Below are 54,374 nucleotides of genomic sequence, written 5' to 3' on the forward strand. Positions count from 1 at the left end.
GAAGGCAAGGATTTGCCGGCCGGCGTGCTGCAGCTGAATGCCACTGCAAAAACCTTCCGCTATCTCGATCCGGAAGAAGTGGCTGAGCAGCGCAAAGCAGCCAACGAGAAGAAAAAGGGAGGTCAGAAGTAATGAAGAAGCTTGCCCCCCTCGCCTGCGCGCTGCTGCTGACCGCTTGCGGTGAGAGCGACGTCCAGCAGGTGCGTACCTGGATGAAGGAAACCGAAGTCCAGACCAAGCCGACCGTCAAGCCGCTGCAGGAGCCGAAAACCTTCGTGCCCTTCGCCTACGTGGCCGGCGATGTGCTCGATCCGTTCAATGCCAGCAAGCTGCTGGCCGAACTGGCCAAGAGCCGCGCCGGCAGCTCCCAGGCGCCGGACCAGAACCGCCGCAAGGAATTCCTCGAGAGTTTCCCGCTGGATGCCATGAAGATGGTCGGCACCATGGAAAAGAGCAATGTGATGAATGGCCTGGTGCAGATCGACCGCACCGTCTACCAGGTCAAGAAGGGACAGTACGTGGGACAGAATTATGGTTTGATCACCGCGGTCACGGATGACGCGATCACGGTGCGTGAAATTGTTCAGGATGCGGCCGGCGACTGGGTCGAGCGCATGTCGAAGCTGGAACTGCAGGAAAGTAAGGAGAGCTCCAAATGATCGCCATCAGAACCCTGAAGCGCTTGTGCCGCCAGGCTAGCGTAATGCTGGCACTGGCCGGCAGCGCAGCTGTTGCGCAGGCCCAAGGCAACGCGATCGAATCGATCACGGCCAACCAGCAAGGCAGCAATGTGATCGTGAAGATCGCAATGAAGGAAACGCCGCAAAAGCTGCCGATCGGCTTTGCCATCACCAATCCGTCCCGTATCGCGCTCGATTTCGGCCAGACCACCAATGCTACCGGCAAGACCAGCCAGGACCTGAACATGGGCGAACTGGCCAGCGTCAACGTGGTGCAAGCCGGTGACCGTTCGCGCCTGGTGTTCAACCTGAAGCGCACGCTGAACTACGCTACGGCGCTGGACGGCAAGAACGTGATCCTGACCATCGACGCTTCCGGCGGCGTGGCGCAGGCAGTCGATGCGCGCGGCCTGCCGGTGGTAGCCGCCAAGCCAGCGGTGCCGGCGCCTGCCGGCAAGCAGGCGCTGCGCGACATCGATTTCCGTCGCGGTAACGGCGGCGAAGGCCGCGTCGTGATCGACCTGCCGAACAACCAGGTCGCCGTCGACGTGCGCCAGACCCCGACCGGCGTGGTGGTGGACTTCCTCAAGACCACGGTGCCGGAAACCCTGCGCCGCCGCCTGGACGTGACCGACTTCGGTACGCCGGTGAACCGCATCACCACCGTGCCGCACGGCGACAACGTGCGCATGACCGTGGAGGCGCACGGCCTGTGGGAACAGAGCGTCTACCAGAGTGACACCCAGCTGATCGTCGACGTCAAGCCGATCAAGGAAGACCCGAACAAGCTGGTACAGGGCAGCCAGGGCTACCGCGGTGAAAAACTGTCGTTCAATTTCCAGAACGTGGAAGTGCGCGCAGCGCTGCAAGCGATTGCCGACATCTCGGGCCTGAACATCATCACCAGCGACAGCGTGCAGGGCAACCTGACCCTGCGCCTGAAGGAAGTGCCATGGGACCATGCGCTGGACGTGGTGCTGCAAGCCAAGGGCCTGGACATGCGCAAGAACGGCAACGTGCTGTGGATCGCGCCAAAAGAAGAACTGCTGACCAAGGAAAAGCTGGAACTGGAGCAGAAAGCCCAGATCGCCGACCTGGAGCCGCTGAAGTCCGAAATCTTCCAGCTGAACTACCAGAAGGCGGAAGCATTCAAGACCGTGTTCGGCATTGAAGGCGGCGGCGACACCAAGAACCGCATCCTGTCCAAACGCGGCAGCGCCATCATCGAAACCCGCACCAACCAGCTGTTCGTCACCGACATTGCGGCCAAGCTGGAAGAAGTGCGCAAGCTGATCCAGAAGACCGACGTCGCTACCAGGCAGGTGCTGATCGAAGCGCGTATCGTGGAAGCGTCCGATACCTTTACCCGTAACCTGGGCGCCAAGCTGGGCTTTGCCGACATGCGCGGCATCCGTGGCGGCGACGCCGGCTGGGGTGTCGGCAACGGCAACAACCGTGTCGGCCTGACCGGTAACATCACAGGCATGGGCCAGCAGCAGGGCATCGTGAAAGTGGACGATGGCCAGGGTTCCTACAACAACACCCAGTTCATCAACCTGCCTGCGCAATCGATCAATGGCGCCCAGGCTGGCAGCCTGGCGGTCAGCCTGTTCAACTCGGCGGCCAACCGCTTCCTGAACCTGGAACTGTCGGCCCTGGAAGCTGACGGCGCCGGCAAGATCATTTCCAGCCCGCGCGTGGTAACTGCCGACAAGGCGCCTGCCACCATCGAACAGGGTGTGGAACTGCCTTACCAGGTGGCCACTTCTTCCGGCGCGACCTCGATCGTGTTCCGCAAGGCCAACCTGAAACTGGACGTCATCCCGCAAATTACGCCGGACGGCAACGTGGTGCTGGAAGTCGATGTCAACAAAGACTCCGTGGGCCAGGAAACCCGCGCCGGTTTCGCGATCGACACCAAACACGTCAAGACCCAGGTGATGGTGGAGAACGGCGGCACCGTGGTGCTGGGCGGTATCTACCAGCAGACCGAGCGTAACGTCACCTCCAAGGTGCCGGTGCTGGGCGACGTGCCGATCCTGGGTAACCTGTTCAAGACGAATTCGCGTACCAATGACAAGACCGAACTGCTGGTCTTCATTACGCCAAAGATCGTTACCGACCGCCTCTCTGCGCGTTGAGACGAAAAATAGTGTTATCAGAATAAAGGAAAGAAAATGGCAAACGTAGTATTCCGAAAATTGTCCGGCCTGGCAGGCGCGCTGGTCTGCGCCAGCCTGCTGGCCGCTTGCGGCGGCGGCGGCGGCAGCCCGGGCGTCAGCCCGACCAATCCCGATCCGCTGACGCCGAAGGCAGCCAGCGTGGCGGTGAGCTCCAGCTCCAACACCATTGCCGCTTCCGGCATCGACGGCACCGAAGTATCGATCACCGCGATCGTCAAGGATGGCGGCAACCAGGCCGTGCCTGGTGCCATCGTGCAGTTCCATTCCACGGCCGGCACCATCAGCAACAGCGGCGCGAAAACTGACAGCAGTGGCAGCGTCACCGAGAAACTGAGCGTGAAAGGCGTTACCGTGAACGGCGTCAGCCAGCCGTCCGGCCTGGCGATCAAGATTTCCGCCGGCGTGCAGGGTGTCGACAACGTCAGCACCAACACCATTACCGTCACCACGCAATAAGCTGGGCCAGTGCAGCGCCTGCCCGCGGCAGGCTGCTGCCATGTAATTTGCGCTATCATGCGTGAATGCAAAATGTTTACTTAGTTGGATTGATGGGGGCGGGCAAGACGACCATAGGTCGCCAGCTCGCCCGCAAGCTGGGCTTGCGGTTTGTCGATTCCGATCATGAAATCGAAAGCCGTACCGGGGCCTCCATCCCCTGGATTTTCGAGATCGAAGGTGAACCCGCCTTTCGCCGGCGCGAAGCGGAAGTCATCCGCGAACTGACCAGCCAGCAGGGCCTGGTGCTGGCCACCGGCGGCGGCGCCATCCTCAATGAAGCCAGCCGTGCCCTGCTGCAGGAACGCGGCACCGTCATCTACCTGCGCGCGTCGATCAACTCGATCCTGGCGCGCACCGCGCACGACAAGAACCGGCCCCTGCTTCAAACGTCCGATCCCCGCAAAAAACTCGAAGAACTGCTGGCGCAGCGCGAACCGCTGTACATGGACATGGCCGACCTGGTCATCGACACCGGCCGCCCTAACGTACAATCGATGGTCCAGAACATCATCAACCAGCTCGACGCGCTGGCCTGCCAGGCCGCGCCCAATTGCGTGACCAAGGCACAAGCCGCCATGAACGAACAAACCAATATCCTGCTCAACGTCGACCTGGCCGAGCGCAGCTACCCGATCGTCATCGGCCCTGCGCTGCTGGAAGACGCCAGCCTGCTGGCCAAATACGTGGGCGGCAAGAAGGTCGCCATCATCTCCAACGATACGGTGGCGCCGCTGTACATGGAACGCGTGCGCGCGCCGCTGGCGGCGGCCGGCAAGGAAGTGATCGAAGTGGTGCTGCCGGACGGTGAAGAGCACAAGCACTGGGAATCGCTGATGAAGGTGTTCGATGCCCTGCTGGCCGGCAAGGCCGACCGCAAGACCACCCTGGTGGCGCTGGGCGGCGGCGTGATCGGCGACATGACCGGCTACGCCGCCGCCTCTTATATGCGCGGGGTGGACTTCGTGCAGGTGCCGACCACCTTGCTGTCGCAGGTCGATTCCTCGGTGGGCGGCAAGACCGGCATCAACCACCCGCTGGGCAAGAACATGATCGGCGCCTTCTACCAGCCGAAGGCGGTGATTGCCGATACCGCCACGCTGGAAACCCTGCCGGTGCGCGAACTGTCGGCCGGCCTGGCGGAAGTGATCAAGTACGGCTGCATCATCGACGTGCCGTTCTTCGAATGGATCGAAGCGAACATGGGGCTGCTGATGGCACGCGACAAGGGCGCGCTGGCGTATGCCATCGCCCGTTCCTGTGAAATCAAGGCCGACGTGGTGCACCAGGACGAACGCGAAGGCGGCCTGCGCGCGATCCTGAATTTTGGCCACACCTTCGGCCACGCCATCGAGGCGGGCATGGGCTACGGCGCCTGGCTGCACGGCGAGGCAGTCGGCTGCGGCATGGTGATGGCGGCCGACTTGTCGCAGCGCCTGGGCTTCATCGACAACGCTACGGTGGAACGCATCCGCGACCTGGTGGCTGCAGCCGGCCTGCCGATCGTGGCGCCGGACCTGGGCAGCGAGCGCTGGCTTGAGCTGATGGAAGTGGACAAGAAAAACGAGGGCGGGGCAATCAAGTTCATCCTGCTCGAACCGCTGGGCAAAGCCCGCATCACGAGCGCGCCGCAAGACCTGCTGCTGCAAACCCTGGCCGCCTGCACCGAGTAATATGGAAGAGACGCTCGCCCCCTACGCAGCACATTCTGACCTGGGGCGCGGCCGCCGCTTCCCGGAAACGCCGCACGCTTCGCGCTCGCAGTTCCAGCGCGACCGCGACCGCATCATCCATTCCACCGCCTTCCGCCGGCTCGAATACAAGACCCAGGTCTTCCTCAACCACGAAGGAGACCTGTTCCGCACCCGCCTGACGCACAGCCTGGAGGTGGCCCAGATCGGTCGCTCGCTGGCGCGCAACCTGCGCCTGAACGAAGACCTGGTGGAAGCCATCGCGCTGGCACACGACCTGGGCCACACGCCGTTCGGCCATGTGGGCCAGGATGTGCTGCACGAATGCATGAAGGAGCACGGCGGCTTCGAGCACAACCTGCAAAGCCTGCGCGTGGTCGACTTGTTGGAAGAGCAGTATGGCGCTTTCGACGGCTTGAACCTGATGTTCGAAACGCGCGAAGGCATCCTGAAGCACTGCTCGGTGAATAATGCCCGCCTGCTGGGCGATGTGGCGCAGCGCTTCCTCGACAAGACCCAGCCTTCGCTGGAAGCCCAGTTGACCAACCTGGCCGACGAAATCGCCTACAACAGCCATGACATCGACGACGGCTTGCGCTCCGGCCTGATCTCCATCGCGCAGCTGGAACAGGTGGATTTCTTCGGCCGCCTGTGGCGCGAGGTGCAGGCCGCCCATCCGGGACTGGCCGGCCGCCGCGCCATCTACGAAACCCTGCGCCGCCTGATCACCGCGCTGGCGGACGATCTGATCGCCACCTCGCAAGACCGCATTGCCGCGCACGGCCCGCAAAGCATCGAGCAGGTACGCGCGGCACCGCCGCTGATCCGCTTCTCCGACCGGATGCGCAAGGATGCCAGCGAGCTCAAGCGCTTCCTGCACGAAAACCTGTACCGCCATTTCAAGGTGAACCGCATGCGCGTCAAGGCCAGCCGCATGGTGCGCGAGCTGTATGAAGCGTTTGCCTGCGACCCTTCGCTGCTGCCGCCTGATTACCGCACTGAACGCGGCGACGCCAGCGGCCAGGCGCGCCGCGTGGCCGACTACATTGCCGGCATGACCGACCGCTACGCGATTGCCGAACACCGCCGCATCTATTCGCTGGACAATCTCTAGCTTGCATGGCGGCCCGCGCCGGGTTAATCTTCTGGCAATCCAACATTGCCAGAAGAATCATGACCGACACCACGCTTGCCCACGGCCCGCAACTCAGCAAACATCGCATCGAAGCCCTGGTCGACGGCATCTTCGCCGTCGCCATGACGCTGCTGGTGATCGAGCTGAAACTGCCTGAACACGTACAGGCCAGCAGCAGCGCGGAACTGCTGCATGTGCTGGGCGAACTGGCGCCGACCTTTGGCTCCTGGATCATCAGCTTCCTGGTGCTGGCCATTTTCTGGGTCGGCAACCACCGCCTCTACAGCCATGTGCGCCACCTCGACGGGCCACTGACGTGGTACACCATCCTGATGCTGGCCGGGGCCAGCCTGCTGCCGTTTGCATCCGCGGTGAACGGGCGCTTCCTGTCGCAGCTGGCGCAGGCGGTGTATGCGGTCGTGATGACGCTGATGGCCGTCGGTTCGCTGCTGGTCGCCGCGCGCATCTACCGCCATCCGGAACTGTGTTCGCACCCGATGGACAAGGCGACCTATGCCGGCGTCTGCATCCGCCAGGGCATCCTGATCGCCGTCGCGGCACTGACCGTGGTGCTGGCTGGCCAGGCGCCAGGGATCGCCAATACCGCCTTCCTGCTGCTGTTCCTGGTCCGCCCTTTGAGCAAGCTGTTGACGCGCCGGCTGCGTTAACGGCGGTCAGAACATGCGCGCCTGGCCGCGTTCACCCAGCAGGTCGAGCAGGAGTTTCTTGACCGGGGCGGGCAGGGCGGCGGCGGGGATGGCGGCGGCGCCGAGCCACACATAGCGCTCTTCGCCGGCCATTGCCGCGCGGCTGGCTAGCGTGACCATCAGCGGGTGGATGTGCAGCTTGTAGTGGGTGAAGATGTGCACCACCGGCAGCAGGCGCTCCAGCGATTCCATCGTACCGAAAGGCTGCACGGCAGCGGCCACGGCGGCATCTCCGGGTGCTTCGGCATGCATGGCGTGGCCAGCCAGCTCGGGCAGGGACAGCAGGCCGCCCCAGATGCCGTTCGCAGGGCGCTGTTCCAGCAGCACCTGGCCGCGATCCACCAGCAGCAGCATGTGCGCCGACTTTTCCGGCGTCGCTTTCTTCGGCTTGCGCACCGGCAGTTCGGCGGTGCGGCCGGTGGCGAAGGCGACACAGCGTGCCTGCATCGGGCAGCGCTCGCAGGAAGGGCTGCTGCGCGTGCACAGCGTTGCCCCCATGTCCATCAAACCTTGCGTGTAAGCCTCGATGCCCTCGGCCGGCGCCAGCGCTTCCGCACGCGCCCACATGGCCTGCTCCGTCTTGCGTTCACCGGGATAGGTGTCGATGCCGAACACGCGTGCGAACACGCGTTTCACGTTACCGTCCATGATGGCGGCGCGGCGGCCGGCGGAAAACGCCGCAATGGCGGCTGCCGTCGAACGCCCGATGCCAGGCAGTTCAGCCAGCAAGGCCGGATCGGAGGGGAACTCGCCGCCATACTCCGCCACTACGCGCTGCGCACACTTGTGCAGGTTGCGGGCGCGGGTGTAGTAGCCCAGTCCAGCCCACTGCGCCATCACGTCTTCAACGGGAGCGGCGGCCAGCGAAGCGAGGGTAGGGAAGCGCTGCAGGAAACGTGCGTAATAACCCAGCACCGCCGATACCTGCGTCTGTTGCAGCATGATTTCGGACAGCCACACACGGTAGGCATCGCGGGTGTTCTGCCACGGCAGGTCGTGGCGGCCATGTTCTTTCTGCCACGCGACCAGCGCGGCAGCAAAGCTCGGGTCTTGGTACTGCAATTACGCCGCTGCCTCCAGCACTACATTCTCGGCTGAGATGGCGTCGCTGATGGCGGCGGCCAGTGCAGCCAGCTTGGCCTTCTGCGCTTCCAGTTCGGCCTGGGTGGTTTCGAAGGCTTCGATCTTCTGCTCCAGCGTATCGGTTGCATCGTGGATGCGCGCGATCGATTGCTGGCGATGCTTGAGCTGCTCCTTGTGCTGGCGGATTTGCGCTTCCAGCGGCGCCATGATCACCTTCAGCCAGGCATCGGTGTCGGCATTGGCGGCCTTGAAGCAGCGCTTGACAGCCGACGCCACGGAATCGAAGAAGCGCTCCATCAGCACCACGCGCGAAGTGGTCAGCATGACGGCGGTACCGAACTGCTTTTCGTAGATGCCGTGGGCTTCGTTGATCTCGTCGCGGTATTTGGCCAGCGAGAAGGTCATCGGCATCGGCAAGGTCAGGCCGTGCTCCGCCGAGAACTTCTTGTACATGGTTTCCATCATGCTGCGGATCTCTTCGATCTTGCGCTCCGATTCATCCAGGTTGGCGTGGATGCTGTCGAAGTAAATCTTGATCGCATCGCGCAGGCCGGTGGTGAAGCGGCTGTTCTGCATTTCCGAACGGGCCTTGACCAGGTTGTCGCGCAGGATGCCCATGCCCAGGCTGGAATACAGCTCGGTGGACAGGCGGGTGAACACCGCGCGCGTCGCCTGCAGCTTGAACAGGCTTTCGTCGAATTCCTTCTTCTCGGCTTCGACGCGGCGCGCCATGTGCGCAATCACCGACTGGTTCTTGCCGCGCAATCCTTTCAGTTCCAGCAACTGCTCGACGATGCCGCGCGTCTTGGCCGACAGCGCCGCATACTGGGCGCCACTCAGCGCTGCCAGCTCGCCACCGAGGCGGCGGCGGATGATGTCCTTGCGCGCAGGGATCAGCTCGTTGAACAGCGCGCTTTCGAGCTGCTTCATGCGGCTCTTGTGCACCAGTTCATGGTCGCCGGTGATCTTGCCCAGCAGCGCCTTTTGCGCCGAGACCGGGAACACCTGGCGCGCGTCGAGGCCCAGCATATGGGCTGCGTGCTCGCGCTGGCGCGCGATGGCCGCTTCAATTTCTTCTTCGGTGCGCAGCGGATCCCACATGGAGTCGATCTTGTTCAGCACGACCATGCGGCCGGCGCCGTTGCCGATATGGGTGCGCCACACTTCGATATCGCTCTTGGTGACACCGGTATCGGCGGCCAGGATGAACAGTACTGCGTGCGCATGCGGGATCATGTTCAGCGTCAGTTCCGGCTCGGTACCGATGGCGTTCAGCCCTGGCGTATCAAGGATCACCAGGCCCTGCTTCAGCAGCGGGTGCGGGAAGTTGATGATGGCGTGGCGCCACTGCGAAATCTCGACCAGGCCGTTGTTGTCCAGCGTGGCTCCCATGTCGGGATCGTTCTCGTCGTACAGGCCGTAGCGCTTGGCTTCTTCCACCGGCACGTGGCGGGTCAGGCTGACTTGCTTGAACACTTCCTGCATATGTTCCGCTGAATCGAGCTGCAGCGGCAGCATAGTCCAGGCGTGCGGATCGTCGCGGTAATCGCTGGTCGACAGGTTTTCGGCGCGGGTTTCGATCGGCAGCAGGCGGATGCAGGCGGGGTAGGCCGCGTCGTACATCAGCTCGGTCGGGCACATGGTGGTGCGGCCGGCTGCCGATGGCAGGATGCGCTGGCCGAAATCGGCGAAGAAGATCGAATTGATCAGTTCAGATTTGCCGCGCGAAAATTCCGCCACAAAGGCCACCGACAACTTGTCGTCGGCCAGTTTGGACAGCGTTTGCGCCAGGCGCTGCTCAGTCGCGGCGTCGGACAGATCGGCCTGCACGATCCAGTCCCGATAGTTTGCGACAGCGCCCATGACGCCTTGGCGCCATTGGCTATATTGTTCCAGGTCCCGTACCATTAGCTTCTCGTTATTTCTGGCAATTTACACAATAAAATGTTGATCTTTGGCCCTGCTTGATCTGGCGCACAGGCGCGCCGCAACAACGGCAAGGCACACCAGCACGATCATAGACGAAATATGTCTGTTGGAAATACCCTGATTGCCCATTTACCCCGATAAAGTCGCGCAAAGTGCTGCCTCCTTGCACAATTGCCTCAGCCAGCACGTCGCGGATGGCCTGCGCCAGCCGGTCGTAGCGGGCTGCGCTGATGCGGTTGGCAGCCGTTTTCGGGTTGATCCCGGCGCGAAACAGGCTTTCAGAGCAGTAGATATTGCCCACTCCGACCACGATATCGCCCGCCATCAGGACCTGCTTGACAGCCGCGCTGCGGCTGCGCGTTTGCTCAAACAGCAGCTTGCCGGTAAAGGCCGGGCCCAAAGGCTCCACGCCCAGGCCGCGCAGCAGCATATGCTGTTCCAGTTCGCCATCTTGCATGGAATGCCACAGCACGGCGCCGAAGCGGCGCGGATCGGTCAGGCGCAGCACATGCTTGCCGTCGGTGCCTTCCACCATCATGTCGAAATGATCATGTTTTTCCGGCGGGATGCCAGTCGGCAGCACGCGCAGGTGGCCGCTCATGCCCAAGTGGATGATCAGCGTGCCATGTTCGAACTGCAGCAGCAGGTACTTGCCGCGGCGATCGGTCGACCCGACGCGGCGCCCGGCCAGCAGGGCCGGCAAGTCGTCCGGGAACGGCCAGCGCAAGCCGTCGCGGCGCAGCACCACGTCGCGCACGATACGGCCTTCGATATGGGGTGCGACACCGCGCCGGGTCACTTCTACTTCTGGTAATTCAGGCATGAGGGTGGTTTCTTGCGGGTTGGCGTAGAATCAAGTCTTGAGCCCGATTTGCAGGATCTTCCTTTGAAAAACGCATTCGCCATTGTAACCCTGTCGGCCCTCGTGTCCGCCTGCGCAGTCGTGCCACCGGAACAGGCTGCAGCCGAACCCGCAACGCCAACTGTCGCGCCGGCCGCACCTTCTGCCGACGCCGTTGCCAAGGCCGCTCCAGCCGACGAAAAGCTGCCCAACGTTGAACTGACCAGCGATTTATTCTACAAGCTGACCAAGGCCGAACTCGATTTCAAGCGCGGCCAGTGGCAAAGCGCTTATGTGACGATGATGGTGCTGGCGCAGCAGACGCGCGATCCGCGCCTGGCGCGCCGCGCTTCCGAGATGGCACTGTCGTCCAAGCAGGGTAATGAAGCGCTGGCAGCGATCCGGCTGTGGCGCGAACTGGCGCCTGAATCCGAAGAAGCGGCGCAGTACTTCCTCGGCTTTGCCGTGCTGGGCGATGACCTGGGCGAAGCGGAAACCCTGTTCGCGCAGCGCCTGCAAGCCGCCGCGCCAACCGGCCGCCCGCTGCTGATGTTCCAGATGCAGCAATTCCTGCTGCGGGCGAAAGACAAGGCCGCCGCGTTCGCGCTGATGGAGCGCGTGCTGAAGCCTTACCTGAACACGCAGGAGGCCCACCTGGTGCAGGCGCAAGGCGCCCACGCTGCGACCGATGCCGCGCGCGCGCGCGAGGAAGCGAAAAAAGCGGTGGCGATCAAGCCCGATTCCGAACTGGCTACGCTGACCATGGGACAGATGCTGGGCGAGCTGGATGGCGCGCAAACGCTGTTCGCCGACTTCCTGCAGAAATATCCTGCCGCGCGCGAAGTGCGTTCGGCGTATGCCCGGCTGCTGGTGGAGCAAAAACAGTACGACCAGGCGCGCGAACAATTCCTGCTGCTGCTGAAAGAGCAGCCTGACAATCCGGGCACCCTGTACGCGCTCGGCATCATGGCGCTGCAGGGCCAGGACAGCAAGGCTGCGGAAGGCTATTTCAAGCGCTACTTGGAAGTGCTGGAAGCCCAGCCCGATCCTGAACGCGACCCGAACAAGGCGCTGATGCTGCTGGCCCAGATCGCCGAAGAACGGGGCGACCTCGATGGCGCGCTGGCATGGCTGGACAAGATCGATGGCGAAGATGCCCGCACTGTCCTGGCGGCGCGCCTGAAGCGTGCCCACCTGACGGCACGCAAGGGCGACGTCGAAGGCGCGCGTGCCCAGTTGAAGGACATCACGCCGGCTGACCAGGCCGAACAAGTACAGATCCTGCAGACGGAAGGCCAGCTCCTGCGCGACTCAGGCCGCGCGGTGGAAGCTTTCAAGACCCTGCAGGATGGCGTGCTGCGCTTCCCCAACAGCCCGGACCTGATGTACGACTACGCACTGGCAGCGGAGAAGCTGGGCAAGGTGGAGGCGATGGAAACGGCGCTGCGCAAGGTGATCGAATCGGTGCCCGACAACCACCACGCCTACAATGCCCTGGGCTACTCGCTGGCCGAACGCAATGTGCGCCTGGACGAAGCCTATGAGCTGATCGACAAGGCGCTGAAAATGGCGCCGGGCGATCCCTACATCATGGACAGCATGGGCTGGGTCTTGTTCCGCATGGGCAAACTGAAAGAAGCGGAGCAATCGCTGCGCCAGGCCTACGCGCTGCGCAGCGATGCGGAAATCGCCGTGCACCTGGGCGAAGTGCTGTGGAAACAGGGCGACAAGGCCGGCGCCTCCAGGCTGTGGCGCGAAGCGCGCGACAAGGATCCGAAAAACGACGCGCTGCGCAGCACGCTGGCGCGCCTCAACGCAGGTATTTAATGAGCTTCAAGACACTCGCCGCCATCGCCGGCGCGGCCGCCATCCTGTGTGGCTGCGCCAGCACGCCTTCGGTGCCGCCATCGAGCGCCGTCGTGGCGCCTTATGCCGATAGCGCCGCCTTGTCGGGCCGCCTGAATGTGCGCTATCTCAAGGACGGTAAGCAGGAATCGAGCACCGTCAATTTCGACTGGAAGCAGGACGCGCAGAGTACTGACGTTGCACTGTTCAATCCTTTTGGCAGCAAGGTCGCAACGATCAGCGTGAACCCGCAGGGGGCGACGCTGAACACTGGCGGCAACAAGCCGCCGCTGACAGCGCCTAGCGTCGATGCCCTGAGCGCCCGTGCACTGGGCTGGGCGCTGCCGGTGGCCGGACTGCGCGGCTGGCTGCAAGGCCATGCCACTGCCGCCGACGGCAAGCCATGGTCGGCCAGCCCTGCCGACAGCGAGGTGACCACGCGCGAAGGCTGGCACCTGCGATATACCGACTGGCAGCCCGGCAGCTCGCCGCCGCGCCCGAAACTGATCGATGCCGAACATCCGGGTGGGGGCGATGTGCAGCAGATGGCCTTGCGCATCGTGATCGCCGAGTAAGCATGAAAAGCCTGTTGAACTGCCCGGCCCCGGCCAAGCTGAACCTGTTCCTGCACGTGAATGGCCGCCGCGCCGACGGCTATCATTTGCTGCAGTCGGTGTTCCAGATCATCGACCGCAGCGATACCCTGCATTTCTCGCTGCGCGCGGATTCCGAACTGCACCGCACCAACGATATCGAAGGCGTGCCTGCCGAGCAGGACCTGGTGATCCGCGCCGCCCGCATCCTGCAGGCGGAAGTGCAGCGCCGCACTGGCGCGTTGCCGCCCGGCGCGAATATCACCATCGACAAGCGCCTGCCCATGGGTGGCGGCCTGGGCGGTGGCTCTTCGGACGCGGCGACCACCTTCATGGCGCTGAACAAGCTGTGGCGGGGCGGGTTGACGCGCAATGAGCTGATGGCCCTGGCCTTGCCGCTGGGCGCCGACGTGCCGTTCTTTATCTTCGGCCAGACCGGCTTTGCCGAAGGCGTCGGCGAAGAGTTGCAGCCGGTCGATGCGCCGGACTGTTGGTATGTTGTTATCGAGCCTGGCGTGGCTTGCCCGACGGCGCAGATTTTTACCTCCGAGCATTTGACAAGGGATACTGCGCCCGTTAAGATGTCGGACTTTTCCAGCTACCACGCGAATCGACAAGATCTGCGGCAGTTTGGGAAGAACGATTTGCAACAAGTGGCGTGCCGCTTATTCCCGCAGGTAGCAGAAGCGGTAGAATGGCTGGGCGCTTACGGTGACGCCAGGATGACTGGCTCCGGAGCTTGTGTGTTCGTCGCAATCCAAAGCGAAGAACAGGCCGATGCGGTACTTGCGAAAGTGCCAGCCGCCTGGACCGGATGGAAAGCGAAGGCACTGAAACAGCATCCGCTCATCGCAAAGTTGTGATTCGTAAAAAAGATTTGGTTTTTCGTGAAATAGGCTATATAATGTCGGCCTACTGACGAAAGACAGTCAGTCAAGAGTAGGGGAATCGCCAAGCTGGTTAAGGCACCGGATTTTGATTCCGGCATACCAAGGTTCGAATCCTTGTTCCCCTGCCACCGTTTTCCCTGGGTCTGTCGAGGCAGCAGTCTCCAGCCAGGGTTAAGACAAAAGCTCCTGTATCGCAGGAGTGCCGCAAGAATTCAACACTACCTCTCGGGACTCCCAATGGCTTACGAAAACCTGATGGTTTTTACCGGCAACGCTAATCCAGCCTTAGCAGAAGGGGTCGCAAAAAATCTCGGCATCCCACTCGGCAAAGCAGTCGTTTCCAAGTTCTCGGACGGCGAAGTCATGGTCGAAATCAACGAAAACGTCCGAGGTAAAGACGTGTTCGTGCTGCAATCGACCTGCGCGCCGACCAATGACAGCCTGATGGAACTGATCCTGATGGTCGATGCCCTGAAACGTGCGTCCGCTGGCCGTATCACTGCAGCAATTCCTTACTTTGGCTATGCCCGCCAGGATCGCCGCCCGCGTTCCGCCCGCGTGGCCATTTCGGCAAAAGTAGTTGCCAATATGCTGGAAGAAGCCGGCGTCGAGCGCGTCCTGATCATGGACTTGCACGCTGACCAGATCCAGGGCTTCTTCGATATCCCGGTTGACAATATTTACGCTTCGCCAATCCTGCTGGGCGACCTGCAGAAGAAGGCCGAGCAAGACCTGCTGGTGGTGTCGCCTGACGTCGGCGGCGTGGTGCGTGCCCGTGCACTGGCCAAGCGCCTCGGTTGCGACCTGGCCATCATCGACAAGCGCCGTCCAAAAGCCAACGTATCCGAAGTGATGAACATCATCGGCGACGTCGAAGGCCGCAACTGCGTGATCATGGACGACATGGTCGACACCGCAGGTACCCTGGTCAAGGCTGCCGAAGTGCTGAAAGAGCGCGGCGCCAAGAAAGTAACCGCTTACTGCACGCACCCAGTGCTGTCCGGCCCGGCAATCGAACGCATCTCCGGTTCTTCGCTGGACGAGCTGGTGGTGACCGACACCATCCCGCTGTCCGAAGCTGCCAAGGCCTGCGGCAAGATCCGCCAACTGACCTGCGCACCGCTGCTGGCTGAGACCTTCAAGCGCATCATCAAGGGCGACTCGGTGATTTCACTGTTCGTCGACTAAAGTTTTTCCGGCCGCGGCGCAAGCCGCGGCCGATTTGTTGAAGTGCCCTGGTCGCGGGGCACTTCGTTGACCGACAAGGCGCGAGCCTTGTTTTATTTTTTGGAGTATTCCATGAAAGTTGTTGCATTCAAACGTGATCTGCAAGGTACGGGTGCGAGCCGCCGCCTGCGTAATTCCGGCCAGACCCCTGGCATCATCTACGGCGGCACCGAAGCCCCTGTGACCATCGCCCTGGACCACAACGCACTGTTCCACGCGCTGAAAAAAGAAGCTTTCCACTCGTCCATCCTGGACATGGAAATCGACGGCGCCGTACAGAAAGTGCTGCTGCGTGACTTCCAGATGCACGCGTTCAAGCAACTGGTCCTGCACGCTGACTTCCAGCGCGTTGACGCCAACAAGCCACTGCACGTGAAAGTTGCCCTGCACTTCGAAAACGCTGACGTGTCCCCAGCTGTGAAACTGCACGCTGCAACCATCAGCCACGTGGCCAACGAGATCGAAATCTCCTGCCTGCCAGCCGACCTGCCAGAATTCCTGGCTGTTGACCTGTCGAAGATGGACGTCGGCCAGTCGATCCACGCTTCCGAACTGAAGCTGCCAAAAGGCGTGACCATCGTGACCCACGGTTCCGATGCAACCATCGCTACCGCATCCGTGCCAGCCGGCGCTGTTGCTGCTGAAGCCGCTGCTGCTAAAGAGTAATCCTCTTTTGCTGCAATGAAGAACCCCGCCTCGGCGGGGTTTTTTGTTTTCTAAGCGCCGGGGCGCGGCTGGGGTGCCGAGGGCGGGACCACGATTGCCTCGTTCAGCCGCATGAACTTGAAGCCGGCCAGGCCATTATTGGCGCGGGCCTGGGTGCGGTCGATGAAGGCTTCAAACGTTTCCTCACGCACTTGCGGCGCCGAGGAATGCAGGAAGCGGCGTGCGCCCTGCGCATCGAGCACGACCAGGCCGACGTGGGTCACCATGTGCTGGCCCTTGCGCGCCGACACCACTTCCACCAGATCGCCTTCGGCCAGCGTGCTGAATTCCTGCCGCGCGCGCTCGACCGGCAGGAAGGCTTCCACCGTGTCCTGCAGCGGGATGTCGCGCTGCACATGGTGCTGGGACAGCAGGAATTGCGCGCGGTCAATGCGCATGGCGTAGCTTGCGCCGCTGCTGGCGTCGGTGAGAAGCCAGCGGTTGTTGATGTTCCAGTCCACTTCCATATAGTGGTTGCGGCTGGCGACGCCGATCACGCCGTCCTTGTAGCGGATGCGTTGCAGGGTCCAGAAGAACTCCTCCCACGAAGAGCTGAGCGCCATGGCGTAAGTGTGCTCGGCGAACACCAGGCAGTCGCTGGCGGACAGGCTATACATGGGCAGCGTGTCGTGCAGCTCGTAAGGGAATTCGCCAAGCAGGTTCAGCTTGTAGGGCTGGCCGATATTACGGCGGCCGATGGCGGCGATGCGCTTGCGCAGGTCCGGTTCGGCCTGCCGCACCTCGGCGATGAAGGCGCCCGCTTCCTGCGGCGACATCTGGTAAATCTGTTTCGGTTCAGCCGCCGCGGTGAGCGCGGCGGCGAGTATTACGCTGGCAAGGAAGGGCATGTTCAGGCAGGCTTGGCTGTGGATGGCCAGGTGAAGTAGGACGTGGCGATGTAACCCCAGGGCACGGCAATGATGGCCAGCAGCACGCCCAGGAAGGCATAGGTCGTGCTTTCCGCCGGCGAGCCGACCAGTTCTCCGCGCGACCAGAGCGGGTAGGCGACGATCGCCAGCCACATCACCTTGTAGAAAATTTCCAGCAGGATGATCGGCAGCATCTTCACCGGCCGCAGCAGGCCCAGGCCGGCCAGGGTGGCAAACGCAGTCCACACTGTCCAGGCCACCGCCTTGTTTGGTTCCCACTGGCCCTGGTGGGTCAGGATTTCGGTCCAGGTCGTCTGGCCCAGCATGAAGAACATCAGTGCGTAGAGCAGGCGCAGCAAGTAGATGTTGACGCGCATGACGCCTTCATGCCGCGCATCGCGCTGCCACAGGCGGGCCAGCATCAGCCCACCTCTTTCAGCATGGTTTCGACTTCGGCCAGGCGGCCGTCCATGTTTGCCAGCGTCGCTTGCATGGCAGCCAGCGCGCCGGCATTTTCGGCCAGGACCGCAGCCGATTTGGCGGCCAGCGCGCGGTATGCCTCGGCGCTGGCGGCTTCGGCGCCGGCCTTGTGTGCAGCGGACCAGTATTTCATCCCAAAGACGACCAGCACGGTGGCCAGCGGCAGGCCCAGGGTCAGCAGGTAGATATGCTCGGACATACGGTTATTCCTCTTCCAGGTTGAGATGTTTGGCGGCTGCCACGATCGCAGCGGGATCGAGCGTCAGGCAGAAATCCGCCACTTCGAAGTAGTTCAGCGCCTTGCCGTCGCTCGATAATTCGTGCTGACTGGTGACCAGGCCGGCCGCCTCCAGCTTGGCAAGGTGCAGGTGCAGTAACGGGCGGCTGATACCTACGTCGCGTGCCAGCTGGCTGACGTAGTTGCGGCCGTCCGTTTTCAATGCAGCGATGATGCGCAGGCGGTGCGGATTGGCAAGCGCTTCGAGCACTGGCAGCAGTTTTTGCATTCCACTCACTTCAGCAGCAGGCGGCAGTTGGAGGCGACCGATTCGGTCGCCATCGCGCCTTTTTCGCCGCGTGCGGCTTGCATGCATTGGGCGAAAGCTTCCTCTTTGCTTTTCGGGCGCTCGCATTGTTCGGCCAGCAGGGTGTTCTGGGATTTCATGGCACGTCCTTTCTGTTTAAAATTTAAAGACACGTGTAATAAATATCTTACAGGTGGCAGTCTGTGTCAAGAAAGAAATTCGTGTAGCATTATTTTTTTGTAACTTGACGAGGATACGGACATGCTGGAATTGCGCCCAAGCTGCGAACATTGCAACAAGGCCCTGCCGCCGGAAGCGCTGGACGCCCGCATCTGCACCTATGAGTGCACCTTCTGTGCCGACTGCGTCGACGCGCTGCTGGCCAATGTCTGTCCGAACTGCGGCGGGGGCTTTGTGCCGCGGCCAATCCGCCCGCGCAGAAACTGGAAAGGCAATAACTTCCTGGGCGCCGACCCGGCCAGCAGCACGATCAAATACCGGCCGGTGGACTTGGCGGAGCACGCCAAGCTGGTGGCTGCGCAGGAAGGGCGGGCGCCAAACCAGCGTTGAATCGCCTGCAGGCGGGGATGGGATGTGGCTTTACTGGCGCGCTACCTGGAATCCTGACCACGCAGCGGCTGAATAGTTCCCCGGCTTCCGGTGCGCCGCCTCAAAGTGCGGCGCGCGAAAATGACAAACAATGATGGTCTGCCGACAGCGGGAGCGCATCATGGAGCAGTTGACCCCGGATGACCGGATCGCCGTACAGGAGAACGCCTTGGATGCCGTCCATTGTGATTTAGCTTTGCTGAGACAGCATATGGACGCGGTTTCGCCGGGATGCAGGCGTCTTTTGACGCACAGCTCGCCAACATGCAGGCATCCACCGACGCGCAATTCGCCCGCATGCGCCAATACGTCGATGACGGTTTCGTCAAACTGCGTCTTGAGATGCAGATCTATACGCGGGATGAGATCGCTAAAGCGATCGCGCCGCTACAGGCCCAGATCGACTCTTTGCGCAACCACGTGGACCGGATCAGCCGCTGGGGATTTGGCATGATGGCCATGATCCTGCTCGGCGAGGTGGCCTTGCTTGCGCGTGGGATCCTGGGCTAAGGGCAAGGGTATAATCTGCGGTTTTGCACTCGCAACCGCAAGACCATGCCCATTCGCCTGATCGTCGGCCTCGGCAACCCCGGCGCCGAATACGAACAAACCCGCCACAATGCCGGCTTCTGGCTGGTGGACAATCTCGCCAATTCGCTGCCGAATGCGCGCCTGCAGCGCGAGTCGGGCTATAACGCCATGGTGGCCAAGACCAACATCGGCGGCAACCAGCTCTGGCTGCTCGAGCCGCAAACCTATATGAACCGCTCCGGCCAGTCGGTGGGCGCAATCGCGCGCTTCTACAAGATCCAGCCGGACGAAGTACTGGTGGTGCATGATGAACTGGACCTGCCGCCTGGCGCGGCAAAGTTGAAGAAGGGCGGTTCGTCGGGCGGCCACAATGGCTTGAAGGACATCACTGCCGCGCTCGGCACCCAGGACTACTGGCGCCTGCGCATCGGCATCGGCCATCCGCGCACCCTGAACCTGAACCAGCCGGTGGCCGACTTTGTGCTGCACCGTCCGCGCCGCGAAGAGCAACTGCTGATCGAAGAAGCGATCGAGAAAGCGCTGCGCATCATCCCCACCGCCGTCGCCGGTGACTTCACCAAGGCGACGATGGAGCTGCACACCAATTAAGTGCTGCTGGCGCCCGCCTGCCGCAACAGGCGCCACACCATTCCCGCCACAACCGCCACGCCCAGCACCAGCACGCCCCACAGGATCATGAGGCGGCTCTGGGCTGCGCTGTTGTCGGCGCTCGCCTGTTTGGCTGCGTTGGACAGCGCTTCAAGCTGCTCTTGCGCCGCACCTGCCGTAGCGCGATCCAAAGTGCGTAATTCTGCCGGCGTGAAGCCGGGCGCCACCTCGGAGATATCGCGCGCCGCCCACGGTGCTTTATCGCGCCCGACGGCAAGCGTATAAGGCGGCGTACCGCCGGCAACGAACACCAATGTGGCCGGCACCCAGCTGATACGCAGCGCCGGCTTGACCGGTGGCGGCTGGTCGAAGCGCAGCACCCAGCGCTCGCCCATCCCGGCAGGAGCCGTGATATCGTCCGACAAGCGCGCTTTGCCATCCTTTTCGAGGCGGTAGAACGTGGTGCTCATCGCAGGCTCGAAGCGGAACTGGCCGGTACGGCGCACCTCCACGTAATTGCCCAGCATCGCGGGCAGCACCATATTGCCGCTGTCGATCTGCAGCCCGACGCGTCGCGGTGCGACGCCGGCTGGCATCTTGTATTGCAGGTCGCGCGGGTCACGGCCCGGCTGCGCCTGCAGCAGCAGCGATTCGACCGGCGCTGCCGCCGGCGTGTGTACCGGGGACTGGGCGCTGATGCTGGCAAATGAAAGCGGCTCGCCGCTGCGCCAGCCCAGGCGCGCATAGCGCATCGGACGGGCCGGGAATTCCAGTTTGTCGTTGGCCAGGGTTTCGGCGCTGGCATTGGCCAGCCAGCTCAATTCCGCGACGCCAATGGTATCCCAGTGTTTCAGGTCGTCGCTGGCTTCCAGCAATACCTGGCCGGTGTATGTGTTGCGGCCGGGCGGCAGCGTGAAATGCAGGGCATCGATTGTTGGCGGCTCTTGCTTGCCCTCTTGCCGAAGGTCAAGCACCAAGCCGGCCAGGCGCTCCTGCGCGCGGCCGGTGCCCGATGCCGTGCCCTGGTGCCCTGGCAGGCGCACCGAGAGTACGCGGCCATCGGTCGCTGTGCTGACCTCCAGCCCCGCCAGCGGAGCATCGGCGCGTTCTGCCATCAGCGGAAAGGTGCGTACCGGCAGGGCGCGGTGGCTGGTGCCGGGAACCGCATCCGGCTGGCGCAGCGTAAACGGCTGCGGCGTGCCACGGGCATCGAACACGCGCAGGTCGTTGAGCGATGCCGAGCGCGCATTCAGGTAAGCATCGCGCGGCAACTGCAGCTGGACCACGCTTGGCTTGCCGTTGACCGACAGCGGCATCACATGGGTGTAATCCTGCGGCAAATCGCTGGCCGCGGTGGTGGCGGCAGCAGCCGCCAGGAGCAGCGCGTTCATGCAGCTTCCTTTTCAGTTTCTCCGCCACGGGCGGACGGGTAAGGGGCGAGGTAGCCAATACCGACCATCAGCGCGCCGACGCCAAGGAAGGACACGATACGCTCAACGCCACCAACATTGGACAAGTCGACCACGAACAACTTGGCCACCACGACGCCGAGCAGCACCGCACCGGCAATCCACAGCTTGCGTTGCTGCTTGCGGGTCGCGAAGCGCATCAGCAGCAGCGCGGTCACGCTCCACACCAGCGACAGCATGGCCTGCACGAACTGCGACGCAAACAGGTCCTCAAACTGGTAGGGCACGCCGACGTAATGCGAGACGGTGCGCAGCAGCGCAAGATTGAACCAGGCATAGGCGACCAGCGCGCTGCCGGCCAGCAGCTGCGGGCGGTATGGCGCGAGCCTGTCCCGCAGCAGGCGGTAAGCCGCAATGGCGAGCAGCAGGGCGAAGATGCTGGTCAGGTCAAGCGGGTTGGCCAGCGGCACGTAGGGCAGCGGCGCCATCGCACCGTCTTGCGTCAGGTTCCACACCGCCACCAGCAGCAGGGACCAGCCGCAGCCCAGGGGCAGCAGCACGTCGCGGTACCAGCCTGCCACCGGTTTTACCGGCCAGCCGTTGGCGCGCACACGGCGCATGACCCAGGCCAGGCCGCCCATCATCAGCCAGGCCGGCAGGAAGTTGGCCCAGGCCGGATCGGCGCCGGTGCCTTCCAGGGCGCGCGAAATCCAGTAGGCGCCGACCGGCCAGATCATCAGCCAGGGGCCGGTGCTGCGCAGCGTGTGCAGCAAGGCCAGCGGCGCTTGGCCAAGCCCGGAGCCGCGCATCAGCCATTCGGACAGCAACCACAATGCCGCGTAGGCAAACCATATTTCGCCGGCGGGCACGTTGATGCTGCTATACAGGCCCCCCAGCATGCCGAGCGTGGTAATGCCGAACAGCAGCCACGCCGGCAGTACTGCGGCGCGCAGGGCCGGCCAGGACAGGCGTTGCGCCAGCTTGATGAACAATGGCGTGGTGAGGACGATCACCAGGCTGTAAGCGCTGGCACGCAGTGGACTGTGCGGATCAAAGTTGCCGCTGGTGGCGATCTGGTAATGCGCCAGCAGCCAGTTGGCGATGGTTGGCACGATCACGAGCAGCCACCAGAAGCCGGAATACGCCAGCACCGCATTCGACCAGGACGGCGGATACTCCGTGCCGTAGCGCTTCAAGGTCCAGGCACTGAACACGGCGCCAGCCAGCAGCATGACGCTGCCGAGGAAAGGCGTGGCAAACAGGTCCGGCGAAACCGGTGCGACTTGCCAGTTCAAAGCCAGCAGGCCGGCCAGCACCAGGCCGGCCAGCAGCTGTGCTGCCAGTGCCAGTCCGCGTGCCATCGGCCAGGCCAGGCGGCGCCCGATCAGGGCCATCACGACGGCGGCGCCAAGTGCGCTGGCAACCAGCAAGTTCGCTTGCAGCTTGCCGCTGGTGCGCAGGATGACCTCGGTCCAGGCCCCGCCCACCAGCCAGACGGCGGAACCGGCGAGGAACAAGGCGCCCAGCAGCTGCAGGCCGCGCCTGCCTTCATCGCTGGCATGATTGCGGAAGCGCATGGCCATGATGCAGGCGCTGATTGCCAGCAGCAAGAAGCCGAGCCACAGGTTGGAATGCGTTGCCGCTTCCTGGTCCAGGCCGGAAACCGCGCCGATGAAGCTGACCCAGGCGCCCAACTGCACCAGCAGGCCGAAGCCCCATGCCAGCGGCTGGCGCTGGCGCAGGCCGATCCAGACGATGCCGGCGCCTTCCAGGGCCCAGGCAGCGGAAGTCCAGCGGCCGTCGAGCGCCATCGGGATGGCGAGCGTGCCGAAGACCACGGCCAGCGCGGTGAAAGCATCGACCAGCAGGCCGTAGGTGGCGCGGCGGCGGGCCAGCGTGATCGCCAGCACGCCGTAGAACAGGCCGAGCGCGAGGGCGGAATAGGCCATGCCGAATGCAAAGCCTTTGACCAGGCCGAATTGCAGGCTGGCCGCCAGCATCGGCGTGCCGAATACCAGCGTGCCGTCGACATAGCTTTTCAGCTTGGGCGCCTCGAGGTGGGCGTAGGCGACGGCGATGCCGACGTAGTACAGGAAGAACAGTGCAAGGAAGCCCTGCACCGACTGGTAGAACTGCGGTTCATAGCGCAGCACCCCCCAGGCGGTGCCGATGGCGAAGGTGAACGCGAAGCCAAGCAGGTTCAGTGCGCGCCAGGAGCGTTTGAGGGCGATGGCCAGGACGCCGGCGTTGAGCAGGGCGTAATAGCTGAAMAAGCCGATATGGCTGCCTTGGCCGGTGGAGGCCAGGATCGGTGCCGCAAAACCGCCGGTAATGCCGAAAATGGCGAGCCATTGGGCATTCTGCAGCACGGCCAGCAGGCAGGTGCCAAACGTCAGCAGGAACAGCATGGCGAAGGCCAGGCCGCCGGGGATCAGGTGGTAGATGCGGAAGGCGCCAAACACCACCAGCATCAGTACGGCCATGCAGGTGCCCTGCAGCGGCAGGCTGACGCCCTGGTTGCTGTTGCGGATGCGCCAGGCCCAGGCCAGAGCGGCCAAATCGGCGAGCACGATGCCGGCCAGGCGCAGTTCGATGGGAACCGTGACGCGGGCGGCGGCGTATTTCAGCAGGAAGCTGACGCCGATGAAGAGGATCAGCAGGCCGATTTTGGCGACTAGGTTGCCCTCAAACAGCCAGTTGCGGGCAGCGGTGAACCAGGCTGGCGGTTCCTTTGGCGGCAGGCTTGGCCGTGCCGCAGGGCGGGCGGGAGCGGCGCTTTCCGGCGTGGCTTCCTTCGCCGTGGCCCAGGCCTGGTCGGCAGCGTCTGCGGTCTTTGCAGCGGCTTGCTGGGGCGTCGCTGCGGTGCTTGCCGGCGCCAGTGCCGGAACGGGCTTTTCGGCCGCTGCCGGCGCTGGCGGCACCGTCTGCGGCGGCACGACGGCGCGCGCCACCAGCGGCTCGCGCTCGGCGGGCTTGGCCGGTGCCTCCGGTGCAGCGGCAGGTGCTGGCGCGCCTTGCGACTCCGTTGCGGCGGCAGCCTGCCTGCTGGCGGCAGTGCGCATTACGCTGTCGAATGTGATCTCCAGTGCAGCAAAGTCGCGCTGCAACTGGAGGGCGTGCTCGCGTGCCTGGCGCGCATCGCGGCGGGCCAGCCAAGCCCAGCGCGCTACGAGCGCCAGTACGATAAACCAAAGCAAATCCATGATTGCTCCCTACATTGTTCTAATGGCATTATTTTCCAGCGGTAACAATATTGCAAGCGCCGGTGATACCCGTATCGCCGTTTGTTCGCAGGCGTATCAGGATCTGATCCTGCCTACATCGCCGCTTCCGGGACCAGCGCCAGCAAGTCCGTCACGCCGACATCCACGCCCGCTTGGGACAGCAAAGTAGTAGCCTGGCCGCGATGGTGGGTTTGATGGTTGAAGAAATGCAGCAGCAGCAGCCCGAGCTGCCGGTGATTGGCCTCGCCATTGAAGCGGCGGTAGGTGATGACGGCATCCAGGTCGGCCTCGTCCAGGCCGGCGCTCCAATCCAGGATCAGGCGGTCGAGCCAGATGCGGCGCTCGCGCAGGGCGCCGAGGGCATCGAAAAGCGGCTGGTCCAGCGCAGCCGGCGCCGGCAGGGCTGCAACCGGCGCCAGCGCGGCGGCAAAGCGCGGGTGGCTGGCAATGCGCTTCAGCCAGATGGTGTCGGCTACGGCGATATGGTTGAGGGTCGCCAGCAACGAACCAAAGAACGCCCCGCGATCCGCCGCCAGCTCTTCCGCCGGCAGGGTCGCCGCCGCCTCATACAGCTTGTTGTTCATCCAATCGTTGTAGCGGGCCAGCAGGGTGATATGGGCGGTTCTCGACATGATCTGGGGTACAATCTCGGTCTATTTGCGGAAAATTCCGTAGCAGAACAATATCATTTAAAGGTTTTCCATGAGTCTCAAATGCGGCATCGTCGGCCTGCCTAACGTTGGCAAGTCCACCCTCTTCAATGCACTGACCAAGGCTGGCATCGCGGCCGAGAACTATCCGTTCTGCACCATCGAACCGAACGTCGGCGTGGTGGAAGTGCCTGATCCGCGCTTGAAACAGCTGGCTGAAATCGTCAAGCCGGAGCGTATCCTGCCTGCGATCGTTGAGTTCGTCGACATCGCCGGCCTGGTGGCGGGTGCCTCCAAAGGCGAAGGCCTGGGCAACCAGTTCCTGTCCCACATCCGCGAAACCGACGCGATCGTGAACGTGGTGCGCTGCTTCGAAGACGACAACGTGATCCACGTATCGGGCCGTGTATCGCCGCTGGACGACATCGAAGTGATCCAGACCGAACTGGCGCTGGCTGACCTCGGCACCGTAGAAAAAGCCATCCACCGCGAACAGAAGAAAGCCCGCTCCGGCGACAAGGATGCCGCCAAGCTGGTGGCCCTGCTGGAGGTACTGGTACCGCACCTGAACGAAGCCAAGCCAGTGCGCGCACTGGGCCTGGACGCCGAAAAAATGGAACTGATCAAGCCGCTGTGCCTGATTACCGCCAAGCCGGCCATGTACGTGGCCAACGTCTCCGAAAGCGGTTTCACCAACAATCCGCTGCTGGACCAGCTGACCAAGTATGCCGAAGCGCAGAACGCGCCGATCGTCGCTATCTGTGCCGCCATCGAAGCGGAAATTGCCGAACTGGACGACGCCGACAAGGAAGCCTTCCTGGCCGACATGGGCATGGCCGAACCCGGCCTGGACCGCCTGATCCGCGCCGGCTTCAAGCTGCTCGGCCTGCAAACCTACTTCACCGCCGGCGTGAAGGAAGTGCGCGCCTGGACCATCCACGTGGGCGACACCGCGCCGCAGGCTGCGGGCGTGATCCACACCGACTTCGAGCGCGGCTTCATCCGCGCCCAGACCATCGCCTATGACGACTACATCACCTACAAGGGTGAAGCCGGCGCCAAGGAAGCGGGCAAGATGCGCGCTGAGGGCAAGGAATACGTGGTCAAGGATGGCGACGTGCTGAACTTCCTGTTCAACGTCTGATCCACCATCCCCTCAAGATTGCTGCCCCGTCAGGGGCGGCAATGCCTAGGCCTTAGTTCCATTGAACGAGGCGGACTGTGCGCTGTGCGGCGCCGGCTTTTCCAGTGCCATGAATACTTCCTGCTGCAGGACCTTGTCGTGCTGGTCGCAGCGCGCGCGCAGCATTGCCAATTCGCGCAGCGGCTGGCTGGCGAAGGAATCGCGCAGCACTGGCTTGTACCAGTATTCTTCCAGCGTGGTACTGCTGTAGCGCTGCGCTACCGAAGTGATCTCGGGACTGAAGTTCTCCAGGCAATCGAACGGATCGAGCGCGACGCCCAGGTGGCGCCCCATCATCTCGCGCAGCAGGCGTTGTTGCGGTTTGAACTGTTTGCTGTCGACCCAGTAGGTAAGGCCGATCAGGCTGGCAAGCAGAATGGCCGGCAACATGGCAACTGCAATTGCGGCCGGCTTGTCTTCCACCGCAGCCAGCGCGGCCAGGTTGGCTGCGCAGAATACGCCGAGCCAGACACGCGCGTAGCCGTACAGTATGGAGCGCTTGCTCAGACGGTTCAGTTCGAATGCGCGCTTGTCCTTGCTGTTGATGAAATAGCTGGTCATCGGGAAAAGCGGCAAATACCATAGGTGCCCGAATATCGTCTGCTTGCTTACTGTCCCCACTTTCTGCGTCGCGCCGTATGGGCGTTTTCCCCAGATCAAAAGCATTACCTTCCCCCGTGTGTCTAGTTGTAATAAAAGCAGCGGAGTATAACTGAAACACAACGCGTATTTGTTCTGGGGAATAAGGGTGAGCCCTTATGGCGCTGCTATTGCCGGGATTCATGCTCGCGGATTGCCTTGGTGAAGCTGTCCATGAGCGGATTGGGCACTGCCAGCGACAGCTGGTAGTGCTCGATCTTGAATCCCTTCCCGGTGTTGACCAGCACTCCGCTGGCCTGGCATGTGCCCATCTGCGTGTTGAGCTGTTCGTCGAACCACACATATTTCTTATCGGGCGAGAAGTAGACATTGCGCTTTTGCGCGGTGAAGGTCCACGCCTTCTTGCGGTCCCAGAAGCGCTTGGCCCAGGCTTTGAATTCCTTGTAGCTCCATACTTCGCTTTTGTCGGTGCCGATGAACACGGCGTCCGGCGTGAACTTGTCCCAGTAGTCAGGGCGGGTGTTGGCAGCGTCGTCGTGCCAGCTGTCGACGAAGGCGTTGACCTGCTGGCGGAATTCGGCATCGGCTGGGGCAGCGCTTGCGCCAAGCATGATGAGCAGGGCCGCTATGGCGAATGCGAGTTTTTTCACAAGGCGCTCCAGGAAAGGAAAACCGGCAGCTTACATCATGTGGGTGATTGATCTGGACATGCCTGCGTGGCACCATGTTCGCCATGCGCAACTATCTTGTCTTCCTGTGGCTCCTTGCCGCTGCGGCCCATGCGTCCCCGCCCGGGAACGCCTATGCCACTATCGACTGGCCAAACAAGCTGAACCCGCATTTTGTCCCCCTTGGAGCAGGGCGCTTCCTGGTTTCGACGCGCAGCGGAAAACTCGTTTGGGACGCCGAAATGAACAGTTTTGGCGAGCCGGCGGGTTGGCCCCTGCACACGGCTATCGGCGGCGACTGGACCCCGCTGGGCGACGGAGTCCTGGTGGAGGGCCGCGCGCACGACGATGACGGCAATCCGGTCAGGAGCCTGGTCTGGTGGAACAAGAAGGCCGCAACGTTTTCGCCGCCGCTAGTACTGCCGTCGGCGAGCTACCCGTCGGCGCTGGTGCCGCTGGACGGCGACACGGTTTTGGCTTGCATGGGCAGCCCGTCGCACGGCACGCGGGCGGTGCTGGTGTCGCTGCGGCAGGGTATTCCCACCATCATTAACGAACCTGCACCGGCGCTGCGCCAACTGCTGGCAGCGAAAGGCGTCACGGGACCCGTCGATGGCATCGGCCAGTCAGATGCCGGCAGCGCGCCGGTACGCTTTGAGATTGCCTTTTGCGGCTGGCAGATGCGCAATCCACCGCAGGGGCTGGCCAATGGCAAGCAAGCGGTCAAACCCCAGTACTTGCCGGATGGCCGTATTGTCATCGCTGCGGGCGAACCGGCGATCGACACCCCGTATATCTGGGATCCACAGCGCGAGCAATGGGAGGCCTTTACCAGCAAGCCCCCCGTCAGTGCACGGCTGGTCAGCGGTTTCGCCGCGGACGACGAGGTGGTGGCGCTTGGAGGCTCCAGCAACAAATATGCCGATTTCCTGGACCCCGCCACCCTGCGCTGGACCCGCTCCCAGGACGTAGCGGCTATAGATAGCCCGGATCCCGCCCTCGCACCTCTCGGCAAAGGGCGTGTGCTGGCTTTCCTGCGCGAGCATGGCCGCGTGGTGTTGCTGCAGCAGCTACACCGTGCGAAAGCGGGCGAATTCCTGTACTCGCATGGCGCGGGCGCCGATGTCCTGGCGCCAGGTGGCAGGCTGTATCTGCTGGATGGGGGGGATCCGGGGCAACCGATCAATCGTCCGGAAGCGGTCGGGGGCGAAGCGGATGGTACGCCGCAAGCCATTGCGCCGCTGCCGCTGCCCCTTGGCAGCTTGTCGGCCGTCGCGCTGCCCGACGGCAGCCTGCTGGCGTTCGGCGGCCGGCGCACGTACCGCGAGGCGATGCCGGCGCCAGCCTTCCGTTACGACGCAAGGCAAGACCGTTGGGAGCCGGCGCCGGGACTGGAAGTGGGCTATGCCGCGGGCCAGTTGGAAAGCACGGAGGGTGGCGCCCTGATATCGGAATGGCCGCGCGGCGATTTCCTGCTCGACCGGCACGGCACGCTGGCAGTGCTGGACGGCGCTGATCTGCTGCGCTGGCGTCCCGGCGCGGTAGCGCGGCGCATACCGCTGCCACGGCCGCATACTGCTGCGACGCTGCTGGAAACGACGGATGGCCGCCTGCTGGTCGTGGGCGGTACGACCGGGACCGGCGCCCCGAACCCGGTGAGTGATCTGTTCAGCCCTCGCAGCGGCCGCTGGCAGCGGGGACCGAAGCCACATGTGGCGGGCGGACGCGCCGTGCGCATGGCCGACGGCAGCATTTTCAAGGTGACGCTGGCCGACGCTCGCGTGCGCGCCGAGGTGGCAGGGGCAGCGCTGGCGCGTTGGAAGCTCCTGCCGCCGCCGCCGCTGCAGTCCTTTTCGCTGTTGCAGCTGGTGGCTGTAGGACGGGACGTTGTCCTGCTGCCGAACAACCGGTCGCAACTGGCTTTGGTCTGGAGCAGGCAGCGTGGCTGGCGCACCTGGCGCATCGCTACGGAATTCGCGCCAACGGCACTGGTTCCTGCCGGCGGCCGCCGCGCCGTGGCACGGGATTGGAACCGCTACGCACTGGTGGAGCTACCGCGATGATCCGGGAATTGTTTGCAGGACTGGCCTGCCTCATGCTGTTGGGTGGGCGATGCACAGCGTATGCGCAGCCGCTGGCGGCGCGCGAAGTGGCGGAGATCAAGCGGGAAGCCTGGCGCAAGAAGCGTGAAGAAGACGCCCCTGGCGGCGCCTGGCAATCGCTGGACCGCGACAAGCTGGTGCGCCTGATGCGCATGCCCGAGTTTGTCGGCATGGAGCATGAGCCCAAGGCATTGCTGGTCGACCTGGCGGGCGAATGGGACTTGATGCGCTTCGACAAGCCGTCGGATGTCCAGGCCAGGTGGGCTGCCTGGTATCCGGATCGCGGGTTCGACAAGGTGGTCGGGGACCAACGTGCCAACCTTAATCGCGCCGGCTCCTTCCATTCCGAACCGCAGTACAGTCCCGAGTCCGGCGCTGCGATCGCTTTGCAGCATTGCCTGGCTACACCGGCCTGGCACGTGCGTCACAAAGATCCGATGCTCTGGGCGGTCGAGCAGGGCGCGGGGTGGGAGGAACCGAACGTCTTCGATTTCGGGCAATGCGTGCTGCAGCAGGTGGACGACGTGAGCGTGAGCTATCCGGGCCGGCCCGCTACAGCGCGCGGCAAGCAGTCCGCAGCCATCCTCGAACAGAAGCTCAGTGCCTTCCTGATGTCGGGTCAATGCACCGTGGGCGGGCCGGATGCGTGCTTGTCCCTGCTGCACGCGCTGCACTCGCTGAACCGGCAAGCGCCGCAACTGCCCGGTATCCTGCAGCGCCTGGCGGGACCCGGCGAGCGCTTCGCCCTGCCCGCCGCGCTGGCAGAGCGCCCGGGCAACGCCACGCCGGACGAATTGTCCCAACTGCGTGCACTGCGCGAGCGCGCCATGCTGCGGGCGATCTATTTGTCGGTCAAGCTGCCCAATACGGTGCAGCAGCCGGACGCCTGGCCGGACGGGGAACTCGAACGTGAACTGGCCATTCTGGTGGAACTGACCGTGTTCCAGCGCCAGGGGGCGTGGGTCAACGCCCGTCAGGACGGCCTGGAGCTTGACCGACTCCAGGAGCGCAACCCATGGGCGCGAATTGCTCCGGGTGGCGTGCTGCCGGAGCGGCTGGCTCAGGCTCTGGAGGCGCTGGGAGCGCAGGCGGCTGCGGCGCCAGGCTGCAGGCTGGCCGAGTTGCAGGTCAGTGAACTGCCGTGGCAGTATTGGCTGGGTTTTGCATTGGCCAGGCTGCAGATGGGGCAAGACGAATGCCGGATCCTGGCCAGCAGCGTGCCGGTCGCGCGCCGGTACCAGGAGGCTGCAGAGGGCAATCCGGCGGCGTTGCGCGAAATCGCACGGTTGCGGCCTTTCCTGCAGCGCCAAGGGGCGGGGCGCGATGCAGTGCTGGCAGCCTTGGTCCAGGCCTGTGCACAGCCTCACGTGGCTCGGCAGGATCCTTGGCGCATATGCCGTGCTACCGCCCTGTATAATCGCCGGATTGAACAAGGCAACCAATAACAACCAACACTATGGCTTCACCTAACGATAACGCCAGCATGGCACTGTTCTGCGACTTCGAAAACGTCGCACTGGGCGTCCGCGACGCCAATTACGAGAAATTCGACATCAAGCCTATCCTGGAGCGCCTGCTGCTGAAGGGCAGCATCGTGGTCAAGAAGGCTTATTGCGACTGGGACCGCTACAAGGCTTTCAAGGGCCCGATGCATGAGGCCAATTTCGAGCTGATCGAAATTCCGCACGTGCGCCTGTCCGGCAAGAACTCGGCCGACATCCGCATGGTGGTCGATGCGCTGGACCTGTGCTACACCAAGGCCCACGTCAATACCTTCGTCATCATTTCGGGCGACTCCGATTTCTCGCCGCTGGTATCCAAGCTGCGCGAGAACGCCAAGCGCGTGATCGGCGTCGGCGTCAAGGATTCCACTTCCGACCTGCTGGTGGCCAACTGCGACGAATTCATCTTCTACGACGACCTGGTGCGCGAATCGCGCCGCCAGCGCCAGGCAACGCGCAATGACCGCGAGCAGCAGCCAAAGCGCTCTGCAGAAGAAGAGAAGCGCCGCCGCGAAGAGATGGAAAAGCGCCGCAACCAGTGCGTGGAAATCGCTTACACCACCTTCGATGCGCTGGCAGCCGAACGCGGGGAAGGCAAGATCTGGGCTTCCGTGCTGAAGGAGGCGATCAAGCGCCGCAAGCCGGACTTCAGCGAGTCGTACTATGGTTTCCGTACTTTCGGCAACCTGCTGGAAGAAATGAAGGCGCGCGGCCTGCTGGAATTCGGCCGCGACGAAAAGTCGGGCGCGTACGTGTACCGTAGCAGCCAGCCGGTTGTGCTGCCTGTTGTGGATGCGCCGGTCGAACAGGACTCCGGTGTCGTTATGGATGCCGAGGCGCAGGAAGGTGCCGAGGAATCCACCGCTCCTGGCGAGGCCGGCGAAGCACGCCGCGAACGCGAAGGCCGCGATAGCCGCCGCAACCGCGGCAACCGTGGTGGCCGTGGCCGCCGTGGCGAGGGCGATGCCGCTCCTGCCGCTGCAGTTGACGTGGCGGCAGATGCAGAAGTCGCTGCCGTGGCGGTGGTGGAAGAAGCTGTGCCAATCGTGGAAGCGCCAGCCGAAACACCTGCCGAAGCGGCACCGGCCAAGCGTACCCGTGCTGCAGCCAAAAAGCCGGCTGCCAGGAAAACCAGCTCGCGCGGCAGCAAGGTAGCGCAGGTCGCGGCCGAAGCGGCGGAAGCGGTGCAGCAGGCGGAAGCCGTGCTGGCGGCGGCTGCGGAAACTGCGGTAGTGGCTGAAGCGGCGGCAGTGGATGCGCCGGACGAAGCCAAGGCTGCAGCGCCAAAGCGGGCCAGGAAGCCGGGCATGCACAAGCAGCCCGCGCGCAGCAAGCTGCCGAAGAAGCCGAAAACGGAAGCTTAACGCCATACAACGCCGCGCGCCGCGCGGCGTTTCTTTTTCTGCCATACTCACGGGCACTATGCCCTTCATCTCTGAACTCTCCCTTTACCCGATCAAGTCCTGCGCCGGCTTGTCGCTGAAGCACGCGACCCTGACCCGCGCCGGCCTGATGACCGAGCAAGTCTACGACCGCGAGTGGATGCTGGTCGACGCCAACGGTGTGGCGCTGACCCAGCGCGAGCATCCGCGCATGGCGCTGATCGTGCCGCGCCTGAAGGCGGAAACCATGGAGCTGCGCGCCCCCGGCATGCTGCAGCTGGAAATTCCGCTTGGCTTGCCCGATCCTGAGACCGCGCCGGCCTTGCAGGTGCAGGTCTGGGAAGACAATGTGCTGGCCTATGATTGCGATGAAACCACCGCCACCTGGTTCAGCAAGTTCCTCGGCATCGAATGCCGCCTGGCGCGCTTCCATGCCAACGCCAGGCGCCTGACCAGCGGCAAGTGGACCAATGGCGAGCAGCACCCGACCCTGTTCTCGGACGGCTACCCGCTCCTGGTCATCGGCAGCGGCTCGCTGCAAGACCTCAACGACAAGCTGCAGCAGCAGGGCCGCCAGCCCTTGCCAATGAACCGCTTCCGCCCCAACCTGGTGGTGGGCGACCTGGATGCCTTTGAAGAGGACTACACGGAAGAATTCCGCATCGGCGGGGCTGCCCTGAAACCGGTCAAACCCTGCGCCCGTTGCCCGATGCCGTCGGTCGACCAGTCCAGCGGCGAATTCGGACCCGATCCGCTGGATATCCTGCAAGGCTACCGCGCCAAGCCGGAAGTCGACGGCGGCATCTGCTTCGGGATGAATGCAATCGTAATAACAGGTGATGGTATAAAACTATCGGTTGGCGACCCAATCGAGGTTACACTGTCGTTTTAGTAGTGAATATCGGCAGGGCGATGGAGATCACGCAGAAAATCACGGGCAAGCAGCCCACCCAGGCGGAACTGGCAGCGGAAAACCAGTCCCTGCGCGCCCGCCTTGCGTACCTGATCGAGCAGGCCGAACGCAATCATTCGATCATGACGCGCCACCAGGCGTTCGACCTGGAGATTGTTGGCGCGGCCAGCTTCCCCGAGCTGATTGGCACCATTTTCCGCACCCTGCCGGTGATTTCCGACCTGGATGCGGTGACCCTGGCCCTGGTTGACGTGGGTGACGATATCCGCACGGTAATGGAAAAACTGGGTGTCGATTTCGCCGATTTTCCCAACCTGCTGTTCGTGCCGGACGTTGAAAGCCTGGCCTTCGACCTCGATCCCGGCCTGGCGCCCAAGCCCTACCTTGGCATGTTCGACGCCCAAAAGCACGGCCGCCAGTTCGCGCTGCCGGGCATGCGCCTGCAAAGCGTGGGCATGGTGCCGCTGCTGCGCAACAAGCGGCTGATCGGCTCGCTGAACCTGGGCAGCCTGGATCCGACGCGCTTCTCGCCCAGCCTGGGCACCGATTTCGTCGAGCACATGGCGTCCATCATCGCCATCTGCCTGGAGAACGTGATCTCCAATGAAATGCTGAAGTACATGGGCCTGACCGATGCACTGACCGGGGTGTTCAACCGCCGCTACGTCGATCGCAGGCTGCTGGAAGAAATTGCGCGTGCGCGCCGGCAGTCGTATCCGGTGTCGTTCATGTATATCGACATCGACCATTTCAAGCGCGTCAACGACACGGTCGGCCACGGTGGCGGCGATGAAGTGCTGCGCGAGGTGGCCAACCGCATCAAGGCGGAACTGCGGCTGTCGGATGCGCTGGCGCGCTTTGGCGGCGAGGAGTTTGTGGTGCTGCTGATCGATGCCGACCTGGAGAGTGCGACCTACGTGGGCGAGCGGATCCGGGCCGGTATTGCGGCCAGCATGATTGAGCTGTCGCACGGGGTGAAGGTGTCGATCACGGCCTCGGTGGGCGTGTCCAGCCTGGCGCAGGTGCCGGACGGCTCTACGCCGGAAGAGCAGGCGACGCAATTGATTGAGCAGGCCGACGAAGCGCTGTACCAGGCCAAGGAAGGTGGGCGCAATCGGGTGATCCGGTACGCTGCATGACGGCGGGTGACCGGTTCTAGGCCAGCAAATCGCTTTCGGCGCGCGCTACCTCTTCTGCCGTGCCGCGCAAGACCACCACGTCACCCGCCTCCAGCGTAGTGCCCGCGTCCGCTTCCAGCCGCACCTTGCCGCGGCGGATGGCGGAGATTTCGGCCCCGGTTTCATCCAGCCCCAGGTCCTTCACGCACTTGCCGATGCACGACGCCTGCTCGCCCAGCGACACCGAATGCAGGCGCACCATTTCCAACTCTTCGCCGCTGTCGCTGGCGCCGTGGAAGTAGCCGCGCAGCGAGGCATAACGCTCTTCGCGAGCCCGCTGCACGCGGTGCACAACCCGGCGCAACGGCACGCCCAGCATCACCAGCGCATGGGAGGCCAGCATCAGCGAGCCTTCCATCAGTTCCGGCACCACTTCGGCGGCGCCGGCTTCCTTCAACCGGTCCAGGTCCGTATCGTCGTGCGAGCGTACGATCACCGGCAATTCCGGCGCCAGTTCATGCACCAGGTGCAGTACCCGCAGCGCGGAAGGGGTGGAGGCGTAAGTGATCACTACCGCCGAAGCGCGCTTGATGCCGGCTGCCACCAGCGACTCGCGCCGCGCCGCATCGCCGTACGACACATTGGCGCCGGCCGCCTGTGCCTCCTGCACCCGGATCGGGTCCAGGTCCAGCGCCTGGTAAGGAATCTTTTCTTCGGTCAGCAGCGTAGCCAGCGACTGGCCCGAACGGCCAAAGCCCGCCACGATCACATGCTTTTGTGCCGACATCGTGCGCGCCGCAATATTGGTCAGGTTCAGCGACTGCATCATCCACTCGTTGGCGGAGAACTTCATGACGATCCTGTCCGACTGCGCGATCAGGAACGGCGCCAGCAGCATCGACAGCACCATCGAGGCCAGCACCACCTGCACGACGAAGGGATCGACCAGTTTCATGCCGCCCACCACATTCAGCAGTACGAAGCCGAATTCGCCCGCCTGCGCCAGCGCCAGGCCGGTGCGCATGGCAGTCGAGGTGGAGGCGCCGAACAGGCGCGCCAGCCCGGCGATCAGGGCAAACTTGAGCAGTACAGGCCCGGTGAGCAGTACCAGCACCAGCCACCAGTTTTCCAGCACCACGCGCGCATTGAGCAGCATGCCGACGGTGATGAAGAACAGGCCAAGCAGCACGTCGCGGAAAGGCTTGATGTCCTCTTCCACCTGGTGCTTGTATTCGGTCTCGGAAATCAGCATGCCGGCCACGAATGCGCCCAGCGCCATCGACAGGCCGGCCTGCTCGGTGATCCAGGCCGCGCCCAGCGTCACCAACAGCAGGTTGAGCATGAACAGCTCCTGCGAGCGGCGCAGCACGACGATGGTGAACCACTTGCGCATCACCTTCTGGCCAACGAACAGCAGCAGGAGCAGCACCACCGCCGCCTTCAGGCCGGCCAGGCCCAGCGTCTTCGGCAAGTCGGCCGGATTTTGCGCCAGGGCCGGGATCAGGATCAGCAGCGGCACCACCGCCAGGTCCTGGAACAGCAGGATGCCGATGATCTTGCGCCCGTGCTCACTCTCCAGCTCGAGCCGCTCCGTGAGCAATTTGACGACGATGGCAGTGGAGGACATGGCCAGCGCGCCGCCCAAGGCAAAGGAAGCCTGCCAGCCGAGCTGGATCGAGGGCGGCAGCAGGAAATGGATGAGCCAGCCGAACAGCATGGTGGCGGCTATGGTGAGTCCCACCTGAGCCATGCCGAGACCGAATACGATCGAGCGCATGGCCATCAGCTTGGGCAGGGAGAATTCCAGCCCGATCGAAAACATCAGGAACACCACCCCGAATTCACCCAGCAATTCAGTGGCATGGCTTTGCTCGGCCAGCCCCATGGCATGGGGGCCCAGCAGGATGCCGACAGCCAGGTAACCCAGCATTGGCGGCAGGTGCATCATGCGGAAGGCAACGACGCCGAGGACGGCGCTGCCGAGGAGGAGGAGGGTCAGTTCAAGGGGGGAGAACATCCGTTGTTTGTTTTGTCTGGCAAGTTTTTTGCTTATCTAATTCGGCTATACTTCGGGCATGAGTTTAACCCATGAAAAAACAATGCTGAAATCTTTTGATGCCAAGACCGCAACACGCGCGCTGGAACTGGCGCGCGAGGCCCTGCAGATCGAAACGGACGCCCTGGCAGCGCTGAATGCGCGCCTGGCTACCGACGAGACCGTGGGCCAGGCTGTGTCCTTGTTGCTGCAATGCAAGGGCCGCGTCGTGGTGTCGGGCATCGGCAAGTCCGGCCATATCGGCCGCAAGATTGCAGCAACGCTGGCGTCCACCGGCACCCCGGCCCTGTTCGTGCATCCGGCCGAAGCCGCGCACGGCGACCTGGGCATGGTGACGCCGGAAGACGTGGTAATTGCCATTTCCTATTCCGGCGAAGCGGCTGAGCTGATGGCCATCCTGCCCGTGGTCAAGCGCATGGGCGGCCACGTGATTGCCATGACCGGCAAGCCCCAGTCGAGCCTGGCCAAGCTGGCCGACGTGCACCTGGACGTGTCAGTGGCCAAGGAAGCCTGCCCGATGAACCTGGCGCCGACCGCCTCCACCACCGTCACGCTGGCGCTGGGCGATGCGATTGCCGTGGCCCTGCTCGACCTGCGCGGCTTCAAGGAAGAAGATTTCGCCCGCTCCCACCCTGGTGGCGCATTGGGACGCCGCCTGCTGACGCATGTGCGCGACGTGATGCGCAAGGACGGCGCCATCCCGGCCGTGGGCATGGAGACGCGCCTGCCGGACGCGCTGCTGGAAATCACCCAGAAGGGCATGGGCATGACCGCCATCGTCGATGCCGGCAACAAGCCGGTCGGCGTATTCACCGACGGCGACCTGCGCCGCATGATCGAGAAGGTGCAGGACTTCACCAAGGTCGTGATCAAGGACGTGATGCACCTGAACCCGCGCAGCATCGGCCCCGACCAGCTGGCAGTGGATGCGGTGGCGGTGATGGAAGAATTCCGCATCAACCAGATGCTGGTGGTGGATCACGACGGCACGCTGGTTGGCGCGCTGCATATCCACGACCTGACCCGCGCCAAGGTGATCTGATGGCGTTCAAACGCGAAGACCTCGTGGCCCGCGCAGCCAAGGTGCGCCTCTTCATCTTCGACGTGGACGGCGTGCTGACCGATGGCAGCCTGACCTACGGCGCCGACGGTGAAATGGTCAAAACCTTCAACGTGCACGACGGCCTGGGCATCAAGCTGCTGCAGGAAGCCGGCATCAAGACCGCAATCATCAGCGCGCGGCGCACGCCGATCGTGCTGGCGCGCGCCAAGGACCTGGGCATCGATTACGTGCACCAGGGCGGCCACGACAAACTGACACCGTTCAAGGCCCTGTTGGCCGAACTGGCCCTGGCCGAAGAACAGGTCGCCTTCATCGGCGACGACGTGGTCGACTTGCCGCTGTTGAGCCGCGTAGGCTTCGCAGTCAGCGTGCCGAATGGCCGCCAGGAAGCGCAGCAGCGGTCCCACTACATCACTGAAGCTGCGGGTGGCCGCGGCGCGGTGCGCGAGGCCTGCGAATTCGTGCTGCGTGCAACGGGCAGCTATGACCGCGTGATGGCGCAGTTCCTGGTGTAAGGGAGCCGGCAATGCGTAACCAGAGGATCGCCCACCGCTTCCGCCTTTCGCTCGGCATGATTTTCGTGCTGCTGGCGGCGCTCGGCAGCTTCTACCTGCTCGAGTTGCTGAACCGTGCGGACGAACAGATGCAGGCCGATAAACGTTTGAACGAGCCGGACTACATCATCCATAACTTCTCTTTCGTGCGCATGTCGAAAGATGGCAAGCCGAGCTATATCATCGCCGGCGACAAGCTGACGCATCGCCCGATCGACGATTCGTCCGAGGTCGACAACCCGCGTGTGCGCAGCCTGGCCGGCGGGAAGCCGCCAATGGAGATCGTGGCAAAAACGGCGCGCGTGGAAGACGCCAACAGCCGCGTCACCCTGAACGGCAACGTCACCATCGACCGCGCCGCCGCGCCGGACGCGCAACTGCTGCACCTGGAATCGGACAAGCTGGTGATCTTCCCGGACGAAGACCGCATGGAAACCGACCAGCCGGTGAAGCTGCGCCTGGGGAATACCACCGCCTCGGCCAACAGCATGCGCGCCAACAATGCGACGCGCGAAATGCATCTGGCCGGCAATGGCACGCTGCAGCTTCCCCCCAGGGCTGCAGACCAATAACTGAGGAATGACTATGAAACGACTACTCTTGTCGGCAGCATTGCTGCTGGGAGTCGCGGCTCCGGCGCTGGCCGAGAAAGCCGACTCTTACAAGCCGACCAATATCAGCTATGGCTCGATGGATATCGACGACGTCAAGCAGGTCACCATCCTGCTGGGCGGCGTCAAGCTGACGCGCGGCACGCTGACCATGACGGCGGAGCGCGCCTACGTCAAGCAGACGCCGGAAGGCTACCAGCAGGTGACCCTGTTCGGCGACGGCAAGAAAGCCACCTTCCGCCAGAAGCGCGACGGTGCCGGCGACCAGTGGGTGGAAGGCGATGCCGACCGTATCGAATACGAAGAACAGGTTGAGCTGGTGAAGATGTTCAACAAGGCCACCATCCGCCGCCTGGAAGGCGGCAAGCAGAACGATGAAGTGCAGGGCGAGTTCATCTCCTACGACAGCCGCAAGGAGTTCTTCAGCGTGCGCAATACCGCGAGCGGCGAGAGCAAGCCGGGCGGCGGCCGCGGCACCATGGTGATCCAGCCGACCCGCACCGAACCGCCGGCAACGCCGCCAGCGGCTCAGCCAACCACCCCGCCAGCGGAGAAGAAGTAAGCATGCAAGCAAATACCTGCGCCAGCACGCTGGTCGTGCGCGGCCTCCAGAAAACCTATGGCAAGCGCCAGGTGGTGCACGACGTTTCGCTGCAAGTCGATTGCGGCGAAGTGGTGGGGCTGCTCGGCCCTAATGGCGCCGGCAAGACCACGTCGTTCTACATGATCGTGGGCCTGGTGGCCTCCGATGCCGGCACCATCGATATCGGCGGCACCGACGTATCGAGCCTGCCGATCCACAAACGCGCCACGCTGGGCCTGTCCTACCTGCCGCAGGAAGCTTCGGTTTTCCGCAAGATGACGGTGGAGGAAAATATCCGTGCCGTACTGGAAATCCAGAAGGTCGACGGCAAGCCGCTGCCCAAGGCCGAGATCAACCAGCGCCTGGAAGCGCTGCTGGCTGACTTGCAGATCGAGAAGCTGCGCGAAAACCCGGCCTTGTCCCTGTCCGGTGGCGAGCGCCGCCGCGTGGAAATTGCCCGCGCCCTGGCGACCAACCCGCGCTTCGTGCTGCTGGACGAGCCGTTTGCCGGCGTCGACCCGATCGCCGTGATCGAAATCCAACGTATTGTGCGTTTCCTGAAGGAGCGCAATATCGGCGTCCTGATCACAGACCATAATGTGCGGGAGACCCTCGGCATTTGCGACCGCGCCTACATCATCAACCAAGGCGCCGTGCTGGCTTCGGGCCGCCCGGACGACATCATTGCCAACGAATCCGTACGCCGTGTCTACCTCGGCGAACACTTCCGCATGTAAGCGAGGCCATGAAACAAACACTGCAACTGCGAACCTCGCAACACCTGGCGCTGACGCCGCAGCTGCAACAATCCATCCGCCTGCTGCAGCTGTCCACGCTGGAGCTGCACCAGGAGTTGGAACAGCTGCTTGGCGACAATCCCATGCTGGAGCGCCTCGACGATCCGCTCGACCACTCGGTACGCCTGCTGGCCGATGGCGCCATCAGCCAGGGCAACGGCAATGGCACCGAAGCGCCCGCCGCGCCCGCCCCTGAAGGCGGGCAAGGCGAGGGCGGCGACGCCCCGGCTGCCGCTGCCGACGGCGAAGGTTATGAAGGCGGCGACAGCGAAAATGCCGGCAACGGCAGCGACGACGGCGACTGGAGCTCCAGCTCCGGCAGCAAATCCGCCGACGACGAAGACAGCCGCCCGCAGCTGGAAGCTTCCGGCTGCACCCTGCGTGAACACCTGCTGGAGCAGATGCGCGTCACCGTGCAGGAGCCGCGCGACCGCGCGCTGATGGAACTGATCATCGACGCGCTGGACGACAACGGCTACCTGGAAGAAGCGCTGGAAGAAATCCACGAGCGCCTGCCGCCCGAACTGGAAATCGAGCTGGACGACCTGCGCTGCAGCCTGGTGCTGCTGCAAAGTTTCGACCCCGCCGGCGTCGCGGCACGCAATGCCTCCGAATGCCTGGCGCTGCAGATCAAGCGCATGCCCGGCGTGCCGCTGGTGACGCGCCGCATGGCGCTGACCATCGTCGAGAAGCACCTGACCTGGTTCGCCCAGCGCGAGTTCACCAAGCTGAAGAAAGCCCTCGACTGCGACGACGAAGACTTGCGTGAAGCACAGTGCGTGATCCGCCAGTGCAACCCGCATCCGGGTGCCGAATTCGCGTCTGGCGAGTCCGACTACGTGGTGCCGGACGTGATCGTGAAGAAGGGCCGCAGCGGCTGGCTGGTCACACTGAATAACGACGTGGTGCCGCGCCTGCGCGTGAACGCGCTGTACGCCAACCTGCTCAAGCAAGGCAAGAGCGAATCGCAGATGAATGGCCAGCTGCAGGAAGCCAAGTGGCTGATCAAGAATATGCGCCAGCGTTTCGACACGATCCTGCGCGTTGCGGAAGCGATAGTAGAAAGACAAAAGAACTTTTTCAGTCATGGCGCAGTGGCCATGAGACCCCTTGTGTTGCGTGAAATTGCTGATACACTGGGACTACACGAGAGCACTATTTCTCGCGTAACAACTCAAAAATATATGCTCACCCCACATGGCATGTTTGAGTTGAAATATTTCTTTGGTAGCCACGTCGCGACCGAAGCTGGGGGTGAAGCTTCTTCGACAGCGATACGGGCACTGATCGTGCAATTGACAGGAGCAGAAGACCCGAAAAATCCTTTATCCGACAGTAAGATTGCGGACATGCTGGGAGAACAAGGCATGGTGATTGCGCGACGGACTGTTGCCAAATATCGAGAAGCGTTGAAAATCCCTCCGGTAAGCCTCCGCAAATCTTTGTAGTGCAGTGCATGGGTTCCTCTGTGCGTTTCGGCGTGCACGAACTCGAGAGCGACATCATCTTTAGGAGTGTGTATGAATCTCACCATCAGTGGACATCATGTCGAAGTGACCCCAGCCATCCGCGAGTACGTGCAGAACAAGCTGGAACGCGTCAAGCGCCATTTCGATCAAGTAATTGATATTGCTGTCATCCTGACTGTAGATAACCTCACCGAGAAAGAGAAGCGCCAGAAAGCGGAAATCAACCTGCGCATGTCTGGCAAAACCGTGTACGTCGAAAGCCTGTCGCAAGACCTCTACGCCGCCATCGACACCCTGATTGATAAACTGGATCGCCAGGTCATGAAATACAAAGACCGCGTGCAGAACCACAATCATGCGGCCATCAAGCATTTCCCGGATACGTACGAAGCACCACCCACCGCCGTGTAAAGGAGCGGCCGTGTAGCACACCAAAGGGCGCAATTGGCGCCCTTTTTTGCGGCCAGTGTGCGTTAAAATATTTGCATGAGCGAACACGTCCACACCCATCTCTCCAACGGTACCGGCTTTATCACGCTGGACCGCCCGAAGGCCCTCAATTCACTCTCCCTCGACATGGTGCGCGCGATGACGCAGGCGCTGCTTGCGTGGCGCGACGATGCGTCCGTGGCGGCAGTCGTGTTGCGCAGCAGCAGCGAGCGCGCGCTGTGCGCGGGCGGCGACATCCGCTTCTTCCACGACGTCGGCCGCGCCAACACGCAAGGCGACAGCGCACTGCTGGAAGACTTCTTCACCGAAGAATATGCGCTAAACCATTTAATCCATTTCTATCCCAAGCCATATGTGGCGCTGATGGACGGTGTGGTGATGGGCGGCGGCATGGGCATCGCACAGGGCGGGCCTGACTGCGGCGTGCGCATCGTCACCGGCCGCACCAAGATGGCGATGCCGGAAGTGAATATCGGCCTGTTCCCGGATGTAGGCGGCAGCCATTTCCTGTCGCATGCGCCGGGGCAGCTTGGCATGTGGCTGGGCCTCACCGGCCTGACGGTCGGCGCTGCCGATGCGCTGTACCTCGACCTGGCTGATTACTTCGTGCCGGAGACGGAACTGGCCGGTCTGGCCGCGCTGCTCGAATCCACGCCCGGCAAATCGCTGCGCGACGCGATTGCCGTTTATGCCGGCCCGCATAACGCCTTCGCCGGCGACAGCGAGCTGGAAGAGCAGCGCGCTTTGATCGACAAGCATTTCTCGGCAGGCTCGGTGCCGGCCATCATGCAATCGCTGCGCGGCGACAGTACGCCATTCGCGCAGAAATCGCTGAAGGCAATGGAGCTGCGCTCGCCGCTGATGATGAGCGTGACCCACGAACTGCTGAAGCGCGGTGCAGCGCTAGGGGTGCCAGACTGCTTGCGCATGGAACGCAATCTGGTGCGCCGCAACTTCGAGCATGGCGAAATTTTCGAAGGCGTGCGGGCGCTGGTGATCGACAAGGACAACCAGCCGAAGTGGAATCCCGCGACCCTGGCCGAAGTTACGCCCGCAATGGTGGAGCGCTTCTTCGAGCCATGCTGGCCGGCCTGGGCGCACCCCCTGCGGCATCTCGCATGAGGGAGTTGGACCGGATCGACCGCAGCATCCTCAATATCCTGCAAGAGGATGCCAGTACGCCGCTGCGAGAGATCGCCGAGCGCGTGCATTCATCGGTCGCAACCTGCCAGCGCCGCATCGAAAGGCTGCGTAGCGACGGCGTGCTGGTGAAGGCCGTCGCGCTGGTCGACCGCGCATTGGCCGGGCGGCCGCTGACGGTGTTCGTGTCGGTCGAACTGGAGAAGCAGAATACCGACATCCTCAAGCAGTTCGAGCATCGCATGCGCTCCGAGCCCGAGGTGATGTCCTGCTACGAGGTGGCGGGCGAATTCGACTTCCACCTGATCGTCACGGTGGAATCGATGGAGGAATACAGCGCCTTCACGCGCCGCGTCTTCACCTCCCACCACAATGTCATCAACGTGAAGAGCCTGTTCGCCATGAACTGCTCGAAGTTCGAGACCAAGCTGACGCTTTGATTTTTGGGGCAGGGCCGGCTTAAGTCATGGAAGTTCAAATGGGAAACCATCTTGAGTTAATGAGGGATAGGGCGAGCACGTTTCCAGCAGTAGGGGACATGTCGGCAATTCGCACTGCGCGGATTTGGCATTGCAGGTATCGCAGCCTGACGCCGATTTCCGGCATGATCAATGTTGAAGAGCTTGTGATTGGCACTTGGCCGGATTCACCGCATGAAGTACTGAGCAGAATGTCGCGGCTTCGCTATTTATCAAAGTCTGTACCAGGTCTGTCATTTGGACAGCTAGCGCTCTCACTTGAGAAATATCAAGACACGAATTTCGCCAATTTCTTGCATTGAGATTAGTCAAAGATTCGGTGCTGATGTCCAAATGACAGACCTGGCACTGGCTTGTGGCACTGGCTAGCGAAGTTCGAGACCAACCTGCCGCTCTGACGCTAGGCCGGATTGCGTTTGGCTACCTCAAGCGAATAACAAAAATCATTGCAGCCAAATTCAACGGCTTTAAAGAGCTTGTCGAGCGCCGCTTCATATCCCCAGACCAATAGATAGGCAGCGATCAGCGTCAATGCCATTATTGCAAGGGTCCAAAGGCTCGACGCTATTCCCGCCATTGTGGACTGGGAGGGTTCCAGGACCTTTGAAAACGTATAAATGAAGCTTGCCCAAATGAGACCAACAATCCATTTAAGTGCTGTGACGCGATTGCGTGAGCGTTCTTCAATAGGCTTGATTGACTTTTTAAGGAGCTCGACTTCTTTCTCGGACTGGAACCCATTCTTGCCGAGAAAATCGACCACGAAATTAACGGCGTCCGGTGTCACACCGCTATGCGCGTAGAAGCTGGGCAGCGAAAACAAGACCAGCAGTGCTGGGGCTAACATCAGTGTCAGGTTCATGATGTTCGCGGCTTCCGTCTTTGCGAGGCCGATGCTTTCGATTAGTCCGACCCCTATGAAGGCAGCTGCAAAGGCGATATACGCCCACAAAAATATTCCATTGGTTTTTTCCTTCACCCCCATCTTCAAGAACTTCAATGGTAGCCAGAGAAGCCGTTGAAGAAGTCGTAGCAGGGTGGAACTGCTCAAGCGGCCCTCCAGCAGGAAAGCCTCAAGCTCGATGATGAGGGAGAGGGTTTTTTCGTACATCGATCAAGCTTAAAGGCTTTTACCTTTAGTAGTTCGTATCAAAAGCCGCACGAGTCGGTGTCATGAATCGGTCTTCCTGCCAGTTAATCGCAAGCGATACAGCTGGCATTTGATTTGGAGTGGGCGCTTTTACGCATGGCCAATGCGGCCACGATCAAGGAAAGGCAAGGTAGCCAAACCCAAAGGAGTTCAGATTTGATGACTGTTAAGCCGGCGGGGCCCAGGAAGCGCCCCATTGTTAATGGTGATACGCGGATGAACTGGACCGGGAAGAAATGCCGCTGATCGGAGAATGGCCACCAGATCGCGGCACCAAGGCCGCCTGTCGTCAGCATATCGAGCAAGGGGTGCGAGACGCAGGCGAACGACACGAATGCCATTGTCACCCAGCGTTTCGCTTGCAGCCATGGCGCGGCAAGCGCCGCCAGCAATCCTAATGCCAGCGCAAACACAATCGAGTGCGAGGCTCCGCGATGGCCAAGCTGGTTTGCATATTCGATCCCAAGCTTGAAGGCGATGACGTCCATATCAGGTACGATTGCCGCCACCATGCCGGCCATCAGCAGCCGACGTGAAATGCGGGTTGGGCCAAGTACGACGCCGAGTGCCAGCGGAATCGCTGGGTGGGTAAGGATGGTGGGCATGATGCTAAGGAAATTAAATGGAGGGCTCGCGATGGTGCTTACGCAAATCGCATGAAGCTCTTGCGGACTGCGGCGCTCCCCAGTTAAGGAAGTTGCGTTCGGTCTTCTGGGCTAGGAAGAGGTGCTCGCGGGCCGCCGGGTAAAACGACGACTTCGCCTGCATCACTCTTTAGGGCAGTCGACTGGCGGCAAGGGGCCGAACACGACCTCGGTATCGGCTGGGCCCGAAGTCTGCAGGATGTAGACGACTTTAGCCGCGCTGTCGACGTACATCATATGCGCGCGGCCGCCCGGCAGCATGCCAGGTGAATTCAGCGTCATGTGTCGCGTGTCGCGCAGCTTCTCCGGCAACTGCGGCACGGTGGGCCATTTTTCGCGCGTGCCGGATGGCGACACGAAGCTGGCGTAATGCGCAGCCGTGCAACGCCAGATTGGTTCCGGCTCGGGAGGTGCAGCGCCCAGCGCTGCTGCAAGCAGTAATGAGATCGCCATGTGCAGATGATAGATCAAAAATCAGCTATAGGATTACTTTAAATTGTTACCGTCGGCTGAGCTGCGGCCGGGCCGGAGGCGCGCCGCTTTCCATCCGGATGCGCAGTTCTCCATCTTCCTTGACCAGCAGGACCGCATACGAATGGGATGTAGTCTCGGCACCTGCCTGGTCGCTTCGCGCTACACCGCCGGTGACCATGACCGATTGGTCGCCGAGCTTCTCGTATGCCAGGCCTTGCCAGCGGAACGTAGCGGGTGGCTTCCAGCTTTTCGCGTATTCGCTGGACAGCTTGTCGAACGTAAGCTCTTCTTTCCATTCTCCGCCAATGAAAATCGTGCCGCGCCGGGAGTACCTGTTGGCCAGCGCCTTGCGGTCGCCTGCGGCGACATCGTCCGCGTAGGTATCCATGAAGAAGTGCGCGAGATCGAGGATGTCGGTTGCCGCAGGATCCGCACAGGCGACCTTTGCCAATGGGCCGAAGATCACTATTGAGTCCGGCGTGCCGGCGGACTGCTCGACGTAGGCCTTGCCGGCTTTGGTATCAACGTACATGACGTGCGACTTGCCTCCAGCGTAGGCGCCGGAAGTGTTGAGCAGCATGGACCGCTTGTTCCGCAAATGTCCGGGCAAGGCCTTCAGCACGGGCCATTTGGCCGCGGTGCCGGATGGGGAGACGAAGGCACCATAATGCTGCGCAGTGCAGCGCCAGGCCGGATCCGGATCCACGGGTGCGGCGCCAACTGCGGCTGCTGCCAGCAAGACGAATAAGTTCATTTACCCTCCAACTCTTTCATGCGTTGCGTGATCTGGTCCATCTTGTCGACAGCGTTGAATGCATCGCAGTTGTCGGCGACCTGTTCCTCTCGCCCTCGCTCTTTGGCGAAGTAGAGCTTTTCGCAGTCGCATCGCAGGCGAGCCTTGAGTTTCTTGCCCTTCCGGAGTTCCGCGGTCCAGCAGGAATCGGCACAGCCGCAGGACTGATAGGTCAGGACTTCGCCTGCGCGCGGCCAATCCAGATTGTATTGGCGATGCTGTCCGGCAGCCTGCACTGCAGGAGTCAGGGCCAGCATCGCAACCAGAGATAGCCGGCGTATTTTCATTCTGGGAAAATGGTTTGGAAGCTTACGCCGCAGGACTTGAAGGTAAGCACCGTCAGTACCTGCGGGTCGACCTTGAATGTGACTTTGGCGAACTCGTTCTCGCTGACACCGTCGCACGGAATATCCAGCGCGTGCTCGCCAGCTTCAACCTGGACATTTTGACCGGCGCGGTCGATCGCCTCTTTCAGTGTCGTGCTGTCGATGCGCTCCATGAAGTCGGGGCGGACGCCTTGCGGGAGCTCGGGTGCGACCGCAACTTCCGCCAATTTTTCGGAACAGGCTGCGAGCGCAAGGCAAAGGATGGGAATAAGTTTCTGCATCATGGAGAATGTTAGCATGTCGGCAAGTGAAAAAATTTCTCACTGGCATGTGCGTAATCGGGAAATCGTTTCGTGCGGACTGCCTAAGATGATCGCTCGTTGTTTGAAAGGAGAGCATCATGATTGACCACGTATCCATTGCCACCCGCGACCTGCCGCGTGCGGTGGAATTTTATACAGCCTGCCTGGAGCCGCTTGGCTACAGCGTGCAGCACCAGGATGACAAGCAGGCCATCTTCGGCGCGGACGGCCACTGGGCCTTCGCCATCTATCCAGCGCAAGGCGATGCGCCGCTGATTGGCCAGCGCGGCCACATTGCCATCAAGTCGCCATCGCAGCTCGCCACCCACGCCTTCCACGCCAACGCCATGGCGCAAGGTGGTGCATCCTTGCGCCCGCCCGGCCTGCGCCCCGATGTCAATGAGCGCTATTTTGGGACGATGATCACCGATCCGGACCAGCATACGATCGAAGTGGTGCACTGGCTGGATTAATTTGGTGCACGGGGCCGGCCAACGGCTGGCCCGTATCTTGCAGTACCGCTTGGGTCATCCACTTTATCCAAGCGCTAATGACCACCATCCGCTCAGCCCACCCGGCCGATGCCGCTGCCATCGCTGCAATCTACAACCACTACGTTTCGACCACCACCATCACGTTCGAAGAGGCCGAAGTAGGCATCGACGACATGGCCAACCGCATCACGAAAGTGATTTCATCCAAGCTGCCCTGGCTGGTGCTGGAGCAGGACGGGAAGATCCTCGGCTACGCCTACGCCAGCAAATGGAAAGAACGTTCTGCTTATCGCTTTTCGGTCGAGAGCTCGATCTACCTGCACCAGGAAGTGCGCGGCAAAGGTTTCGCGCGCAAGCTGTACCAGCATTTATTCGACCTGCTGCGCCAGAGCGGCGTGCACCTCGTGATCGGAGGCGTGGCGCTGCCCAATGACGCCAGCGTTGGCCTGCACGAGAAGATGGGCTTCCAGCCCGTCGGCGCGTTCAAGGAAGTCGGCCGCAAGTTCGGCCGCTGGATCGACGTCAGCTACTGGCAGCTGCGGCTGGAGTAATTGAAATTACGTCTGCTCACGGTGGCGCAGCACCACCGTCTCAGTCGGCGCGAAGTGGCGTGCCAGGCGTTCGGCCATATAGACTGAGCGGTGCTGGCCACCGGTGCAGCCGACTGCTACCGTCAGGTAGGAGCGGTTGTCGCGCCTGAAATGCGGCAGCCATTTGGCGACGAAGCCTTTGATATCCTGGAACATCTCTTCCGCGCTTTCCTGCGCATCGAGGAAGGCGATCACCGGCGCATCGCGGCCGTTCAATGGACGCAGGGTGAGGTCGTAATATGGATTCGGAATCGCGCGCACGTCGAATACGAAGTCGGCATCGAGCGGTACACCGACTTTGAAAGCGAAAGATTCGAAGAACAGCGTCAGTGGTGCGTTCTCGCTGTGCACCAGGTCCTTGACCCAGGCGCGCAGCTTGTTGGCGTTCATCTCCGATGTATCGATCACGTGGCCAAGCTGCTGGATGGCCGACAGGCGTTCGCGTTCCTCGGCGATGCATTCGATCAGGGTGCGGCGTGCCGCAGGATTCTGGCCGGGCGCCAGTTCGTGCGACAACGGGTGGCTGCGGCGGGTTTCAGAGAAGCGCGCCACCAGCGAATGGGTGTTCGCGGTGAGGAAGATCACCTTTACATCGTGGCCGTCTTCTTTCAGCTTGCGGTATTCGCCGGGCAGGCTGGCAAGGCTGGAAGCGCTGCGCGCATCGACCGCAACGGCCAATGCATCCGTTCCCTCAATTGCGAGGCGGTTGATCAGGTCTGGCAGCAGTGCCGGAGGCAGGTTGTCGACGCAGTAGTAGCCGATGTCTTCAAGAACGTTCAGCGCAACTGATTTGCCGGAGCCGGAGATGCCGGTGAGTAGTACGATTCGCATGCGACTGATAGTACCATTAGTCCGTATCAGTCGCCGGACATGGCTTGGCGTTGCCGCTCCATGAATTCCTGCAGCGTGTCGATGCCGCGCAGTTGCAGGATGGTGTTGCGCACCGCAGCTTCCAGCAGCACAGCGATGTTGCGGCCGGCAGCAACGGGAATCACGACCTTGCGGATCGGAAGTCCCAGCACGTCTTCGGTCGGGAACTGGAACGGCAGGCGCTCCACTTCTTCCTCCAGCGCGGAGCGGCGCACCAGGTGCACGATCAGCTTCAGGCGCATCTTGCGGCGCACGGCGGTCTCGCCGAAGATCGCCTTGATGTCGAGCAGGCCCAGGCCGCGCACTTCCAGCAGGTTTTGCAGCAGCGGCGGGCAGCGGCCTTCGATCATGTTCGGCGCGATGCGTGCGAACTCCACCGCATCGTCGGCCACCAGGCCGTGCGAGCGTGAAATCAATTCAAGTCCCAGCTCGGATTTGCCGAGGCCGGAGTCGCCGGTAATCAGCACGCCCACGCCCAGCACGTCCATGAACACGCCGTGCATGATGATGCGCTGCGCCAGCTTCTTCGACAGGTAGACGCGCAGGAAGTCGATCACCTGCGCCGCCGGCAGCGGGGTGGAGAACAGCGGGATATTCTTTTCGTCGCAGATCGCCAGGATGTCCGGCGGCGTCTCAAGGCCCTGCGCGATGATCAGCGCCGGCGGTCCGCCCGCGATCAGTTCACCGATCACGTGGGCGCGCGTCAAGGACTTGAGGCGCTGGTAGTAATTGATTTCCTGGTGGCCGAACACCTGGATACGTCCAGGGTGAATCGTATTCAAGTGGCCAACCTGGTCGGCCGCCGAAGCGACGTCGCCGGAGATCAGGCGTTCGCCGCCTGGAAAGCCGGCGAACCATCCAAGCTGCAGGGTTTCGCGATTGTCGTCGTACAGTCTCTGGATCGTCAGCGGCGTTTGCAGCATGGCTTAACTCGCCGCCTGCAGGCTGGGCTGCCAGTTGACGATGCGGCTGTAAACCGATTTCGGGTCCGGGTCTTCCGTCAGGGCCTGGCGGAAGGCGTCGTCCGAGAACATTTCTGCGATCTCGGACAGGATTTCGAGGTGCTGCTGCGTCACGTGATCAGGAATGAGCAGGAAGAACAGCAGGTTCACTGGCTTGCCGTCCGGCGATTCGAAAGGAATCGGTTCGGCCAGGCGAACGAAGGCGGCCAACGGCGCCTTCAGGCTCTTGGATCCCTTGATACGCCCGTGCGGTACAGCCACGCCGTGACCCAGGCCGGTGGAACCCAGCCGTTCACGCGCGAACAGGTTGTCCGATACGGTAGAGCGAGCGATGCCGCAATTGTTCTCAAAGATCAGGCCGGCTTGCTCGAAAGCGCGCTTTTTGCTGGAGACTTCCAGGTCGAGCTGGACGTTCTCTAGCGAAAGGATTTTGCTCAGGTTATTCATGACGCGACATTTAGGTGCTTTGCGAGCGCATTATAGGCTTGTTTCTCAGCCGTGTAACTCGAAATTCACGCAATGTTTCCGCGTGGAAAATGCACTTACTGGCGGGCGTTGCGCAAATTGGCCGGCCGCTGTGCACTACTAAAGTTGGTGCGCCATGGGTTGATATCAAGGCCGCCCCGGCGGGTATAGCGCGCGTACACCGTTAAATGTTGAGGCTTGCACTGGCGCAGGATGTCCGTAAAGATACGCTCGACGCATTGCTCGTGGAATTCATTGTGTTCGCGGAAACCGATCAGGTATTTGAGCAAGCTTTCCTGGTCGATCTGCGGGCCGTAGTAGCTGATCTGCACGCTGCCCCAGTCGGGCTGGCCGGTCACCAGGCAATTCGACTTCAGCAAATGCGAGACGAGGGTTTCCTCTACTGGCAATTCGTCGAAGTTGGCTTTCAGGGTTTCCGGCTGCGGGGAATAGTTGTCGACATCGATATCCAGGCGGTCCAGCAACTGGCCTTCCAGTTCGCCCATTCCCAGCTTTTCGAAGTCTTCCTGCATGGTCAGGGTGACGTGTACGCTGGCGCCGGCGGCTGCGGACAGGTCTTGCTGCAGCAGGATTTTCAGCGCGTCGGGGCCGGCCAGCCTGGTCTGGTTGAAGGAATTGAGGTAAAGCTTGAAAGATTTCGATTCGATCAAGTTTGGCGAGTCGGCCGGGATGGTGAAGCGCGCCACGGCGACTTGCGGCTTGCCGCGCATGTTGAGCCAGGACAGCTCGTACCCGTTCCAGATATCCACGCCGAAGAAGGGCAGGGTGCCTTTCAGTCCCAATTCGTCACGCTTGGCCTGGCGCGGGATCGGGAACAGCAGTTCCGGCGCGTAGTCGGTGCGGTAGGCGGAGGTTTTGCCGAGGGGGGATTGCTCTGGGTGGTTGGACATGGCGGACTTCGTTTTGGGACAGTCCGCCAGTTTACCTGAAACCCGGTTACCGGTTTTAGAGGAACAACTTGTAAACCGGATTCTGCGACTCATCCCAATAGCGATACCCAAGGGTAGCCAGGAACTGCGCAAACTTGTCCGCATCCTGTGCCGGCACCTGCAAGCCGATCAGGATCCTCCCCACATCGCCGCCCTGCGAGCGGTAATGGCACAGGGAGATATTCCACTCCGGCGCCATCGAATCCAGGAAACGCATCAGCGCACCCGGACGCTCGGGGAACTCAAAGCGATACAGCAATTCATCCTTCGCCAGCACGCTCTTGCCGCCAACCAGGTGGCGCAAGTGCGACTTGGCCAATTCATCATGCGTCAAGTCCAGCGTCTTGAAGTTGTTCTCTTCAAAGCGCCGCGCAATCGTCGAAGACTCGCTGCGATCGGCTATCTGCACACCGACAAACACGTGCGCCTGTTCCTGGTCGCTGATACGGTAGTTGAACTCGGTGACATTGCGTGGTCCCACCAGGCTGCAGAAGCGTTTGAACGAGCCGCGCTGTTCCGGCATGGTCACCGCGAACACTGCCTCGCGCGATTCACCCAGCTCGGCGCGTTCCGCCACAAAGCGCAGGCGGTCGAAGTTCATGTTGGCGCCGCTGCAGATGGTGACCAGGGTTTCGCCCTGTACCGGATACTTGCCCATCTCGGCCCGCTCGACATAGGCCTTGGCGCCGGCGACGGCCAGTGCGCCGGAAGGCTCCAGGATCGAGCGCGTATCGGTGAACACGTCCTTGATCGCCGCGCAGATCGCATCGGTATCGACCACGATCACTTCATCGACAAACTGCTGCGCCAGGCGGAAGGTCTCTTCGCCCACCAGGCGCACGGCAGTGCCGTCGGCGAACAGGCCGACATCGGACAAGGTCACGCGTTCGCCAGCCTTGATGGAGCGGCCCATCGCATCCGAATCCATGGTTTGCACGCCGATGATCTTGATATCGGGGCGCAGCTGCTTCACATAGGCTGCGACACCGGCAATCAGGCCGCCGCCGCCGATCGGCACGAAGATCGCATGGATCGGGCCGGAGTGCTGGCGCAGGATTTCCATGGCGATCGTGCCCTGGCCGGCGATCACTTCCGGATCGTCGAACGGATGCACGAAGGTCAGCTTCTGCTCTTTTTCAAGCTGCAGGGCGTGGTTGTAGGCGTCTGTGTAGGACTCGCCATGCAGCACCACTTCCACGCTGGCGCCGCCGCGGCGACGCACTGATTCGATTTTCAGCTGCGGGGTGGTGGCAGGCATGACGATGAGGGCGCGGCAGCCGAGTTTTGCTGCGGACAGGGCAACGCCCTGCGCGTGGTTGCCGGCAGAGGCGCAAATGACGCCGCGCTTCAATTGCGCGTCGCTCAGATTCGCCATCTTGTTGTAAGCGCCGCGTACCTTGAAGCTAAAGACGTCCTGCACGTCCTCTCGCTTGAAGTAAATCTGGTTGCCAATTCGTTGCGAGAGAATCGGTGCCAGTTCGAGCGGAGTTTCATGGGCCACGTCGTAGACGCGGGAAGTCAGGATTTTCTTCAGGTAGTCGATAGTCATGATTTGCAAAAGTAAAGGTGTGGTGCAAAGACTGACAACGGCGGGTAACCGGAGGAGGTGCACGCCTGCCATGCGGGTATGCGGGTGGCAGGATGTCTAACGTGCTTTGAGCTTGGTACGGATGATTATAATTGACCCATGATTGAAAACGCTATTCGCTGGCTGCTGGACCTTATTGCGGCGCCAGAAGTGGGGCTGACGTCGGTGTTTATCATCAGTTTCGTCTCAGCCACACTGGTACCCCTGGGCTCGGAGCCCGCGGTCTTTGCCGTCTGCAAAGCCAACCCTGAACTGTTCTGGCCGGCCATTGCGGTCGCCACGGTGGGCAACACGCTGGGCGGGATGGTTGATTACTGGATCGGTTATTACGCCAAGAAAGCCTTCACCAAGGAACGTTCGAGCCGCTGGTTCGGCTGGCTGGCGCACCATGGGGCCAAGACCATGCTGCTGTCCTGGGTGCCTGGTATCGGCGACCCGCTGTGCACGCTGGGCGGCTGGCTGAAGCTGCCTTTCTGGCCGTCCGTCATGTATATGGCGATCGGCAAGCTGGCGCGCTACCTGACCATGACCTCCCTGCTGCTGTACGTGCCGGATGGCTTCTGGCGCTCGTTGGCCCACTCGCTGGGCGGGTGAACATTCCGCATGGCAGCGGGGTTGCAGAATTTCGGGTAGTTTGACGTGGAAACTTACAAACTAAATGTTGAATTATTTGCCTTTAGCGAAATTTAGTTCTTTGAATTGACGTTAACGGAACCCCGTTGGCCTCTAAGGCTGTTTCCATCTTGTGCGCCGCAATAAGATAGAATGTTCTGTCCCAGCGTCAGCCCCCCGTCCACGCAATATGAACGCACCAGCACAAATCCAGGCACTGCTCGCCGAATCGCCAGATGGTCACGCCCATACCCGCTTGCGGGAGATTCCGTACAACTACACTTCCTTCTCTGATCGCGAAATCGTGATCCGCCTGCTGGGCGAAGAGTCCTGGGCGTTGTTGGACGAACTGAGGGCCTCGCGCCAGACCGGCCGATCCGCGCGCATGCTGTACGAAGTGCTGGGCGATATCTGGGTCGTGCGCCGCAACCCCTACCTGCAGGATGACCTGCTGGACAATCCGAAGCGCCGCCAATCCCTGATCGATGCACTGCATCACCGTCTGGCGGAAGTTGACAAGCGCCGCAACACTGTCGACGCTGCAGCCGATACCGATTCGGAAAAGCGCAGCGGCA

General features: G+C 62.2%; 60 protein-coding genes and 1 tRNA gene (2 of these 61 only partly in view). 36 read left to right on the top strand and 25 right to left on the bottom strand.

From position 1 onward, the window contains the following. The 7 genes from ASE26_RS25690 to ASE26_RS25720 form a co-directional block, all read left to right on the top strand. Positions 1-132, top strand: the final stretch of a protein-coding gene (locus tag ASE26_RS25690) for a type 4a pilus biogenesis protein PilO (protein WP_055937741.1). It extends 552 nt beyond the left edge of the window; only the last 132 of its 684 coding nucleotides appear in the window; its start codon lies off the left edge, out of view; it ends in the stop codon at positions 130-132. Then, a complete protein-coding gene (locus tag ASE26_RS25695) occupies positions 132-659 on the top strand; it encodes a pilus assembly protein PilP (RefSeq protein WP_055937742.1) in 528 nt (175 codons plus the stop codon). Before ASE26_RS25690 ends, ASE26_RS25695 begins: the two co-directional genes overlap by 1 nt. After that, positions 656-2,821 (top strand): type IV pilus secretin PilQ, encoded by a 2,166-nt coding sequence (gene pilQ / locus ASE26_RS25700; protein ID WP_055937745.1) that lies wholly within the window; start codon positions 656-658, stop codon positions 2,819-2,821. Before ASE26_RS25695 ends, pilQ begins: the two co-directional genes overlap by 4 nt. Positions 2,822-2,857: 36 nt before the next feature. Further along, positions 2,858-3,319, top strand: coding sequence for an Ig-like domain-containing protein (locus tag ASE26_RS25705; RefSeq protein ID WP_055937749.1), 462 nt, complete (start codon positions 2,858-2,860; stop codon positions 3,317-3,319). A 92-nt stretch (positions 3,320-3,411) separates the two neighbouring features. Beyond that, the gene (gene aroKB, locus ASE26_RS25710; RefSeq protein WP_055937752.1) at positions 3,412-5,031 is read left to right on the top strand and encodes a bifunctional shikimate kinase/3-dehydroquinate synthase AroKB; all 1,620 of its coding nucleotides are present in this window, start codon (positions 3,412-3,414) and stop codon (positions 5,029-5,031) included. Position 5,032: 1 nt separating this feature from the next. Then, complete coding sequence (locus ASE26_RS25715; RefSeq protein ID WP_055937754.1) at positions 5,033-6,163, top strand: deoxyguanosinetriphosphate triphosphohydrolase; 1,131 nt, start codon at positions 5,033-5,035, stop codon at positions 6,161-6,163. Between the two features lie 59 nt (positions 6,164-6,222). Continuing rightward, complete coding sequence (locus ASE26_RS25720) at positions 6,223-6,852, top strand: TMEM175 family protein (RefSeq protein WP_055937757.1); 630 nt, start codon at positions 6,223-6,225, stop codon at positions 6,850-6,852. Positions 6,853-6,858: 6 nt separating this feature from the next. Here ASE26_RS25720 and mutY read toward each other — a convergent pair whose 3' ends face one another. The 3 genes from mutY to mutM are packed head-to-tail and all read right to left on the bottom strand — an operon-like array spanning position 6,859 to position 10,726. Beyond that, positions 6,859-7,953 (bottom strand): A/G-specific adenine glycosylase, encoded by a 1,095-nt coding sequence (gene mutY / locus ASE26_RS30955; protein ID WP_055937762.1) that lies wholly within the window; start codon positions 7,951-7,953, stop codon positions 6,859-6,861. Further along, complete coding sequence (locus ASE26_RS30960) at positions 7,954-9,882, bottom strand: dynamin family protein (RefSeq protein ID WP_055937764.1); 1,929 nt, start codon at positions 9,880-9,882, stop codon at positions 7,954-7,956. A 10-nt stretch (positions 9,883-9,892) separates the two neighbouring features. Beyond that, entirely contained in the window at positions 9,893-10,726 is an 834-nt protein-coding gene (mutM, locus tag ASE26_RS25735) for a bifunctional DNA-formamidopyrimidine glycosylase/DNA-(apurinic or apyrimidinic site) lyase (protein WP_055937766.1), read from the bottom strand. A 63-nt stretch (positions 10,727-10,789) separates the two neighbouring features. Between mutM and ASE26_RS25740 the strand changes: the two genes are divergently transcribed. From ASE26_RS25740 to ASE26_RS25765, 6 genes are all read left to right on the top strand, one after another. Continuing rightward, on the top strand, positions 10,790-12,571 hold the full coding sequence (locus ASE26_RS25740; RefSeq protein WP_057247180.1) for a tetratricopeptide repeat protein: 1,782 nt from the start codon (positions 10,790-10,792) through the stop codon (positions 12,569-12,571). Next, complete coding sequence (locus tag ASE26_RS25745; RefSeq protein WP_055937773.1) at positions 12,571-13,164, top strand: outer membrane lipoprotein LolB; 594 nt, start codon at positions 12,571-12,573, stop codon at positions 13,162-13,164. Before ASE26_RS25740 ends, ASE26_RS25745 begins: the two co-directional genes overlap by 1 nt. Positions 13,165-13,166: 2 nt before the next feature. Next, positions 13,167-14,045 (top strand): 4-(cytidine 5'-diphospho)-2-C-methyl-D-erythritol kinase, encoded by an 879-nt coding sequence (gene ispE, locus ASE26_RS25750; protein WP_055937776.1) that lies wholly within the window; start codon positions 13,167-13,169, stop codon positions 14,043-14,045. Between the two features lie 78 nt (positions 14,046-14,123). Then, positions 14,124-14,200: transfer RNA gene (locus ASE26_RS25755), tRNA-Gln, on the top strand. Between the two features lie 109 nt (positions 14,201-14,309). Next, on the top strand, positions 14,310-15,260 hold the full coding sequence (locus tag ASE26_RS25760; RefSeq protein ID WP_055937779.1) for a ribose-phosphate pyrophosphokinase: 951 nt from the start codon (positions 14,310-14,312) through the stop codon (positions 15,258-15,260). 111 nt (positions 15,261-15,371) lie between these two features. Next, complete coding sequence (locus ASE26_RS25765; protein ID WP_055937782.1) at positions 15,372-15,965, top strand: 50S ribosomal protein L25/general stress protein Ctc; 594 nt, start codon at positions 15,372-15,374, stop codon at positions 15,963-15,965. Positions 15,966-16,015: 50 nt separating this feature from the next. Here the strand turns inward: ASE26_RS25765 and ASE26_RS25770 are convergent, their stop codons facing one another. From ASE26_RS25770 to ASE26_RS30965, 5 genes are read right to left on the bottom strand one after another with little or no spacing between them, the layout of a single operon-like run. Beyond that, positions 16,016-16,852 (bottom strand): N-acetylmuramoyl-L-alanine amidase-like domain-containing protein, encoded by an 837-nt coding sequence (locus tag ASE26_RS25770; RefSeq protein ID WP_055937784.1) that lies wholly within the window; start codon positions 16,850-16,852, stop codon positions 16,016-16,018. A 2-nt stretch (positions 16,853-16,854) separates the two neighbouring features. Next, the gene (locus ASE26_RS25775) at positions 16,855-17,295 is read right to left on the bottom strand and encodes a hypothetical protein (protein WP_055937786.1); all 441 of its coding nucleotides are present in this window, start codon (positions 17,293-17,295) and stop codon (positions 16,855-16,857) included. Then, entirely contained in the window at positions 17,295-17,552 is a 258-nt protein-coding gene (locus ASE26_RS25780; protein WP_055937789.1) for a hypothetical protein, read from the bottom strand. The genes ASE26_RS25775 and ASE26_RS25780 overlap by 1 nt, the downstream gene beginning before the upstream one ends. Positions 17,553-17,556: 4 nt before the next feature. Then, on the bottom strand, positions 17,557-17,859 hold the full coding sequence (locus tag ASE26_RS25785; RefSeq protein ID WP_055937793.1) for a winged helix-turn-helix domain-containing protein: 303 nt from the start codon (positions 17,857-17,859) through the stop codon (positions 17,557-17,559). 5 nt (positions 17,860-17,864) lie between these two features. Continuing rightward, positions 17,865-18,017, bottom strand: coding sequence for a hypothetical protein (locus ASE26_RS30965; protein ID WP_156398187.1), 153 nt, complete (start codon positions 18,015-18,017; stop codon positions 17,865-17,867). A gap of 121 nt (positions 18,018-18,138) precedes the next feature. Between ASE26_RS30965 and ASE26_RS25790 the strand changes: the two genes are divergently transcribed. The 3 genes from ASE26_RS25790 to pth all read left to right on the top strand — a co-directional run bounded on the left by ASE26_RS25790 (position 18,139) and on the right by pth (position 19,626). Continuing rightward, on the top strand, positions 18,139-18,447 hold the full coding sequence (locus ASE26_RS25790; RefSeq protein WP_055937796.1) for a DUF1272 domain-containing protein: 309 nt from the start codon (positions 18,139-18,141) through the stop codon (positions 18,445-18,447). Between the two features lie 270 nt (positions 18,448-18,717). After that, entirely contained in the window at positions 18,718-18,996 is a 279-nt protein-coding gene (locus tag ASE26_RS25795; RefSeq protein WP_055937799.1) for a hypothetical protein, read from the top strand. Positions 18,997-19,041: 45 nt separating this feature from the next. Further along, positions 19,042-19,626 (top strand): aminoacyl-tRNA hydrolase, encoded by a 585-nt coding sequence (gene pth / locus ASE26_RS25800; RefSeq protein WP_055937802.1) that lies wholly within the window; start codon positions 19,042-19,044, stop codon positions 19,624-19,626. On the opposite strand, the gene ASE26_RS25805 is transcribed toward pth, so the two are convergent. The 3 genes from ASE26_RS25805 to ASE26_RS25815 form a co-directional block, all read right to left on the bottom strand. After that, positions 19,623-21,017 (bottom strand): DUF3999 family protein, encoded by a 1,395-nt coding sequence (locus tag ASE26_RS25805; RefSeq protein ID WP_057247181.1) that lies wholly within the window; start codon positions 21,015-21,017, stop codon positions 19,623-19,625. The genes pth and ASE26_RS25805 overlap by 4 nt on opposite strands. After that, positions 21,014-24,238, bottom strand: a complete 3,225-nt coding sequence (locus ASE26_RS25810; RefSeq protein ID WP_057247182.1) for a DUF2339 domain-containing protein — start codon at positions 24,236-24,238, stop codon at positions 21,014-21,016. The genes ASE26_RS25805 and ASE26_RS25810 overlap by 4 nt, the downstream gene beginning before the upstream one ends. 113 nt (positions 24,239-24,351) lie before the next feature. Further along, the gene (locus tag ASE26_RS25815) at positions 24,352-24,891 is read right to left on the bottom strand and encodes a DinB family protein (RefSeq protein WP_055937811.1); all 540 of its coding nucleotides are present in this window, start codon (positions 24,889-24,891) and stop codon (positions 24,352-24,354) included. 70 nt (positions 24,892-24,961) lie between these two features. Between ASE26_RS25815 and ychF the strand changes: the two genes are divergently transcribed. Beyond that, positions 24,962-26,053, top strand: coding sequence for a redox-regulated ATPase YchF (gene ychF, locus ASE26_RS25820; RefSeq protein WP_055937814.1), 1,092 nt, complete (start codon positions 24,962-24,964; stop codon positions 26,051-26,053). Positions 26,054-26,098: 45 nt separating this feature from the next. Here the strand turns inward: ychF and ASE26_RS25825 are convergent, their stop codons facing one another. Together ASE26_RS25825 and ASE26_RS25830 are read right to left on the bottom strand one after the other, a co-directional pair. After that, the gene (locus ASE26_RS25825; protein WP_055937817.1) at positions 26,099-26,653 is read right to left on the bottom strand and encodes a hypothetical protein; all 555 of its coding nucleotides are present in this window, start codon (positions 26,651-26,653) and stop codon (positions 26,099-26,101) included. Between the two features lie 206 nt (positions 26,654-26,859). Then, on the bottom strand, positions 26,860-27,342 hold the full coding sequence (locus ASE26_RS25830) for a nuclear transport factor 2 family protein (protein ID WP_229207301.1): 483 nt from the start codon (positions 27,340-27,342) through the stop codon (positions 26,860-26,862). Positions 27,343-27,389: 47 nt separating this feature from the next. On the opposite strand from ASE26_RS25830, the gene ASE26_RS25835 reads away from it, so the two are divergent. The 5 genes from ASE26_RS25835 to ASE26_RS25855 are packed head-to-tail and all read left to right on the top strand — an operon-like array spanning position 27,390 to position 34,398. Further along, positions 27,390-29,423, top strand: a complete 2,034-nt coding sequence (locus tag ASE26_RS25835; RefSeq protein WP_055937820.1) for a hypothetical protein — start codon at positions 27,390-27,392, stop codon at positions 29,421-29,423. Further along, positions 29,420-30,907, top strand: coding sequence for a hypothetical protein (locus ASE26_RS25840; protein WP_055937823.1), 1,488 nt, complete (start codon positions 29,420-29,422; stop codon positions 30,905-30,907). Before ASE26_RS25835 ends, ASE26_RS25840 begins: the two co-directional genes overlap by 4 nt. 11 nt (positions 30,908-30,918) lie before the next feature. Beyond that, positions 30,919-32,328: an NYN domain-containing protein gene (locus ASE26_RS25845; RefSeq protein WP_055937826.1), complete on the top strand. Its 1,410-nt coding sequence runs from the start codon at positions 30,919-30,921 to the stop codon at positions 32,326-32,328. 58 nt (positions 32,329-32,386) lie between these two features. After that, on the top strand, positions 32,387-33,238 hold the full coding sequence (locus ASE26_RS25850) for an MOSC domain-containing protein (RefSeq protein WP_055937829.1): 852 nt from the start codon (positions 32,387-32,389) through the stop codon (positions 33,236-33,238). 20 nt (positions 33,239-33,258) lie between these two features. Beyond that, complete coding sequence (locus tag ASE26_RS25855) at positions 33,259-34,398, top strand: diguanylate cyclase (protein ID WP_057247277.1); 1,140 nt, start codon at positions 33,259-33,261, stop codon at positions 34,396-34,398. A 16-nt stretch (positions 34,399-34,414) separates the two neighbouring features. On the opposite strand, the gene ASE26_RS25860 is transcribed toward ASE26_RS25855, so the two are convergent. Then, positions 34,415-36,394, bottom strand: coding sequence for a cation:proton antiporter (locus tag ASE26_RS25860; RefSeq protein ID WP_055937832.1), 1,980 nt, complete (start codon positions 36,392-36,394; stop codon positions 34,415-34,417). 82 nt (positions 36,395-36,476) lie between these two features. Between ASE26_RS25860 and ASE26_RS25865 the strand changes: the two genes are divergently transcribed. The 10 genes from ASE26_RS25865 (at position 36,477) to ASE26_RS30970 (ending at position 43,881) form a co-directional block, all read left to right on the top strand. After that, a complete protein-coding gene (locus ASE26_RS25865) occupies positions 36,477-37,475 on the top strand; it encodes an SIS domain-containing protein (protein ID WP_200953862.1) in 999 nt (332 codons plus the stop codon). Next, entirely contained in the window at positions 37,475-38,011 is a 537-nt protein-coding gene (locus tag ASE26_RS25870) for an HAD family hydrolase (RefSeq protein WP_055937838.1), read from the top strand. The genes ASE26_RS25865 and ASE26_RS25870 overlap by 1 nt, the downstream gene beginning before the upstream one ends. An 11-nt stretch (positions 38,012-38,022) precedes the next feature. After that, positions 38,023-38,622: an LPS export ABC transporter periplasmic protein LptC gene (gene lptC, locus ASE26_RS25875; protein ID WP_055937841.1), complete on the top strand. Its 600-nt coding sequence runs from the start codon at positions 38,023-38,025 to the stop codon at positions 38,620-38,622. 13 nt (positions 38,623-38,635) lie between these two features. Next, on the top strand, positions 38,636-39,223 hold the full coding sequence (gene lptA / locus ASE26_RS25880; RefSeq protein ID WP_055937844.1) for a lipopolysaccharide transport periplasmic protein LptA: 588 nt from the start codon (positions 38,636-38,638) through the stop codon (positions 39,221-39,223). Positions 39,224-39,225: 2 nt separating this feature from the next. Beyond that, the gene (gene lptB / locus ASE26_RS25885; RefSeq protein WP_055937847.1) at positions 39,226-39,981 is read left to right on the top strand and encodes an LPS export ABC transporter ATP-binding protein; all 756 of its coding nucleotides are present in this window, start codon (positions 39,226-39,228) and stop codon (positions 39,979-39,981) included. A gap of 8 nt (positions 39,982-39,989) precedes the next feature. Beyond that, complete coding sequence (locus ASE26_RS25890; RefSeq protein ID WP_055937849.1) at positions 39,990-41,489, top strand: RNA polymerase factor sigma-54; 1,500 nt, start codon at positions 39,990-39,992, stop codon at positions 41,487-41,489. 72 nt (positions 41,490-41,561) lie between these two features. Beyond that, the gene (hpf, locus tag ASE26_RS25895) at positions 41,562-41,921 is read left to right on the top strand and encodes a ribosome hibernation-promoting factor, HPF/YfiA family (protein WP_055937852.1); all 360 of its coding nucleotides are present in this window, start codon (positions 41,562-41,564) and stop codon (positions 41,919-41,921) included. Between the two features lie 75 nt (positions 41,922-41,996). After that, entirely contained in the window at positions 41,997-43,082 is a 1,086-nt protein-coding gene (locus ASE26_RS25900) for an enoyl-CoA hydratase/isomerase family protein (RefSeq protein ID WP_057247183.1), read from the top strand. Next, a complete protein-coding gene (locus ASE26_RS25905) occupies positions 43,079-43,540 on the top strand; it encodes an Lrp/AsnC family transcriptional regulator (protein WP_055937858.1) in 462 nt (153 codons plus the stop codon). The genes ASE26_RS25900 and ASE26_RS25905 overlap by 4 nt, the downstream gene beginning before the upstream one ends. Positions 43,541-43,638: 98 nt before the next feature. After that, on the top strand, positions 43,639-43,881 hold the full coding sequence (locus tag ASE26_RS30970) for a hypothetical protein (RefSeq protein WP_156398188.1): 243 nt from the start codon (positions 43,639-43,641) through the stop codon (positions 43,879-43,881). Between the two features lie 98 nt (positions 43,882-43,979). Here ASE26_RS30970 and ASE26_RS25910 read toward each other — a convergent pair whose 3' ends face one another. From ASE26_RS25910 to ASE26_RS25935, 6 genes are all read right to left on the bottom strand, one after another. Further along, positions 43,980-44,690 (bottom strand): hypothetical protein, encoded by a 711-nt coding sequence (locus ASE26_RS25910; RefSeq protein WP_055937861.1) that lies wholly within the window; start codon positions 44,688-44,690, stop codon positions 43,980-43,982. An 83-nt stretch (positions 44,691-44,773) separates the two neighbouring features. Beyond that, positions 44,774-45,334, bottom strand: coding sequence for a metal-dependent hydrolase (locus tag ASE26_RS25915; RefSeq protein ID WP_057247184.1), 561 nt, complete (start codon positions 45,332-45,334; stop codon positions 44,774-44,776). 162 nt (positions 45,335-45,496) lie between these two features. Beyond that, positions 45,497-45,826: a hypothetical protein gene (locus ASE26_RS25920; RefSeq protein WP_055937868.1), complete on the bottom strand. Its 330-nt coding sequence runs from the start codon at positions 45,824-45,826 to the stop codon at positions 45,497-45,499. A gap of 46 nt (positions 45,827-45,872) precedes the next feature. Beyond that, a complete protein-coding gene (locus ASE26_RS25925) occupies positions 45,873-46,601 on the bottom strand; it encodes a hypothetical protein (RefSeq protein ID WP_057247185.1) in 729 nt (242 codons plus the stop codon). Next, entirely contained in the window at positions 46,598-46,897 is a 300-nt protein-coding gene (locus ASE26_RS25930) for a hypothetical protein (RefSeq protein ID WP_156410013.1), read from the bottom strand. The genes ASE26_RS25925 and ASE26_RS25930 overlap by 4 nt, the downstream gene beginning before the upstream one ends. A 26-nt stretch (positions 46,898-46,923) precedes the next feature. Then, positions 46,924-47,250, bottom strand: coding sequence for a hypothetical protein (locus ASE26_RS25935; RefSeq protein ID WP_057247187.1), 327 nt, complete (start codon positions 47,248-47,250; stop codon positions 46,924-46,926). A 116-nt stretch (positions 47,251-47,366) separates the two neighbouring features. Here ASE26_RS25935 and ASE26_RS25940 point away from each other — a divergent pair, with 116 nt between their 5' ends. Further along, positions 47,367-47,741: a VOC family protein gene (locus ASE26_RS25940; protein ID WP_057247188.1), complete on the top strand. Its 375-nt coding sequence runs from the start codon at positions 47,367-47,369 to the stop codon at positions 47,739-47,741. A 77-nt stretch (positions 47,742-47,818) separates the two neighbouring features. After that, positions 47,819-48,313 (top strand): arsinothricin resistance N-acetyltransferase ArsN1 family B, encoded by a 495-nt coding sequence (locus tag ASE26_RS25945; RefSeq protein ID WP_057247189.1) that lies wholly within the window; start codon positions 47,819-47,821, stop codon positions 48,311-48,313. Between the two features lie 6 nt (positions 48,314-48,319). Here ASE26_RS25945 and rapZ read toward each other — a convergent pair whose 3' ends face one another. From rapZ to ilvA, 5 genes are all read right to left on the bottom strand, one after another. After that, complete coding sequence (gene rapZ / locus ASE26_RS25950) at positions 48,320-49,183, bottom strand: RNase adapter RapZ (RefSeq protein WP_055937887.1); 864 nt, start codon at positions 49,181-49,183, stop codon at positions 48,320-48,322. Positions 49,184-49,209: 26 nt separating this feature from the next. Further along, entirely contained in the window at positions 49,210-50,145 is a 936-nt protein-coding gene (gene hprK / locus ASE26_RS25955) for an HPr(Ser) kinase/phosphatase (protein WP_028101576.1), read from the bottom strand. A 3-nt stretch (positions 50,146-50,148) separates the two neighbouring features. Further along, positions 50,149-50,631: a PTS sugar transporter subunit IIA gene (locus tag ASE26_RS25960; RefSeq protein ID WP_055937891.1), complete on the bottom strand. Its 483-nt coding sequence runs from the start codon at positions 50,629-50,631 to the stop codon at positions 50,149-50,151. Positions 50,632-50,726: 95 nt separating this feature from the next. After that, positions 50,727-51,560 carry an NADPH-dependent 7-cyano-7-deazaguanine reductase QueF gene (gene queF, locus ASE26_RS25965; protein ID WP_055937894.1) on the bottom strand — a complete coding sequence of 278 codons (834 nt, stop codon included), beginning with the start codon at positions 51,558-51,560 and terminating at the stop codon, positions 50,727-50,729. A 55-nt stretch (positions 51,561-51,615) separates the two neighbouring features. Continuing rightward, a complete protein-coding gene (gene ilvA / locus ASE26_RS25970; protein ID WP_055937896.1) occupies positions 51,616-53,148 on the bottom strand; it encodes a threonine ammonia-lyase, biosynthetic in 1,533 nt (510 codons plus the stop codon). 138 nt (positions 53,149-53,286) lie between these two features. Here ilvA and ASE26_RS25975 point away from each other — a divergent pair, with 138 nt between their 5' ends. Next, positions 53,287-53,781, top strand: coding sequence for a YqaA family protein (locus tag ASE26_RS25975; RefSeq protein ID WP_055937899.1), 495 nt, complete (start codon positions 53,287-53,289; stop codon positions 53,779-53,781). Between the two features lie 208 nt (positions 53,782-53,989). Next, a protein-coding gene (locus ASE26_RS25980) for an FAD/FMN-binding oxidoreductase (RefSeq protein WP_057247190.1) crosses the window boundary here: on the top strand, positions 53,990-54,374 show its 5' portion. It continues 3,623 nt past the right edge of the window; 385 of the gene's 4,008 nt are visible here — the first part of the coding sequence; it begins with the start codon at positions 53,990-53,992; its stop codon lies beyond the right edge, outside the window.

It is taken from the genome of Duganella sp. Root198D2 (assembly GCF_001428585.1).
In the GTDB taxonomy this organism is placed as follows: Bacteria; Pseudomonadota; Gammaproteobacteria; order Burkholderiales; family Burkholderiaceae_D; genus Rugamonas.

What these genes read in the sequence shown, in the direction of transcription:
- ASE26_RS25695 (WP_055937742.1), top strand. Translation starts at nt 132, where the DNA reads ATGAAGAAGCTTGCCCCCCTCGCCTGCGCGCTGCTGCTGACCGCTTGC.
- pilQ (WP_055937745.1), top strand. Translation starts at nt 656, where the DNA reads ATGATCGCCATCAGAACCCTGAAGCGCTTGTGCCGCCAGGCTAGCGTA.
- ASE26_RS25705 (WP_055937749.1), top strand. Translation starts at nt 2,858, where the DNA reads ATGGCAAACGTAGTATTCCGAAAATTGTCCGGCCTGGCAGGCGCGCTG.
- aroKB (WP_055937752.1), top strand. Translation starts at nt 3,412, where the DNA reads ATGGGGGCGGGCAAGACGACCATAGGTCGCCAGCTCGCCCGCAAGCTG.
- ASE26_RS25715 (WP_055937754.1), top strand. Translation starts at nt 5,033, where the DNA reads ATGGAAGAGACGCTCGCCCCCTACGCAGCACATTCTGACCTGGGGCGC.
- ASE26_RS25720 (WP_055937757.1), top strand. Translation starts at nt 6,223, where the DNA reads ATGACCGACACCACGCTTGCCCACGGCCCGCAACTCAGCAAACATCGC.
- ASE26_RS30960 (WP_055937764.1), bottom strand. Translation starts at nt 9,882, where the DNA reads ATGGTACGGGACCTGGAACAATATAGCCAATGGCGCCAAGGCGTCATG.
- mutM (WP_055937766.1), bottom strand. Translation starts at nt 10,726, where the DNA reads ATGCCTGAATTACCAGAAGTAGAAGTGACCCGGCGCGGTGTCGCACCC.
- ASE26_RS25745 (WP_055937773.1), top strand. Translation starts at nt 12,571, where the DNA reads ATGAGCTTCAAGACACTCGCCGCCATCGCCGGCGCGGCCGCCATCCTG.
- ispE (WP_055937776.1), top strand. Translation starts at nt 13,167, where the DNA reads ATGAAAAGCCTGTTGAACTGCCCGGCCCCGGCCAAGCTGAACCTGTTC.
- ASE26_RS25760 (WP_055937779.1), top strand. Translation starts at nt 14,310, where the DNA reads ATGGCTTACGAAAACCTGATGGTTTTTACCGGCAACGCTAATCCAGCC.
- ASE26_RS25765 (WP_055937782.1), top strand. Translation starts at nt 15,372, where the DNA reads ATGAAAGTTGTTGCATTCAAACGTGATCTGCAAGGTACGGGTGCGAGC.
- ASE26_RS25770 (WP_055937784.1), bottom strand. Translation starts at nt 16,852, where the DNA reads ATGCCCTTCCTTGCCAGCGTAATACTCGCCGCCGCGCTCACCGCGGCG.
- ASE26_RS25775 (WP_055937786.1), bottom strand. Translation starts at nt 17,295, where the DNA reads ATGCTGGCCCGCCTGTGGCAGCGCGATGCGCGGCATGAAGGCGTCATG.
- ASE26_RS25780 (WP_055937789.1), bottom strand. Translation starts at nt 17,552, where the DNA reads ATGTCCGAGCATATCTACCTGCTGACCCTGGGCCTGCCGCTGGCCACC.
- ASE26_RS25785 (WP_055937793.1), bottom strand. Translation starts at nt 17,859, where the DNA reads ATGCAAAAACTGCTGCCAGTGCTCGAAGCGCTTGCCAATCCGCACCGC.
- ASE26_RS30965 (WP_156398187.1), bottom strand. Translation starts at nt 18,017, where the DNA reads ATGAAATCCCAGAACACCCTGCTGGCCGAACAATGCGAGCGCCCGAAA.
- ASE26_RS25790 (WP_055937796.1), top strand. Translation starts at nt 18,139, where the DNA reads ATGCTGGAATTGCGCCCAAGCTGCGAACATTGCAACAAGGCCCTGCCG.
- ASE26_RS25795 (WP_055937799.1), top strand. Translation starts at nt 18,718, where the DNA reads ATGCAGGCGTCTTTTGACGCACAGCTCGCCAACATGCAGGCATCCACC.
- pth (WP_055937802.1), top strand. Translation starts at nt 19,042, where the DNA reads ATGCCCATTCGCCTGATCGTCGGCCTCGGCAACCCCGGCGCCGAATAC.
- ASE26_RS25805 (WP_057247181.1), bottom strand. Translation starts at nt 21,017, where the DNA reads ATGAACGCGCTGCTCCTGGCGGCTGCTGCCGCCACCACCGCGGCCAGC.
- ASE26_RS25815 (WP_055937811.1), bottom strand. Translation starts at nt 24,891, where the DNA reads ATGTCGAGAACCGCCCATATCACCCTGCTGGCCCGCTACAACGATTGG.
- ychF (WP_055937814.1), top strand. Translation starts at nt 24,962, where the DNA reads ATGAGTCTCAAATGCGGCATCGTCGGCCTGCCTAACGTTGGCAAGTCC.
- ASE26_RS25825 (WP_055937817.1), bottom strand. Translation starts at nt 26,653, where the DNA reads ATGACCAGCTATTTCATCAACAGCAAGGACAAGCGCGCATTCGAACTG.
- ASE26_RS25840 (WP_055937823.1), top strand. Translation starts at nt 29,420, where the DNA reads ATGATCCGGGAATTGTTTGCAGGACTGGCCTGCCTCATGCTGTTGGGT.
- ASE26_RS25845 (WP_055937826.1), top strand. Translation starts at nt 30,919, where the DNA reads ATGGCTTCACCTAACGATAACGCCAGCATGGCACTGTTCTGCGACTTC.
- ASE26_RS25850 (WP_055937829.1), top strand. Translation starts at nt 32,387, where the DNA reads ATGCCCTTCATCTCTGAACTCTCCCTTTACCCGATCAAGTCCTGCGCC.
- ASE26_RS25855 (WP_057247277.1), top strand. Translation starts at nt 33,259, where the DNA reads ATGGAGATCACGCAGAAAATCACGGGCAAGCAGCCCACCCAGGCGGAA.
- ASE26_RS25860 (WP_055937832.1), bottom strand. Translation starts at nt 36,394, where the DNA reads ATGTTCTCCCCCCTTGAACTGACCCTCCTCCTCCTCGGCAGCGCCGTC.
- ASE26_RS25865 (WP_200953862.1), top strand. Translation starts at nt 36,477, where the DNA reads ATGCTGAAATCTTTTGATGCCAAGACCGCAACACGCGCGCTGGAACTG.
- ASE26_RS25870 (WP_055937838.1), top strand. Translation starts at nt 37,475, where the DNA reads ATGGCGTTCAAACGCGAAGACCTCGTGGCCCGCGCAGCCAAGGTGCGC.
- lptC (WP_055937841.1), top strand. Translation starts at nt 38,023, where the DNA reads ATGCGTAACCAGAGGATCGCCCACCGCTTCCGCCTTTCGCTCGGCATG.
- lptA (WP_055937844.1), top strand. Translation starts at nt 38,636, where the DNA reads ATGAAACGACTACTCTTGTCGGCAGCATTGCTGCTGGGAGTCGCGGCT.
- lptB (WP_055937847.1), top strand. Translation starts at nt 39,226, where the DNA reads ATGCAAGCAAATACCTGCGCCAGCACGCTGGTCGTGCGCGGCCTCCAG.
- ASE26_RS25890 (WP_055937849.1), top strand. Translation starts at nt 39,990, where the DNA reads ATGAAACAAACACTGCAACTGCGAACCTCGCAACACCTGGCGCTGACG.
- hpf (WP_055937852.1), top strand. Translation starts at nt 41,562, where the DNA reads ATGAATCTCACCATCAGTGGACATCATGTCGAAGTGACCCCAGCCATC.
- ASE26_RS25900 (WP_057247183.1), top strand. Translation starts at nt 41,997, where the DNA reads ATGAGCGAACACGTCCACACCCATCTCTCCAACGGTACCGGCTTTATC.
- ASE26_RS25905 (WP_055937858.1), top strand. Translation starts at nt 43,079, where the DNA reads ATGAGGGAGTTGGACCGGATCGACCGCAGCATCCTCAATATCCTGCAA.
- ASE26_RS30970 (WP_156398188.1), top strand. Translation starts at nt 43,639, where the DNA reads ATGTCGGCAATTCGCACTGCGCGGATTTGGCATTGCAGGTATCGCAGC.
- ASE26_RS25910 (WP_055937861.1), bottom strand. Translation starts at nt 44,690, where the DNA reads ATGTACGAAAAAACCCTCTCCCTCATCATCGAGCTTGAGGCTTTCCTG.
- ASE26_RS25915 (WP_057247184.1), bottom strand. Translation starts at nt 45,334, where the DNA reads ATGCCCACCATCCTTACCCACCCAGCGATTCCGCTGGCACTCGGCGTC.
- ASE26_RS25920 (WP_055937868.1), bottom strand. Translation starts at nt 45,826, where the DNA reads ATGGCGATCTCATTACTGCTTGCAGCAGCGCTGGGCGCTGCACCTCCC.
- ASE26_RS25925 (WP_057247185.1), bottom strand. Translation starts at nt 46,601, where the DNA reads ATGAACTTATTCGTCTTGCTGGCAGCAGCCGCAGTTGGCGCCGCACCC.
- ASE26_RS25930 (WP_156410013.1), bottom strand. Translation starts at nt 46,897, where the DNA reads ATGCTGGCCCTGACTCCTGCAGTGCAGGCTGCCGGACAGCATCGCCAA.
- ASE26_RS25935 (WP_057247187.1), bottom strand. Translation starts at nt 47,250, where the DNA reads ATGATGCAGAAACTTATTCCCATCCTTTGCCTTGCGCTCGCAGCCTGT.
- ASE26_RS25940 (WP_057247188.1), top strand. Translation starts at nt 47,367, where the DNA reads ATGATTGACCACGTATCCATTGCCACCCGCGACCTGCCGCGTGCGGTG.
- ASE26_RS25945 (WP_057247189.1), top strand. Translation starts at nt 47,819, where the DNA reads ATGACCACCATCCGCTCAGCCCACCCGGCCGATGCCGCTGCCATCGCT.
- rapZ (WP_055937887.1), bottom strand. Translation starts at nt 49,183, where the DNA reads ATGCGAATCGTACTACTCACCGGCATCTCCGGCTCCGGCAAATCAGTT.
- hprK (WP_028101576.1), bottom strand. Translation starts at nt 50,145, where the DNA reads ATGCTGCAAACGCCGCTGACGATCCAGAGACTGTACGACGACAATCGC.
- ASE26_RS25960 (WP_055937891.1), bottom strand. Translation starts at nt 50,631, where the DNA reads ATGAATAACCTGAGCAAAATCCTTTCGCTAGAGAACGTCCAGCTCGAC.
- queF (WP_055937894.1), bottom strand. Translation starts at nt 51,560, where the DNA reads ATGTCCAACCACCCAGAGCAATCCCCCCTCGGCAAAACCTCCGCCTAC.
- ilvA (WP_055937896.1), bottom strand. Translation starts at nt 53,148, where the DNA reads ATGACTATCGACTACCTGAAGAAAATCCTGACTTCCCGCGTCTACGAC.
- ASE26_RS25975 (WP_055937899.1), top strand. Translation starts at nt 53,287, where the DNA reads ATGATTGAAAACGCTATTCGCTGGCTGCTGGACCTTATTGCGGCGCCA.